Origin of the sequence: Streptomyces botrytidirepellens (genome assembly GCF_003721215.1) — a bacterium.
In the GTDB taxonomy this organism is placed as follows: Bacteria; Actinomycetota; Actinomycetes; order Streptomycetales; family Streptomycetaceae; genus Streptomyces; species Streptomyces himastatinicus.
This window is the reverse complement of record NZ_RIBZ01000886.1, coordinates 1-57,671: the sequence shown is the minus strand read 5'-3', so window position 1 is coordinate 57,671 and position 57,671 is coordinate 1. Positions and strand designations below refer to the sequence as shown.

The following is a 57,671-nucleotide window of genomic DNA, read 5'->3' as shown; positions in this document are numbered from 1 at the left end:
TGCTGCCCACGCACCCCGTTCGACAGACGTTCCGCAGAACAGACACCACGAGGTTTTCGACATGACCGCCATCAAGCGCAGCACGCTCCGTCCGCGCGTCCGCCGCATCGCTCTCGTCAGCACCGTCGCCGCCGCAGGCCTGGTCCTCGCCGCCTGTGGCAACGACGACGACATGAGCGGCATGGACCACGGGAGCAAGAGCAAGAGCTCCGCCTCGGCGAGCGCGACCACCGGGGAGAACCCCGCACCGGGCGCGTTCAACGACGCGGACGTGAAGTTCGCGCAGATGATGATCCCCCACCACGAGCAGGCCGTCGAGATGTCCAAGCTCGCCGATGAGCGTGCCGAGGACGCCAAGATCAAGACTCTCGCCGGGGACATCGAGAAGGCTCAGGATCCCGAGATCAAGAAGATGAAGTCCTGGCTCAAGGCCTGGGGCAAGCCCGAGTCGGGCAGCAGCATGCCCGGCATGGACCACGGGTCCGACAGCAGCATGCCCGGTATGGATCACGGTTCCGGCAGCTCCGAGAAGTCGGGCATGCCCGGGATCATGTCCGACAAGGACATGAAGGAACTGACGGCCGCCAAGGGCGCGGACTTCGACAAGATGTTCGCGCAGATGATGATCGACCACCACAACGGGGCGATCGACATGGCCAAGGACGAGCAGAAGAGCGGTAAGAACGCCACCGCGAAGAAGCTCGCCGACGATGTCGTCAAGACCCAGACCGCCGAGGTCAAGCAACTCCAGGGCATCCTCGACAAGCTCTGATCCGGTCACACGCTGACCGTTCCGGGCTCAGCCGGTCATCCCGGGGAGCCCGGGGCGGTCGCCCCCTCACACTCCTTACTAGGGCCGCGCCCGGTCATGCCCCGGCCCGCCCTCACGATTCCCGAGGACTCATAAAGATGCACCGCGCCGTCCAGGCAGCCACCGCCGTCGCCCTCGGCCTCACACTGGCCGCCTGCTCCAGCGGAGACGGCGACACGGACTCGTCCGATGCCGTCACGACCGTCAGCCACATCCACGGACTCGGGCTGGACCCGTCCGACCAGCGCCTGTACGTCGCGACTCACGAAGGCATCTACACCCCCGACTCCAAGGGCAATCCCAAACTGGTGGGCGACAGCAAGGACGACTTCATGGGCTTCACGGTGGCCCAGGGCAAGACCTTTTACGCCAGCGGCCACCCCGCCTCCGGAGCGGACGGTCCCGGCAACAAGGGACTGATCAAGAGCACCGACGCGGGCAGGAGCTGGAGGTCGCTCTCCCTCTCAGGGAAGTCCGACTTCCACGCCCTGGACTACGCACACGGCACCGTCTACGGCTACGACTCCACCAACGGCCTGCTCCGCACCACCAAGGACGGCACCACCTGGAAGGACGGAGCGACGTTCCAGGCGCTCGACCTCGCGGTCGATCCGGACGACGCCGACCTCGTCCTCGCCACCACCGCGGAAGGAGTCGCCCGCAGTACCGACGGCGGCAAGACCTTCGACAAGGGCAAGCAGCCGGTGATGGCCTTTCTCTCCTGGAAGACCCAGAACGCCCTCTACGGCATCGACACCTCCGGCAGGCTGAGCCGCAGCACCGATGACGGCGCCACGTGGAAGAAGCTCGCCACCGTCCCCGGCGGACAGCCTCAGGCGCTCACCGCCGTCGACGCCCAGCGCGTCCTGGCCGCGACGCAGAGCGGCGTGTACGAGTCGAAGGACGGTGGCAAGACCTTCGCCAAGCGCCTCGCCGTCGAGTCGAGTGGCGGCCACTGACCCGCCCGTAACGCCATGTCGGCCGCGCCGACAACGCTCTCCCTCCTCGAACAGAAGGCCCGCGCCCGCTTACTGCATGGTGGTTGCACATAAGCTGTCATCGCAAAAAGCGCATAACAAGATCGTCCCCGAAGGAAGCCGTCCATGAGTGCACGAGCCCGCCGCTTCGACCGAGGCGAGATACGCCGGCTCGCAGCTATGTACGGCGTGGTGGCGGCACTCCACATCGTGGGGTTCGGACTGTTCGCGTACTACAACGCGCGCTACCACAACCTCACCGACAGCCAGGGGCGTTGCTGTACGCGGGGGCGGCGGGGCTGGCCTACACGCTCGGCATGCGCCACGCCTTCGACGCCGACCACATCTCGGCCATCGACGACACCACCCGCTATCTGCTGCAGAAGGGCAAACGCCCGCTGGCGCTGGGCCTGGCCTTCTCGCTCGGCCACTCGTCCGTCGTGTTCGGCCTCTCCGTCGGCATCACCTTCGCCGCTCAGGCCGCGAACCGCTTCCAGGCCGGGTTCGCGGAGATCGGCGGCGTCATCGGGACTCTGGTTTCCGGCGTCTTCCTCTACGCGATCGCCACATTGAACCTGGCGGTGCTGCGCGGCATCGTCCGCACCTGGCGCGAGGCGAAGGCAGGTCGCCACGAACCGGAGGAACTGGAGCAGCTTCTCGCCGACCGCGGGTTGATGAACCGGGTCTTCAAAGGCCGCTACAACCGGTTCATCGAGCACAGCTGGCAGCTTTACTTCGTGGGCCTGCTCTTCGGCCTCGGATTCGATACCGCCACCCAGGTCGGCGCGCTGGGCCTGGCGGCGGGTTCGGCCGCGGACGGCACGTTGCCGCCACTCGCCATCATCGCCCTGCCACTGATCTTCGCCGCCGGCATGAGCTTGATGGACACCACCGACGGGGTGTTCATGGCCAAAGCGTACGAGTGGTCGTTCTCCAACCCGGTCCGCAAGATCTACTACAACCTCACCATGACTGGCCTTTCGATCTTCGTCGCCTTCGTCGTCGGCACCGTGGAGCTGGTCTCACTGCTCGCGGAGCAGCTGGGCGCGGCGGACCACCGGCCGTGGTCGTGGCTCACCCGCATCGACCTCAACACGATCGGCATCGTCATCGTGGTGACATTCCTGGTGACGTGGATCGGTGCCGTGACGCTCTGGAAGGTGCGGCGCTTCGACGAGCGATATCCGCTACACCGCGCCCCTGTCGAGGCGAAGCCCGATCCATCGCTCTGACCGGGTAAAGGGCCGACCTCCCGCCGATCGAGCCGGGAACCGCGGCCAAGCCAAGCAGGAGCAGCCTCGGCGAGGGTGAGAACCCCCGGCCCACCATCACCTATATTGTTAAGTAGATTAGCCGTTCGGTGGATCCGCGGCCTCACTCTGAGGTCTGCGCTCCAACCTCAGGCACCTGCTCACAGGGGGATGGCTTCGCTGGAGCAGGTTAAGCCGGTCAACATGCCGAGCGGGGCCCGCGGCCCCACCGAGGGCCAGGACGAACAGAACCCTCGCTCCCTGGCGGGCGACGTTATTACGGCACAGATCGCCAAGATCACCAAGATGCGGAAGATGCTCAAGGAGCGAAGGTAGGGCAGCCCTCACCGCAGCCCTGCGAATCCGAGTCGCCTGGATTTCCCGAACCGTTCTGGGAGCCAAGGACGTCGCCGTTGAGGTAGCGCCCCGGCGTGGTGCCGACGGTTCGCCGGAATGCCGCGAGGAACGCGCTCGGTGTCGCATACCCCACCGCGTGTGCGACCCGGGAGACGGGCTGCCCCTCGGCGAGGAGGGACAGTGCGGCACGCAGCCGCACGTGGACGCGCCAGCGATCGAAGCTCATCCCGGTGTCGTCGACGAACAGCCTGGTGAGGGTGCGCCGGCTCACCCCGACAGCCCGCGCGTGCGACTCCAGGCTCCGCCGGTCCGAGGGATCCGCGAGCAGCGCGTCGGCCACGGCACGCACCCGTTCGTCGACGGGCGGCGGCACGTCGATGGGCAGGGCGGGCAACGGGTGCAGGAGATCGGGTACGACCGCCTCGGCGCGCAGGCGCGCGTCTTCCGGGAGGTCGTCGCGGCTGAGGTGGGCGAACAGGTGGGCCAGCAGACCGTTGACAGCAACCGGTGTGGGCTCCGTCCAGTCCACGCCGCACCGGTCTCGTTCGAGGTAGATGCCGCACAGCACCGCGTCCCGGGTCGCGCCGGTCCGGTGGAGGACCCCTGCGGGCACCCATAGTGCCCTGGTGGGCGGCAGAACCCAGTACCTGTCGTCGACGGCGATGCCGAGTACGCCGCGTCGAGTCCACGCCAACTGGTGGTGGTGCGGGTGGCTGTGTGCGGGGATCCACTCCCCCGAGGACAAGGGGAAGTGCCCCACGACAATAGCCCCCGGTCCGGGTGGGACAGCGCCTGATATCGCCTCGGTCACGTGCTCAGCGTATGTCCTCAATGCGCTATGACATGACCCCGTAGCGGATCGCGGTCACAGTGGCGGGTGCATAGCGTCGCGGTATGCCGATCAGTCATCCGCGCCATGGGCGCCACCACAGTACGGACGCGCAGGCCACGCCCTCGGGACGTCCGTCATGACCGCGGGGGCATCAGCTCGTACGGCCACGGCCACCACCCGCCGTCGGCCGGCGCTGATCGTGCTGTGCCTCGTACAGTTCATGCTCGTCCTGGACGACAACGTGGTGAACGTCGCCCTCCCGAGCATCCAGGACGACCTCGGCTTCGACACCGCGGGCCTGGCGTGGGTCGTCAACGCCTACTTCCTCGCCTTCGGCGGGCTGCTGTTGCTGTTCGGCCGCCTGGCCGACCTGCTGGGCCGCCGACGCGTCTTCCTCAGCGGCGTGGCGCTCTTCGGCGCCGCGAGCCTGGTCTGCGGGCTCGCACAGGAGCCTTGGCAGCTCATCACCGGACGGTTCGTCCAGGGCGCGGGCGCGGCCATGGCCGGCCCGGCCGCGTTGTCTTTGATCACCCTGCTGTTCCCAGCCCCGGAGGAGCGCGCCAAGGCGTTCGGCGTATGGGGCGGCATCGCGGGGCTGGGCGGCACGATGGGACTGGTGATCTCCGGTGCCCTGTCCGGTCTCACGTCCTGGCGCTGGATCTTCCTGATCAACCTGCCCGTTGCCGCCCTTGCCCTCCTGTTGCTCCCACGCCTGGTCGCTGAGAGCCGGGCCACCCGTCATGTACGCCTGGACGTGCCCGGCGCGGTGCTGGGCACCGGCGCCTTGGTGTCCCTTGTCTACGGACTGCTCCAGGCCAGGACATCGGGCTGGGGCACCCTCGGCTCCACCGGGCCCCTGCTTCTCGCCGTCGTCCTGGCTCTCACCTTCCTCGCGGTCGAGTCCCGTACGGCCGAGCCGCTGGTGCCGTTGTCGTTCCTGACCCATCGGACCCGTGCCGTCGCCAACGGGGCGATGCTGCTGTTCTCCGCGGCGTTGTACGCCATGGCCTTCCTGCTGATGATCCATGTCCAGACGGTCCTCGGCTACGACCCGCTCACGGCCGGGGTCGCCTACCTGCCCTTTTGCGCGGGCATCCTCGCGGGCATGTGGCTCTCATCCCGTGCCGTGGACCGGCTCGGGCCTCGCCGGGCCCTCGCCCTGTCGTTCCTGATCTGCTCGGCCGGACTGCTGCTGCTCTCCGGTATAGCACCGGGCGACGGCTACGCATCCGGAGTCCTGCCGGGCATGCTCGTCACGAGCCTGGGAAACGGCCTGACCCTGCCTGCGCTGACCATCACTGCGCTCACGGGCACGAACGAGGAGAACGCCGGTCTCGGCTCGGCCGTCATGAGCTCCGTTCAACAGATCGGCGGCGCAGTGGGGGTGGCCCTTCTGGTCACCGTGGCCTCACGACGCAGCGACGCCCTGTCCGCGCAGGACGGCCCTCTGCACGCTGCGACGGAAGGCTTCTCACTCGCGCTCACCGTAGCCGCTGCCTTCGTCGTGCTCGGTGCCCTCCTCATCGCCACCTTGCCGGGGAAGGATCGACGACCAGCACTCGCGCCCGGCGCCGGAGAAGCACCGGCCGAGCAGGAGAACCGTACCTGACTGCCGCTTCGCTTGCCCTTTTCGGCGTGGACTCAGAAGGGTGGCCCGCTCGGCCAACAGGCCGCGCAGATATGAGGAGTCGGGTACGTCACCACCTGACGGGCTTTGGCTCGGTCGCCACCACGGCGCGGCTCGTCTTGGCCGCATGCGGCCTCGGGCCGCCCACCGCCGAAGCAGTGAGCGGCCCGGGTTCTGCGACCTTGATGTGGGTCAGTCGAGGGTGACCGAGCGGGCGAAGGTGGCGTCGATCTCCTGGGCGATTTCGTTGAGTACGTCGGCTGGGACGATGCTGTCGACATTCAGGACGGCGAGCGTCTCACCGCCCGGCACGGACCGGGAGACCTGCATGCCGGCGATGTTGAGGCCCGCCTCGCCGAGTACGTGACCGACGGTGCCGACGATGCCGGGCCGGTCCTTGTACCGCAGGAAGATCAGGTGATCGCTGACCGCGAGGTCGATGGTGTGCTGACCCACCGACACGATCTTCTGGATGTTCCTGGGGCCGGCCAGGGTGCCGGAGACCGCGACCTGCTCACCGCTGTTCAGGGTGCCGCGGACGGTCACCATATGGTGGTGGTCGGGGCACTTCGAGCTGGTGGTGTGGCGCACGTCGACCCTGCGTTCCTGCGCGAGCAATGGTGCGTTGACGTAGGAAACCGCCTGGTCGACGACGTTCTCGAAGACGCCCTTGAGAGCGGAGAGTTCCAGCACCTTGACGTTGTGCTGGGTGATGTCGCCGTACACCTCGACGTCGAGCCGGACCGCGACCTCCCCGGCCAGGGCGGTGAAGATCCGGCCGAGGTTCGCGGCGAGCGGCACGCAGGGGCGGACGTCCTCGGCGATGACGCCGCCCTCGACGTTGACCGCATCCGGGACCAGCTCTCCCGCGAGCGCCAGCCGCACCGACGTGGCGACGGCGATGCCCGCCTTCTCCTGTGCCTCATCGGTCGATGCGCCCAGGTGTGGAGTGGCCACGACGTTGTCGAACTCGAAGAGCGGGGAGTCGGTGCACGGCTCCTGGGCGAAGACGTCCAGGCCCGCGGCGGCGACGCGGCCCTCCTTGAGCGCGCTGGCCAGCGCCTGCTCGTCGACGATCCCGCCGCGCGCGGCGTTGACGATCCGCACCTCGCGCTTGACCTTGTGCAGTGCCTCGTCGCCGATCAGGCCGACCGTCTCGGGCGTCTTCGGGAGGTGGACCGTGATGAAGTCGGAAACCTCCAGCAGCTCATCGAGCGAGAGGAGCTTGACGCCCAGCTGCGCGGCGCGCGCGGGCTGCACGTACGGGTCGTAGGCGACGACCTTCATGTCGAAGGCGGACATCCGCTGGGCGACCAGCACGCCGATGCGGCCGAGGCCGACCACGCCGAGGGTCTTCCCGGTCAGTTCGACGCCGGTGTACCTGCTGCGCTTCCACTCGCCGTTTTTCAGCGCGGTATTGGCCTGCGGAATGTTCCGCGCGGTGGCGATGAGCAGGCCGCAGGCGAGCTCGGCGGCGGTGACGATGTTGGACGTCGGAGCGTTGACGACCATGACGCCGGCCTTGGTGGCGGCGGGGACGTCGACGTTGTCGAGGCCGACCCCGGCGCGGGCGACGACCTTCAGCTTCTTGGCGGCGGCGATGGCCTCCGCGTCGACCTTGGTCGCGCTGCGTACCAGGATGGCGTCGACATCCGCGATCGCATGGAGGAGTTCGGTTCGATCGGCGCCATTGCAGAGCCGGATCTCGAAGTCCGGGCCCAGGGCGTCGACAGTGGCGGGCGACAGTTTTTCAGCCAGGAGTACGACAGGTTTCGAGCTCACGGTGGATTTCAATCCCTACTGGTTCGTTGAGGAACGGCCGCCCCGGCGGCCGCATTCGGCGGCGACTTCGACGCATGGTCGGCAGGGAGGACAAGGAAAGCTCGTCCTCCCTGCCGCAGGACCATGGGTCAGGCAGACACCGACTCGGGCTGTGTCTCGCGTACCGGCGGTGCGAGGCGGCCCGTGCGGTGCAGTCCGTACAGGGCGGCGGCACAGGCCAGGCCGAGCGCGCAGAGCACGATCCACGGGAGCGCGGAGACGCCGGCCGCGCGGGCGGCGTCCAGAGAGGCTCCGGTCAGCAGGTTTCCGAGCGTGATGCCGACGCCGCAGATGGTGTTGTAGAGCCCGTAGTGCGTGGCGACCAGGCGGTCACCGGAGAGTCGGACGATGGTGTCCATCTCGAACGGGTAGGCGATCATCGTTCCCACCGCCAGGAGCAGAGCGGAGAGCGCGGGCGGCACGGCTGCGAGCAGCCACAGCCCCACTCCGCCCTCCGGCACGGGCACGGCCGTCGGTACCAGCAGGGGCAAGAACGCCACGCCCATGGTGAACAGCCCCCAGGCAAGTGCCCGGCCCGGCTCCATACGGGCTTTGCACCACGCGGTCACCTTGGTCTGGAAGAGGATGGTGCTCAAGCCCGAAACAGCGAAGAGCATCGCCACCGCCGCTGTCCCGGACGTTCCGTCGCCGCCCAGGCGCCGCACCTCCAGCGGCAGCGCGAGATAGACCTGGAACTGCATGACATAGAAGCCGATCATGGCGACCGAGAACAGCAGGAACGGCCGGTTGGCCACGATGGTGCGCCACTGGGACAGCACGCCGTCCTGCCGGCCGCTTCCCTTGGTGGTCGGTGCGTCATGTGCCCGGCGGGCGGGCAGACTGCGGATCTGCACGATGCTCAGCAGTGCGAAGATCCCGGCCGACACCAGGCAGGCGACGCGGAAGTCGACACCGGTGAGCACCATGCCGACGAGTGGGCCGAGCAGGATGCCGGCCTGGTAGAAGATATTGAACAGCCCGAACGCTTCGACCCTGCGCTCCCCGGCGTCCGCCGCGAGATAGGCCCTCACCGCCGGGTTGAACAGGGCGCCCGCCAACCCGGTCGCCGCGGATGCGGCGAGCAGCGCGGGCAGCGCGTCCACCAGTCCGAGGGTCGCGAAGCCGACGATGCGGAGCATCAGCCCGGCGATGATCAACGGCTTGTAGCCGAGCCGGTCGGCCAGGGTTCCGCCGACCAGGAACATCCCCTGCTGGCTGAAGTTGCGGATGCCGAGCACGAGCCCGACGGCCCAGCCGGCCAGCCCGACCGTGCCGGACAGATGCGCGGCCAAGTACGGCATCAGCATGTAGAAGCCGAGGTTGATGGAGAACTGGTTCACCATCAACAACTGGACGCTGCGCGGGTAGGAGCGCATCTGCGCCAGGGCTCCCCCGGAATGTGACTGCCGGTCCATCACCGGTCTCCCTCCTCCAGGGTGTCGAACTCAGCGAACTCGGCAGCGTCGTTCTCCTGTGCCGGGTCGGACAGGGTGAGCGGGTCGACCACGGTGGTGCACCGGGTCCAGCGGCTGACTTCCTTCTCGTCCAAGCGGCCGATCGTTTCCGGTCCGACGGGCGGCGGGGAGTCGAGCAGACCGTGGGCGGCGCAGTAGTCGTCGTCGTAGACCGTGCCGAGATAGCGTTGCGGGCCGTCGGGGAAGATCGCCGCGATCTTCGTGTCCGCGGGCAGGGTGCGGGCCAGCCAGCCAGCCACCAGGGCGACCGCGCCGACGCTCCAGCCGCCCGTGGCGTAGTGGGAGGCGGCGAGCTGGCGGCAGGTCCACACCGCCTCGGCCGGTGCCACCCAGTGCACCTCGCTGAAGTTGTCGTAGGCGACGTTGCGGGGGTAGATGCTGGAACCCAGGCCGCGCATCAGCCGGGTGCGTGCGGGCTGCCCGAAGATGGTCGAGCCGATGGTGTCGACGCCGACGAGCTTCAGCTCCGGGTACAGGGCCTGCAGCACCCGGGAGACCCCGGCGGAGTGGCCGCCGGTACCCACACTGCATACCAGCACGTCGATGTGGCCCAGTTCGGAGGCCAGCTCCAGCGCGAGTGGGGTGTAGGCGGTGGTGTTGTCGGGATTGTTGTATTGGTCGGGGCACCACGAGCCGGGGTACCGGGCCATGAGCTGAGCCACTCGCTCGCGCCGCGCCTGCTGCCAGCCGCCGGTGGGGTGGGGTTCGGAGACGACGTCGACCTGGGCTCCGTAGGTGGTCAGCAACTGGGTCATGGACCGCTCCAGCCCCGGGTCGGTGACCAGGGTGACGGGGTGGCCGTAGACCATGCCGGCCAGGGCCAGTCCCAGGCCGAGGGTGCCGCTGGTGGATTCGATGATCCTGGCGCCCGGGCGCAGATCGCCACGGGCGCGGGCCCGCTCGACCATGTACAGGCCGGGCCGGTCCTTGATCCCGCCGGGGTTGAAGCCCTCCAGCTTCGCCCAGAACCCCCGGTCAGCGGGGGTGAGGGGATCGGAGATCCGGAGAACCGGGGTGTCGCCCACGAGCTCGGACAGGGCCGAGCGGGCGGGAAGTGTGATCTCGGTGGTGGTCTGCGGGTTCATCTTCCGCTCTCATCGGTGGTGTGACGGGGTTTCGTCGGGCGTGCCGTCCGGCCCAGGAAGAGGCATCGGCCTCGGGACCTGGTGGCAGCACGCGCGGCCCGTGTCGATGGCCGCGAAGGCCCCGTCTAGATCCGCCACCGGCAGACGACGGCGAGGGTGGACCGGCCTGAACGCCGTATCCGGGGTCTGCTTCCTCCGTGTCGAGCGACCCACTGCTGGCCGGCCACGGCGGCGGTCACTCCGGCCGCCACTCCGGCGAAGACGGCGATGACCGCCGTGTCCGTGAACAACTGCCGGGCTTGCGGAGGCACTTGGCTGACCACGTCCGGCGCGCAATGCGCACCGGAGTGTGGATGCGGTTCGTGGGGCATCGCACGCTCGGTGTCCGACGACGCGAGCGGGACGAGGTCGGCCGAGGCCGAGGGTCGGCTCTGCGCGTGGCTGTCGTGAGCGTGTGTGGCGGAACAGCCGGACGCCCACAGCAGCAGTACTCCGAGGACGAAGACCAGCAGCCGCAGCAGCCGAGCCCTGGTGGCCGGGCGGCTGATGTGAGCGTGGGAAAGGGGGTGGAACGGCATGGTTCCTCCGGGGCGTGGCCGTCGCTCCCACGGCGTGGCGAGGGAGCGGCGGATCGGGATCAGCAGGCATCCGAGCAGGCAGGCAGCGGGGAGCGGTCCGTTCAACGCGAGGAAGCGTGGCTACGGACGTCCAGGGGCCGGGAACTGACCGCACTGGGCCGACCCGTCCCACAGGACGGGGCTGTCATCTCTCAGGAGAGCGGCGGCCAGTCGGGGACGCCGGAATCTAGACCTGCTGCACCACGGAGACTCTCGAACCCGTCAACGAAAGAACGGCAGGCCCCGATCGGAAGGGGTCGGGCTTCTCCAACGCAAACGGGTGCGTCGATGGCACACGGCCCCGTGTGGACAGACTGGGTGCGGCCAGATACAGGTCCTGCTGGGGCTGGCCGGAGAGGCAGTCTGCAGCTGGGTGGGGCGAGCCGTCATCCTCGTGCTGGCCGTCGGCTGCCGCAACGTCAGGCGATGCGCTCGCGGCAGCACCGCCTCCTCCGGCCCCGCTCGCGTGACCTTCCTGCATCACGACGGACGCGTGTGTGGGCGCGGTCGCACCGGCCCTTGCGTGCCCCTGGGCACTCTCAGCGCTCGCGCCGTGCGTGACCAGGACGCCGAGCACCAGAACGGCCAGCCACAGCAGACGCAACGGCCCCGCGGAGCGGGGCCGCAGCATGCCGGAGCGCGACCAAGCCGTAACCATGCCGTGATCGTAACCATTGCCCGGCGGCGCGGCGCAAACTTCTCTCGGAAACATGGAGTTAACAGCTGTACACAGATTTCACGCAAAGGATCAGGCTGATGCTTCGGGTCTCATGAAACGGCAGGTCGCCCCAACCTCGACGCCCTTTCGCACGAGCCGCGGCCATCTGTCCACCGTCAGACGTGATCCGCCTCACGGCTCCATCGACGGCCTCGTGGTGCCTCATTCGTGCTGTGGAGTTCGGCTGATGCCCGGTAGCCCAGGCTCGCCCTCATCCCGGCCTCGCCGTGGTGTGGGCCGTGGCAGTGCGGTGTCCACCGGCCCGGTCGGCGGTGTCGAAGAAGACGGACAGGATCTTCTTGGGCAGCGCGATCGCGGTGTTCTTGCGCGGCCCGGATGTGCCGGTCTGGTACGTGTGTGGCTCGTCCCCCGACCTGAACCAAGCCGCTCAGCGGACGGCTCGTCCAACAGTCGTTCGTGGTGCTCCGTAGCCGTCAGGGCGCGGGCGTCAGGCGGCCATCATCAGCAGCATCGTCGCCATGGTGCCGCCCATGCCGATGTGGGCGGCGAGCGCCGTGGTGGGCGAGGTGCCGGGACGGCGGCGGTTGGCCACGCCCTTGCCCTGGCCCGCACTGCGGGTTCGGCCCCATACGGACACGGTCAGGGACACCAGGAAGACGACGACCCTGCTCACGCGTGCGGACGACGGACATACTGATCCCTGCCACCACCAGTACGCCGAACGCTGAGGCCCACCAGACGCCGCATGTTCCGAACCAGGCCGCCGTCGCGGGCAGCGTCATGGCGGCCATGCCAAGAGCCATCAGCAGGTCGTTCCCCGCCGCGAACCGGGTCACCCCGTTCGACGCGGTCAGTCTGGCGGCGCTGATGGCCGCCACCACCATGGAGATCGCCGCTATGGATCAGCTCAAGGCCATGCTTCCCATGATCGCCCTTTCGAACCGACGGGCATCGGCAGAACTGCTGATGTCCTTAGTACGTAAGGAGATGGAAATGCGTTCAGTAGGCCTGCCTGCGAATGCCGCGAAGCCGGTTACTCGGAAGCGGGCGGCGGTCAGTCCGCAGGAGGGAGCGCTTGCTCAGTCCTCGCGCATGACGGTCAGGTCGTCCCCCAGGGCGGCGGCGATCTCGGCGGCCCGGGAGTGATCGTCCAATCGTCGCGTCAGGTAAGCGCAGGCGTGGTGGTGTCGAAGTGACCACCAGGCAACGGAGCCGCCGATACCACCCTTGGCGATCTTGCCCTTGTCGCGTACGAAGCCCAGCGTCCAGGTGATCTCGGTGCCGAAGACCTCGTCGTAGTCGGTGACTTGGGAGGTGAGGAGCTCGGTGTGTAACTGTGGGCCCAGTAGGTGGCGTACCGGCCCGTCCTCGTCGGTGAGGTGGGAGAAGAACGCCGCCATCGCGGTCGCGGTGGTGTGCAGGTTGACCGCTCCGAAGACCGACTGTCGCCATGCCCGGGAGTTGACCCGCCCTGTATCCAGAGCCCCGGCGGGGATCTCGAGCCACGGCGCCGCGTGGAGCTGCCGCGGCCAGTTCGGGTCGGCGTACTCCAGGTCGGCGACGCGGTCCAGCGCCTGATCGGGCACTCCGAACCAGGCATCGAGACTCAGCGCAGGTCGCACCACATCGTTGAAGACGTCCCCCAGTGTGGTCCCGGCGCCTGCGCGCAGGATGCCGTCGACCAAGTGGCCGTAGGTCAACGCGTGTTCCCCTAACGCCGCCCCGGGAGCGTACTCCGGTGCTGCCTGTGCCAGGTCCTTCCGCAGTCCGCTGTCATCCAGCAGGTCGAGATCTGCGGCGCCAGCCGTGAAACGGGGCTGGCCCGCCCGATGAGTGAGCACGTGACGGAGTGTGGTTCGCTCCTTGCCCCGGACGCCGTACTCGCTCCAATAGTTGGCGATCGGCTCGTCCAGTGCCAGCGCGCCCTCGCGAACCGCCACCAGTGCGGCGATGGTGACGAACGCCTTCGACAGCGAGAAAGGCTGGACCAGGGTGTCGCTGCGCCAGGGGCGGCTCCGCCCGGTATCGGCCCACCCCGCGTTCAGCCGGACGACCTCGTGGCCCTCCCGCCAGACCGAGAGACCCGCCCCAGTTTCCGAGCCGTCGTCCACCAACCGCTGTAAGGCCTCGCGCACCGCTTCGTAGCCGCCCGCGGCGAACCCCTCGACGCTCATCCCGCCCTCTTCTCTTGTCCAGCCCGCAGTCGCAGCACATCCGCCCTCCTGTGCCTTGGGCGGCTGCAGCTTTCCTCGGAGGGTACCCCGGAGGGGTATGCCTCGCCATGGGGTGCCAGGTGCAAACCATCTGGCGTGCCTGCGGGACTGTGGCCTGGCCGCAGGGCCGGTGGTGGCACCCGGCTCAGCGACCTCTTCTGCCCAACAATGGCCCATTACACAGCTCAAGCAGGTCACAGCTTTCCCGCGGGCTGAGCCTCTTCGTCTGTGGCGCACAGGGGCGTCACAAGGGGAGCTGGTATCCGCTGACCCAGCCCTGCATTCCGCTGATCATTTGACTCCACAGGCCGCTGACCTGCAACAGGCCGACCAGCACGAGCAGGGCCCCACCTGTGCGCATGACGCCACGGGCGTGCCGACGGGCGAAGTCGAAGACGCGGAGGCTCTTACCGAGGGCCAGCGTGAACAGCATGAACGGGATTCCGATACCCAGGGCATAGAGGAACGCCAGGAACGCGCCGCGGCTCGCCGATCCGGTGGTGAGCGAGAGTGAGAGCACAGCGGAGAGCGCAGGGCCGATACACGGGGTCCAACCGAGCCCGAACATCACCCCCAGCAGGGGAGCGCTCGCCAAGCCAGCGCGCGGAGTGAAGCGGGGTCGCAGGGTGCGGGAGAGCAGCGGAACCCGCTCCAGAACCCCCATGAACATCAGCCCGAGAGCGATCGTCAGTACGCCCAAAACCTTGATGAGCGTGTCCTGGTGAGCGAAGAGGAGGGTGCTGATCCCGCCGAACATGGCCCCGTAGGCGGCGAACAGGGCAGCCAAGCCGAGCACGAAGAGGGCCGTACCAAGCAGCGCGCGGTGTCTGCTGCGTCCTTCCGGGGCCGCCTCCACGTCGGAGCCGGCCATGCCGGTCGCGTACGAGAGCCAGCCAGGCACGAGCGGCAGGCAGCACGGCGAAGCGATGGTGATCGCGCCCGCGGCCAGCGCGATCGGGGCGGCCAGGAGCAGGGATCCCACCGTCGGCCAGTCGGCCCCGCGTCCGCGGGGGTTGCTCGCCGGTCAGCCGGCGACTTCCAAGGGCCGGGAAGAGGTGGTGCTCCAGGAGCGAGTCGAGGTGCCGGACGGACGACTCGGACGGATCCCGCTGACCGGCCTTCCAATCTGCGGTGTACTCCGCGAACCGCATCGCTCTGTACTTCTGGATGCGCTCCGCCTTGGTCTGGGACCGCGGCGCCGACCTCTTCTCGTGGTAGACCTCCATCAACCGCGCGATCGCGTCGTCCTGGATCGCGAAGCCGGACTCCTCGGTCTGCTTGCCCGCCGCATCGCGGTACCGGATCTTGTATGGGTGCGGGCACTCGGACCACCGGGACTGAGCGTGCTCGCAGTCCTTGAAGGAGGTACCCATCCCCCGGGCGAGCGTCTTGGCCGCCATGTACTGCTGACTCCTCGGGCGCCGATGCTGACACTTTGCTGAGCGCCCAGAGTCCGATGCGTTCCGCTCCCACGACGACATCACCCAGGCCCGCGAGGACTGGGCAGCGGGCCGCCGCTTCGGCGAGGTACACGGCTACAGCGGCCCGCCACTGCCCGCTCCTGAACTCCCCCCAGTGCCGCTGAAACCGCGCGGACGCACACGCTGATCTGCGCTTTCATTGAAGGCGAGCCATCACCGAACACTTGATCACTTACGGCCGGAGCCCAGCAGCCGTGCGCCGCAGATTCGCTACGGCCTCAGCTCCCCCTCCCTCCTCGGCAAGGCAGGGTGCTCACAACTCACGGAGCATCGGAGCACCATACCCCTATAGGGTATGGTGCTCCGTGAGCCTCTACCGAGGAAAGCGTGTTGTCGACAGCGGAGAAGGTGACAGCGCCCATGCCACACGAAGACCGGGAAAGTCCCGTACCCCGCGCCATACGTCTTGCCCGACGCGCAGCGTCCGACCCTCTCGTCCGCATGGTGGCGGTGGCGCTCCTCCAGGCAGTTGCCGCAAGGCTGGAGCGCCCCGGCCGCGCAGTCCCCGGGCGCGCCGACTGCTGTGACACCCCGGTCGGCAGATGACCCCTGCCGCAGGGTCGCGGCGTCAGGCCCCGAGCGATGGGCGTGGTGGCACATCACACGACGGGTGTCCTCCGGCTTCTGACGCCGGAGGACACCCGTCACCACGTGGCACGCCGCAGGCAGGGATGAGGAGCAGACCTCACGACTGGGCGGAAAAGCGCCGCAGCCGGAGCGAGTTGCCGACCACGGAGACCGACGAGAATGCCATCGCGGCGCCCGCGATCATCGGGTTCAGCAGGCCCGCCGCGGCCAGCGGCAGAGCGGTCACGTTGTAGAGGAAAGCCCAGAAGAGGTTCGAGTGGATCGTCCCGAGCGTCTTGCGTGACAGACGGATGGCATCCGCCGCCGTTCGCAGATCGCCTCGAACGAGGGTGAGGTCGCTTGCCTCGATGGCCGCGTCCGTCCCCGTCCCCATTGCCAGACCGAGGTCGGCCTGGGCGAGTGCGGCCGCGTCGTTGATGCCGTCGCCCACCATGGCGACACTGCGGCCCTCCCCCTGGAGACGCTTGACCACGTCCGCCTTGTCCTCGGGCATGACCTCGGCGATCACCTTGTCGATCCCGACCTCGGCCGCGACGGTGGTGGCCACCGCCTTGTTGTCGCCGGTGAGCAGGATCGGGGTGAGGCCGAGGGCACGCAGTCGGCTGATGGCCTCAGGGCTGGTCTCCTTGATCGCGTCTGCGACCTCCAGTACGGCCCGTGCCTCGCCGTCCCAGGCCACCACGATCGCGGTCCGCCCTGCGGCCTCCGCCTCCGCCTTGGCCCGTTCCATGTCGGCCGGCAGGCGGATCTCCCACTCGTCCAGCAGCCTTTGGCGGCCCACGAGCACCGCGTGACCCTCGACGATCCCTTGAATGCCCAGACCGGCGACATTGGCGAAGTCCTCGGGGACCGGGAGCGCGCCGACCTTCTGCTTCGCGCCCTCGGCGACGGCGCGGGCGATCGGATGCTCCGAGGCGTTCTCCAAAGCGCCCGCCAGGCGCAGGACTTCGGCCTCGTCCTCCTCGGTCCGCACCGCGACCAGGGTCATCTGGCCGGTGGTGACGGTGCCGGTCTTGTCCAGTACGACGGTGTCGACCTTGCGGGCGGTTTCCAGAACCTCGGGTCCCTTGATCAGGATGCCCACCTGGGCGCCGCGGCCGGTGCCCACCATGATGGCTGTCGGGGTGGCAAGGCCCAGGGCGCACGGGCAGGCAATGATCAGCACGGCGACAGCGGCCGTGAACGCCGCCGTCAGACCGGCCCCGTTGCCGAGCCAGAAGCCGAATGTGCCCATCGCGAGGGCTATCACGATGGGGACGAAGACGGCCGAGATCCGGTCGGCGAGCCGCTGCGCGGCGGCCTTTCCGTTCTGCGCGTCCTCCACCAGCTTCGCCATCCGGGCGAGCTGGGTGTCGGCACCGACCCGGGTAGCCTCGACAACGAGCCGTCCACTGGTGTTCAGGGTGGCACCGGCGACGCTGTCCCCGACGACGACCTCCACCGGCATGGACTCCCCGGTGAGCATCGAGGCGTCGACGGCCGACGAACCCTCGACCACCGTCCCGTCGGTGGCGATCTTCTCCCCGGGACGCACCAGGAAGCGGTCACCGGTGTGCAGGTCGGCGATGGGGATCGTGAACTCTCCCCCGTCGCGCAGGACCGTGACCTCCTTGGCCCCGAGTTCGAGCAGGGTCCTGAGCGCCGCACCCGCCATCCGCTTGGATCGCGCCTCGAAGTAGCGTCCTGCCAGGATGAAGGCGGTGACGCCGGCGGCGGCCTCCAGATAGATGTTGCCCGCTCCGTCGCTGCGGGCGATCGTCAGCTCGAAGGGGTGCGTCATGCCGGGGGTGCCCGCGGTACCGAAGAACAGCGCCCACAGCGACCACAGGAACGCGGCCGAAGTCCCCACCGAGATCAGGGTGTCCATCGTCGCCGCACCGTGCCGGGCATTCATCCAGGCCGCGCGGTGGAAGGGCCAGGCCGCGTAGGTGACCACAGGTGCGGCCAGCGTCAGCGAGAGCCACTGCCAGTACTCGAACTGCAACGCGGGAACCATGGCCATCGCGATCACGGGCACCGCAAGGACCACGGTGGTCACCAGCCGCTGACGCAGGGGGCGCAGTTCGCCGGCCTCCTCCTCCGCCGCCCCCGCTTCCTCGGCGGCGGGCCCGCTGCGCCGCGGGACCGGCTGTTCGGCGGTGTAGCCCGTCGCCTCCACCGTGGCGATCAGGTCCTTGACGGTCACGCTCTCGCCGCGGTAGCTGACCTTCGCCTTCTCGGTCGCGTAGTTGACGGTCGCCTCGACCCCGTCCATGCGGTTGAGCCGCTTCTCGATCCGCGCTGCGCACGAGGCGCAGGTCATGCCACCGATGGCGAGTTCGACCTCGCCGGTTTCGGTGAGATTCGTCATCAATGCTCCTCAAGAGGGAAAGCTGGGCCCGCACGGGGGTTTGCGGGCCCAGCAGCATGGAGGGGGCTCAGAGGGCGCGGCCGGTGAGCTCGTAGCCCGCCTCGTCGACGACCTTCGCGAACGCGGCGTCGTCAGGCTCCCCGCTGGTGGTCACGGCGACGCGGCCGGCATCGACATCGACCTCGACGCCCAGCACGCCGTCGATCTCGCTGACGGCCTTGGTGACAGTGGACTTGCAGTGGCCACAGGTCATGCCCGTCACCGTGTAGACCGTCGAGACACTGTCGGCCGCTGTGGCCGTCGCGCTCTGCGTGCCACCGGTCGAGCAGCTTCCGTCGGGCGTGCAGCAGTCGGACATGCTTCCTCCTGGGAATCACAGACGTAACGGAGTCAATACCCCTTGGGGGTATCTGTAACTGCATCCGACTGTATACCCCCGCCCCCTACCGCTGGCAAGTGAGTCGACCACTCTTGTGTATACCCTAGTGGGGTATAAGCTCGGTCTGTGGCAGACGCCGGACGCCCAAGGAGAACCGATGAACACCCCCCTGAAAATCACTGCCTTCGCTGTCGCGCTCGCCGCCACCTTCGGAGCCGCCTACGGGGTGGGCGATGTGGTCGTTCCGATCGGCACCTCGACCGACTCCGCAGCCCATGCGGAACACGAAGGCGGCAACGCCCCGAACAAGGAAGGCGAGCACGGCGAGCACACCGAGAAGGGCCGGAGCACGCCACCGGGCGGTCTACAGATCGCGGAGAACGGCTACAGCCTGGACCTGGAGACCCCGCGCATCCCCGCGGCGAAGAAGTCCGAACTCCGCTTTTCCATCCGTGACAGCGCAGGCCGGAAGGTCACCGCCTTCAAGCGCGAACACGACAAGGAACTCCACCTGATCCTTGCCTCCCGGGACCTGGGCACCTTCCGGCACCTGCACCCCACCCGGTCACCGGACGGCACGTGGAGCACCAAGGCCGACCTCCCCGCCGCCGGCACGTACCGGCTGTTCGCCGACTTCACCCCCGCCGCCAAGGGCGCCGAAGGCCTGACCCTGGGGACGGACCTCGCTGTCTCCGGCTCCTACCGCCCTGCCCCGCTGCCCGCACCCGCGAAGGTCGCCAAGGTCGACGGCTACACCGTCACCCTCGACGGCCGACTGCGCCCGGGGGCAGCGAGCGAGCTCAAGCTGAAGGTCGCCAAGAACGGACGCTCCGTCACCGACCTCGACCCCTACCTCAGCGCCTACGGCCACCTGGTGGCTCTGCGCTCCGGAGACCTCGCCTACCTGCACGTGCATCCCAATGGCGCCCCCGGCGACGGCAAGACCAAGCCGGGCCCCACCATCTCCTTCACCGCCACCGCGCCCAGCGCGGGCACCTACCGGCTCTTCCTCGACTTCCAACACCAGGGAAAGGTCCGCACGGCAAGCTTCACCGTCGACACCGGCCGCAGCGCGCAAGAACCGGCCGAGAGCCGGAGTCCCGAAAGCCCCGAAGGCGACCACCAGCACTGATCCACACGCCCGGGACACCGGCGTGGAGCCCCAGGCAGATCCGCCTGGGGCTCCACGCAATGGGGGTGGTGCAGGAAGCGCTAGGACCGCACCAGCCGTGCGATGGCGTCGGACGCCTCCTTGAGCTTCTTGTCCCTCTCCTCGCCGCCCTCGGCGACGGCACTGCTCACACACGTGGCCATGTGCTCGTCCAACATTTGCAGAGCGAACGACTGCAGGGCACGCGTCGTCGCCGACACCTGCGTGAGAATGTCGATGCAGTAAGTGTCCGTCTCCACCAGTCGCTGGAGGCCACGGACTTGGCCCTCGATGCGGCGAAGCCGCATCATCACCTCGTCCTTGTGCGTCTTCTGATTCTGGCCAGCCATGGCTCCTGGTCCTTCCTTCCCGGCCGGTGCCACAGCGCAGCGCGACCTCCCCCTAAAAGATACCCTCCGGTCGTATCGGAGCGTGCCGCCGGAACAATACAAACCTGTCATAGGTACGTTTCGGGGCCCCGTGGGCACGTCGGTCAGGCGGCCGCTTCCCACCGGGTGAGCTCCTCGAGCTCACCGGCCAGGTAACAGCGACGCGCCATCCAGCGCTGCACCTTCCCGCTCGAGGTCTTGTGGATCGTCCGGGGCGGAATCAGCACCACCGCGTACGGGGGAACGCTGCACCCCATCGAAACCGACCGGCGGATGTCGTCGACGATGTCCTGATGAGGCCTGTCGCTGCCGGGATCCACCTCGTAGACCAGAACGAGACGTTCTGTTGATTTCTCCGCGTCTTCGATCGAGAACGCGGCACCGCAGTTGCGGCGGATTCCCGGAACCGAGTTCTCACAGGCCAGCTCGATGTCGGCAGGATGGTAGTTCCGGCCGTTGATCACGATCAGGTCCTTCATGCGGCCCGTCACGAACAGTTCGCCGTCCCGCAAGAAGCCGAGGTCGCCAGTGCGCAGGAACGGGCCTTCCCCGGCCGCGGTCTTCTCCCCGAACGTCGCGGCGGACTCCGTGGGCCTGCGCCAGTAGCCCTCCGCGACACTGGGCGAGGCGACCCAGATCTCACCCACCTTCCCGCTGCCCAAAGGCTCACGGGAGTCGGGGTCGACGATCAGCAGCCGAGTGTCGGGGCCAGGCCGCCCGCAACTCACCAGTTGCCTCGACAGCTCGGACGCGGCTGCCGGCCGGGCGTCTCCGTCGACGTCGAGGGGCTCACTCGCGACCTGCACCGAGCGCCAGCCGTCCAACGGCGCACCGCCGGTCACGAACAGGGTCGCCTCTGCGAGCCCGTAGCACGGATAGAACGACTCGGCCCGGAAACCACACACACCGAATCGCTCGGCGAAGCGCGCCATGGTCTGCGCCCTCACCGGCTCGGCTCCGGTGAAGGTGACCTCGATGCTGGACAGGTCCAGCCCTTCGACGTTCTCGTCGGTCGCACGCCGCAGACACAGCTCGTACGCGAAGTTCGGCCCGCCGGTGATCGTCGCTCGATACCGCGAGACCATGCGCAGCCAGGACAGCGGTCGGCGAAGGAACGTCACCGGTGAGGTCAGGGTGGCGGGGATACCGGAGAACAGCGGGGTGAGGATGCCGCCGATCAGCCCCATGTCGTGATACGGAGGCAGCCACAGGGCGCCCGAACTGTCCGCGTGGATACCGAAACCACGCCCGATGTCACGGCAGTTGTCCATCAGCTGGGCGTGAGACAGCACAACGCCACGCGGCAGCGATGTCGAACCCGAGGTGTACTGCAACAGCGCCGGCAGCCCCCGCGGAGCTGCCGGCTCGATCCCCGCGCCCTCACTTCCGAGCTCGTCCGTCGCCAATACCCGGGGTGCGCGCCCCAACGTGGTCTCGAGCCACTGCTCGATGAGCGGCTTGATGTCCGTCGTGGTGAGAATGACGGCGGAGCCGGTGTCCTCGATGATCGCCGCGAGCCGCGGCAGCGTGCGGGAAAGACGCGTCGGGTCCGGTGGGAAGGCCGGGACCGCGGGAACACCCGCGTAGAAGCAGCCGAACAGGCCGGCCAGATAGTCCAGGCCGGGCGCGAACAAAAGCAGCGCCGGATCATCCCGCCCTTCGGCGCGCTCGAGGAGCCCGGCCGCCACTGTCCGCGCCCGCGTATCGAGTTCGGCATAGGTGCATTCTTCGACCGTCTCGTCCTCGGCGACGAACCGGAAACCGACCACATCAGGTGACCGTGTTGCCCGCTCGCGCAGAGCGTGTGCGAATGTCCCGGGTGCGCTCACACCGCTCCAGCCCGTACTTGTCATGGATGTTCTCCCCCGCGGTTCTCGGATTCGGGCAAAAGGATCAGGCCGGCGTCTGCACGTCCTGCGGCATCTCGATACGGCGGTCGATGCGGTCCTCGGCCCATGTCCGGGTGTCGATCAGCCACCAGCGCTCGACCTCGACGAGATAGAGCCGGTGTGGAGCGGGCGACTGCAACAGCGACGCCGGAAGCTGCCACTCGGCGCGCTGCCGCGGGTCCGGGAACACGGTCTCGTAGAAGCGCGTGTAGTACTCGTCGAGCCGGTCGGGGGAGATCTCGGCGCAGCGGCCGGTGAACTGGGCGCCGTCGGCCGAGGAGATGGCCACGTCCGTGCCGGGGCTGTCGGCGATGAACAGGGAGCCACTCACCTGCGGCCGGGCACGGATATGACGGCTGTGCCGGGAACTGGTGGCCGACCCGAAGACGAAACGCAGGGGGTCGGCGAACCAGACGTACTCCAGGGTGGCGACCCAGGGGTCGCCGCCCTCACCGACGGAGGCCAGATTCAGGTACCGGGCGGTGTCCAGCAGCCGCTTCGTCCTGACGGCCAGATTGTCGACTGTCACATGCGGACCTTTCTCTGTCGTGAGGTGCGGTGACGGAAGAGGGCGCCGCTACGTGTGCCGCAGGTGGACGGGCAGCGCGAGGATGTCGTTGCCGATGAAGGTCTGGCCGGGCTGGACGTGCTCGGGTGCGACGGCCAGGGTGAGGTTCGGGAAGCAGTCGAACAGTGCGGGCAGGGCCACCCTGGCCTCGAGGCGCGCGAGGTGCGAGCCGGGGCAGAAGTGGGCGCCGAGCCCGAAGGCGAGATGGTCCTTGTTCTCGCGGTCGACGTCGAACGTCTCGGGGTCCTCGTGCACACCCGGGTCCCGGCCGTGGGCCCCGTAGCAGATCAGGATCGCGTCACCGGCACGGATCACCACCCCTTCACCGAGGTCGATGTCCTCCGTCGCCCAGCGCATCGGCAGATGCATGACCGGACAGTGGACGCGCAGGGATTCCTCGATCGCGTCGTCCCACCGTCCGGGGTCGGCCCGCAGGAGGCCGAGTTGGTCAGGCCGCGCGAGGAGCTCGCGGACCGTGTGGTCGATGAGGTTGATGGTGGTCTGGCTTCCCCCGCCGATCATCAGGAGCAGCGTCGAGATCAGCTCGTGGGTGCTCAGGGGCGCTTCGCCGGTCTCTCGCGCCGCGATCAGGAAGCTGGTCAGGTCGTCGTCCGGCGTGCGCAGTTTGGTCTCGATCAGAACGTGCATCGCCGCTTCGAGGTCCTGGTAGACGGCGACGGACTCCTCCTCGGGCACATCGGTCATGGCGACGATGCGGAAGGCACGGAGCACTTCGGGCCGCTGGTCCTCAGGCACACCGAAGAGGTCGCAGATCACCCTGGTGGGAACCCGGTAGGAGAATTCCTTGTGCAGGTCCACGGTTTCGTCACCGGACCGCTTCTCGAGGTCGTGGAGGAGTTCGCCGACGATCGCCTCGATCTGGGGACGGAGCTTCTCCACGCGGCGGGGGGTGAACGCCGGGGTGATCAGCTTCCGCAGCCGCGCGTGAGCGCTGCCGTCCGTGGTGGCCATGGACTCCACGTCGACCCATGGAGAGAGCCAGGGCACGGACCCGGGCACATAGGTGGGAACAGTCTCCTTCAGGTTCCGGGACACGCCTGGGTGCGTCAGGAGGCGCCTGACGACATCGCCCCGTGACACCGACCAGGCCCCGACGCCTTCGGGCAGTTGCACGGGAACAGCGGGCCCCGACTCCCGCAGATGTGTCACCTGTTCATACATGCATTTCCCGCCGGCGCTCTTGATCGTCTCGACGGTGTCCGCGCTGAAGTCGATCATTACGTGCCTCCCATGAGTGGTGAAGGCGGCGGCTGATGCAGCTGCATGGCTGTCCCAGCCGCCGCCTCCGGCCCACTGATCCGTTGTCGTGTGTCCTTACTTCGAGCCGCCACCGGCGGACGCGACCGACTCGGCCGCGTCCGCCTCACCACCCTGCGACCCCGGCGCGGCGGCGCCGGTCGGGGGCACATGGCGGAGTGTGAGGGCGGCGATGATCGCTCCGGCCGCGGCGATCACGGCCGCGGTGGCCGACCCGATGCTGAGCCCGCCGGCGAAGGCGTCCTTCGTCACGCGCAGCAGGGGATCGGCGAGGTGGTCGGGCAGGTTCTGCGCGGCGGCGACGGCGCCGGAGAGGTTCTCCTCGGCAGCCGCCTTGTCCTTGGCGGGCAGGCCCTCGGGCAGCTTGTCGGCGAGCCCACTGCTGTAGGCGGCGGTGCCGATGCTGCCGACGATCGCGACACCCAGCGAGATGCCGAGGTCGTTGACGGTGGAGGCGAGTCCGCCGGCGGCGCCTGCCTTCTCCGGCGGGACCGAGCTGACCACCAGGTCGGTGGTGAGGGCCATGGACGGGGACACCGCCGGGTAGAGAACGACGAAGCCCGCGATGAGCATCGGCAGACCGGTCTCGCTGTCGACCTGGGTGAACAGCAGATAGCCGATCACCTGCACGGCCAGGCCGGTGGCGATGACGTAACCCGGGCGCACCCTGCGGGCGATGACCGGCGACAGGGTGGCGACGGCGATCAGCACGAGGGCCGCGGGAAGGATCGCGAACCCGGTCTGGAGGGGCGACAGGTCCTTCACCTGCTGAAGGAACTGCGTGAACATCAGGTACACGCCGCCGAGGCCGGTGGCCGCCAGGATGAACACGCCGAGCGCCCCGCCGACGGTCCGGTTGGTGAACAGGCGCACGTCCAGCAGGGGTGCGGAGGAACGGAGTTGGCGAAGGATGAACCAGATACCCAACGCCAGTCCGATCACGATGCCCGCGGTCGAGAGCATCGGCGAGTCACTGGTGGCGAACGACTTGATCCCGTAGATGAGCGGCAGCAGGGTCGCCAGCAGCAGCGCCGCGCTGAACAGGTCGAGCTTGCTGCCCTGGGCGCCCTGGTGACGCGGCAGCAGCAACGGCCCGCCGATCACCACGATGGCCATCACCGGAACCGCGACCAGGAACGTCGCCCGCCAGGAGAAGGCCTCGAGAAGCAGTCCGGCCAGCAGCGGGCCCAGCGCGACACCGCCGGAGATGGCGGCCGCCCAGGTACCGATCGCGACACCGCGCTGCTTGGGGTCATGGAACATCGAGAAGATCAGGCCGAGCGTTGCCGGCATCTGCATGGCCGCCGCGATGCCGAGCACCGCACGCCAGACGATCATCATCACCGGCGAGTCCGCCATCGCGGCCAGCACGGAGAAGATGCCGAAGAGAGCGGCTCCGGCCACCAGGAGGTTCCTGTGCCCGAAGCGGTCGGCCACGGTGCCCATCAGGACGAGAAGGCTTGCCATGAGGAAGCCGTAGATGTCCAGGATCCACAGCGTCTCGGTGCTGCTGGGTTTCAAGTCGGCGGCGAGATACGGGCTGGCCAGGAACAAGATGGTCAGCATCATGAACAGGAGCAGAGCGGGCAGGACCAACAGGCCCAGCGCCGCCCACTCCTTGCTCCCGGCGCGTTGCGGGGGGTTTCCGGCCGAGGACATCGGCACTCCTCTCCTCATTGACGCCGGCGACACGCCGGCGCTCGAGGCGTCGATCCATTGGGGGTTATACCCCTACGGGGTAGGCGTAGCGAACATACGGATGGGGGGTATACCTGTCAAGCGAACGCCCCTTCGCCACACGCCCCTTGAGCTCAGTCGATGTCCAGCCCCTGGGCGAGGCAGTTCCAGAACTCGCCCTCCAAGGCGTGCACCATCCGGGCGCAGCGAACAGCGGCAGCCGGATCGTCCCCGCCGGCCAGTCCCGTCTCGAGCGTGACCGCCGCCTGGTCCAGAACGGGCTGCGGTGTATCCGCGAAGAACCGGAAGTGACCGAGCGCCTCCTCCGCGAACCCGTACCGGGCAACCAGCGCGTCGGCCACACGCGTGTAGGTCTCGCCGGACTCCTGCGCGTTCACCAGCAGCGCCAGCGCGACGTCGCTGGAGGCACCGCACAGCGCGGACTGCGACAGGAACGCCGGATACGCCTGCGCCAGCGGCCACGGCTCGTAGCCACGCAGCTCCTCCGCGCCCATCCCGAGCGCGGCCGCGAAATCCATGAGGAGTTCCAGCGCCTGTCCTCCGCTCTGCGCCATGGTCAGGTACAGATCCCCGGCGGGAGGAGAGGGAAAGCGCGAAGCCAGCAGAGCGAAGCTGCGTCGGTCGCTGGCCACCAGGTAATACAGCTCTCCGGCAAGCCGGCCGAGCCGCTCCTTGGGGACATGGCCGCCCTCCAACAGATCGACGAACCGGTTGGGCCCCCTCTGCCGCGCTGTCTGCTGCCGTGCCGAGAGGAGGACATCAGTGGTGGTGTTCACGGGGCTTCCCCTTCTGGTGCGTGGGCGGCCTCCCGGGCACGGGACGCCGGCGGGACGACTCGCCGCAGGTTCGGTCCCTTCGCGGGTCCGTGCCTCGTCTCGGCGATCCACGGGCCGTCGGTGGAAGGGTCGACCACTCCCTCCTCGAGCCAGGCGCAGTGACCGCGCATCACACGCCCGGCCACATCGCGGTCTGTGTCGTCGGTGTTGTCGTCGAGCCGGTCGAGGAGTTCCTCGATGCGCAGCCGGGCCTGGTGGCAGAAGGCATCGGCCAGCGCGGTCGTGGTGTCACCGACACCGTCGAGGGCGGTCGCGTAGACGCAACTTGTGCTCATCGCGTACAGCTCGGCGCCGATGTCGACGATCCGGCCGAGGAACCTCTGACGCTCACGTTCGCTGTCCGGCCCGTCCGCGACGAGAGCCAGCTGATGTGCCAGGTGTCCGGAGATCCGCTCGACGAACGCGAGGTGCGTGCTCAAAGCACCGTCCACGGAGTCGGCAGAGGGGCGTTGACCGCCGGAAGGCTCGGCCGTACGGGGCTGTGCCGCGCGGTGCGACGCGAGGAGGTCCTGGGCCAGGAAATCGCGAAGCGCCTCGCTGGATCCGTCGAAGATGCGGCCCACCCGGACATCACGCAGCAACTGCTCGACCGGGATTCCCTTCTCGCCACGTGCGATCGCCGAATCGGCCCTCTCGTACCCGCGGCCGCCCCGTATCTGGACGAGCTCGTCCGCGACCGTGCTGGCCTTCTCCGTGGCGAACAGCTTGGCGAGCTCCGCGTCGAGCCGGGTATCGCTGTCACCCTGCTCCGCGAGCCGGCCGGTGACCTCGACCATCGCCTCGAGGGCGAACGCGGTGGCGGCGATGAACGCCAGCTTGCCGGCGACAGCGTCCAGCTCGCCGATGGGCCGGTCCCACTGGACGCGGGCCGTGCTCCACCGGCGTGCCACGGACAGGCTCCACTTCGCCGCGGCCGCGGACACGGCCGGCAGGGAGAGACGGCCGGTGTCCTGGGCGGCGAGAGCGATGTCCAGGCCCGCGCCGACCTCGCCGATCCGGTTGTCCGCGGGGACGGCGACGCGGTGCAGGCGGATGCAGCCGTTCTCCAGCCCCCGCAGTCCGAGGAAGGAGTTCCGGTGCTCGACCGTCACCCCCGGCGAGTCGGCCTCGACGATGAACGCGGTCATGCCCCCGGCATCCCGGTCCGAAGGGGCGACGACAGCCAGGACGACCAGGAGGTCGGCGATGACCCCATTGGTGATCCATGTCTTCACACCGTCGAGGAGGTAGCGGTCCGAGACCGGGTCGTAGACGGCGGTGGTGTGCATGCGGAACGGGTCGTTTCCGATGTCGGGCTCGGTGAGAGCGAACGCCGAGATCTCCCTGACGCACCGGGGGAGGAACTCCCGCCTTTGCGTATCGGTCCCGAACAGGATGAGGGGCTGGGCAAGACCGATGGCCTGGTGAGCCGCGAGCAGCTCGCTCAGTGCCGGGTGTGTCGTGCTGGTGAGCATCAGAGCACGGTGATAGCAACGGGAGGACAGCCCCTGCCCACCGTACTGCCGGGGGATCTTGATGCTCAGTGCCCCGAGATCCTTGAGCTTTTCGATGATGTGGTCGGGGATCCGGTCCGTGCTCTCGATCTCCGCGCTGTCCACGTCCTGCTCGCAGAAGGCACGGAGCCGGGACAGGAACTGCTCCTCCACGGGGTCCAGACGGCGCGGGTCGCCCCCGGGCAGGGCGAGAAGATCGGTCCTCACCCTGCCCAGGAACAACTCGCCCGTGAACCCCGGCTGCCTCGGAGACGAGGACTCCGGCTGATCCACCTGGCTGTCCGTCACAGGTTCCGTCGTCATGCGACGGACGTGGGGACGGCCTGGATGATCGACAGGGGTCCGGCGTCCCCGTCGCCGACCGACCGCACCGTGAAGCCGGTCTCCTCGAGCATCGCGCGGAACTCGCTCTCGGTCCGCTCGCGGCCACCGGTCGTCACCATCATGTTGACGTCGGTGAGGAACATGACCGGTGCGCTGGTGTCGGCGGTCTCCGGAAGCACGGTGCCGACGATCAGCAACGTGGCGGACCGGGGCATATGAGCGCGACAGGTCCGCAGGATGGCGCGGGACTCCTCGTCGCCCCAGTCCTGGAACACGCTCTTGATGATGTAGATGTCGCCGTCGCCCGGGACGGACTGGAAGAAGTCGCCGGCCTGGGCCTCGCACCGGTCCGCGAGGCCGGCCTTGCTCAGTGTCGCGGGCGCCTCCGCCACACCGCTGGCGCTGTCGAAAACGACGCCCCGCAGCCCGGGACGGTCGCGCAGGATCGCGGTGAGGAGGGTGCCGTCGCCGCCGCCGAGGTCCACCAGCGTCCCGGTTTCCGGGAAGTCGTACCCCGAGGCGATCTGCTCGGCCGAGTGCCTGGACTCCTCGCTCATCGCCTCGTTGAACAGCATGCTCGTCTCGGGATGCCGGCTCAGGTAGTCGTAGACCCCGGTCCCGTACGTGTGGTCGAAAGCGCGGTCGCCACTGGAAATGGTGTGGTGCAGGCCCTGCCACGAGGTGAAGAAGAGCGGGTCGCAGAACATTCGGGCGAAGTTCTTCAGCGAGTCGGGGGAATCGGCCCGCAGCTGGGCGCCGATGTCAGTGAGCGCGAAACGTCCCGGCTCCGGCTCCGCCACGATCCCGCCGGCGACCAGCAGCCGCAGCAGCCGCCGCAGTGACGGCTCGTGAGTCTCCGTCTCGGCGGCGAGTTCGCCGCAGTGGCGGGCTCCCGTGCCGATGAGGTCGGCGAGGCCGAGTTCCGCGGCGACTCCGATCGAGTGCGCGATCATGTAACCGCCGATCCGCTCGATCAGAGCCGCGCGCAGGTTCAACTTGTCGGTCGAGGGCGCGCTGTGCGGAGTTGTGCTGCTCATGGGTCGTACTCCTTGTCGTCGGTGCCGCTCGTGATGCGTCGGAGAGGGGTGTCAGAGACTCGAGCCGGTGAGCCGGTGCCTGACCCATACGTTGGGTTCGACGTACACGGCGTAGTCGTGCTCGAGACTCACGGTCAAAGGCGTCAGCGCTCCGGGCACTGCCACCGGACCGCTGGTGTCCAGAGGCAGGCCGGTCCACTCGCGCCACTGGGCGAGGCTTCCGGAGATGGTCATGGACGCCGGACATACCTTCAGCACCTCGCCGCCCGCCCTGACATGGACGCGCAGCCAGGGGTCCGCCGGCAGGCCGTCGGGCCGGAGAGACGCGAGGTACTCGTCCATCGGCAGTTCGGGATGTTCGTGCTTGCGGCTGGGACGGACGGGGCTCACGACATCGCGGAACCCCTTCCGGCGCGCGTGATCGGTGACGGCCCGCAGAACGCTTGCGGACAGGTTCCGCGACTGGTGGCCGGGGAGGACGGCGATCTCCAGCGCGCACAGCGTGGTGAATTCCCGCCCCGCGTACGTGTCGGACAGGCACTGCCGAAGTGCCTCGTCCCACCCGGTGTCGGGCAGGTGACCGGGGTCGCCGTCCCAGGCGAGAGCCACCCCGGCGGCTCGGGCGATGACCTGCTCCCGCTCGTCGACCACGACGAGCTGGTGCTCCGCATGCCGGTCGAAGGCCCACTCGACGAGCAGACCATCGGGGCGGATGTAGGCCGGCCACGACGACTCCATCGAGATCATGGCCTCTTCCAGGTCAGGCCTCTCCGCGAGGCTGACCACATGCAGATCCGTACTGGTGATGGACAAGGCATGTCTCCCAGAGGCAGGCACGGGTGGGGTGAGCTCAGTCGGCAAGGCGGCCGGCGGGCAGCTTGTGCGTGGCGAGCGGGCGGTTCTCATCGCGGGTGGCCAGCAGATCGAGATACCGGGACCTGGGCAGGGGGCGGGCACCGACGAGCCGGGCATGGTCGCCGTCGCGCTGGACGTCGATCGCGAGCCCGCCGGCCTCGGCGAAGCGGCGTGTCAGGTCGGCCACCGCCGTCTTGCCCGCCCCGCTGCGCAGCGTGAACTGGGAGTCGGCGCTGAACACCGCCCCGGCCCTGATGCCGAAGGTCCCGCCGATCAGCTCGTCGCCGTCCCAGACCTCGACGCTGTGTGCGTGACCTTGCCTGTGCAAGAGGCACAGGCCCCGCAGCAGCTCGTCGGTCAGCCACCGCTGTACGCGGCCCACCCGGCACTGACGGACCACCTCTTCGAAGCAGGCGTCTGCCGTCGTGGTCCAGTCCGTCCTGTTGCGCAGTTGCTGGCGCAGGCTGCGCTGGATTCGGGCCTGGTCCACAAGAATCACGGGCCGCGGGTCCGGGGACCACCATGAGATCGAGAAGGGGTCCGCGCATCCGGGCACCGTTTTCACCCGCCCGGCTTCGACCTCGGCCTCGTAGGTGAGCTCATTGACGATTGCCGCTTCGGCCGTGTCAACCGGAAAGGGGTACAGGCCCCGCCGGTAGGCGGCAAGAAGGTTCTGGGGCGCGAGGTCTCCGCCGAAGGCGATGGGCTGTTCAGCGGGTCCCGCGCCGACATCCACCGAATCCCACATCGACTCGGTCCGATCCTGTGTCCGGATCATGTTTACCTCACAGGAAGTCGATGGAGGTCAGGTATTCGATGTAGCGGTCCAGCATCGTGGCGTCCACGGGCGGAATATCGATTCCGCTGCCACGCAACGCGGCCTTCACGTTTTCCTGCGAGAAGGTGGGAAACGTTGTTTCGAGGTACATCTCGGCGACACTCATGGTGCCGCTGGAGCACCGGTCGATGAAGAGCGGCGCGAAAGGAGTCATGGGGTGGTCCGGCTGTTCCACGGCAGTCGTGACGATGCGTTCCAGCCACTGTTCCCAGGGGATTTCGCGGATCGTGTGGCCGTGGGCGCGAAGCCTCTCGGCAAGGAGCGAGATATTCACCTTGCCGGGATTGGTCAGGTGGTAGACCTCCCCGGCGGGCAGCCGGCTCGAGGCGATGTGCAGCAGCGCCGCCGCATAGCAGTCCACTGGCGTGTAGTCGAGGGGAAGTTCGGCGATCGGCGAGGTCCCGGTGTCGACGACGAACCGCTTCATCGCACACATCTCGGTTGCGGTGTTCCAGGCACCGGTCGCCTGGTCGCCGGAAATGTCGGCGGCGCGGTAGATGGCGACCGGCAGGCCTTCCGCGGCAGCGTTCTGAAGAAGCGCTTCGGCGACCCATTTGCTTTCCACATAACCGACGGAGAGGTGGTCGGCGTGGGCGAGCGGCGTCTCTTCGGTGACGTGCCGGACCCCGGCGGTCCCGAAGCCGGAGACCACCGCCATGGTGGAGACGTAGTGGACGGGGATGTTCCGGTAGCGGCCGGCCATCCGGATGATCTCCCGGGTGCCCTCGACGTTCGCCGGGCGCATGTGGGAGTACGGGTAGATGAAGTTGACCAGCCCACCAGGGTGATGGATGACGTCGATGACCTGGGCGAAGTAGTCGAACTCCTCATCCGCGAGTCCGAACTGCGGCTTGCCCAGGTCGCCGGGAACAGCCGCTATCCGCCCCTCGGCCCAATAGGACTCCAGACCGTCCTTCATGTAGTGCAGCGCATTGTCCTTGATGCGTTCCCTCGCCTGGTCGGCATCCGCGGCGCGTACGAGACAGTGCACGGTGGCGCTGGTGGTCGTCAGGAGTTCACGCAGCAGATAGATCCCGAGGAACCCTGTCGCTCCGGTGAGGAATACGTGGGAGGGGTCCGCCCATGACGTGGAACCCGTCGGCTGCCGCTGGATCGGCACCCCGACAGCCGTGTCGGCCTCGAGGTCGACGTGCGACGCGCTGTCGGTGTAGAGGGTGCCGGCACGGGCCGACTCCACTGCCGACGCGAAGCTGCGCAGGGTCGCGTGCTCGAGAAGGAGCCGGATGAGAGGGCGGACCTGTGTGATCAGGATGCCGAGTGAAGCCCGCACCTTGGCGAGCAGTTCGGCCGCCAGAATCGAATTGCCGCCGAGGTTGAAGAAGTTGTCGTCGGGCGCGACCGATTCCACGTCGAGCACCTGGCACCACAGGCCCGCGACGGCGCGCTCGACCATGCTGGCGGTCGGAACGTCGGTGTCGGCTCTGGGCACGACGGTGGGTTCCTGCGACGGGTCGGGCAGCGCGGCAAGGTCGATCTTGCCGTTCGTCGTCATCGGCATCGTGTCCAGCTGGATGAACTTCGCCGGGATCATGAACGTGGGCAGTCGGCCGGCAGCGAAGGCCCGCAGCTCGACCGGTTCGAGCCGGTGCGGAGAGCCGCTCGCGGTGAAGTAGGCGGCAACTTGCAGCTCGCCCTTGGCGTTGAAGGCCGTCACCGCGACGTCGTCGATGAGATGGTGCGCCGACAGGGTCGCCTCGATCTCGGCCGGCTCCACGCGGAATCCATGGATCTTGATCTGCCTGTCGGCCCGTCCGACGACCTCGAGATTTCCCTCCGCCGTCCAGCGGCCGACGTCGCCGGTGCGGTACACGCGTGTCGGTTCGCCTTCTGACCCGGGCAGGTCGAGGAAGCGATCCTTGGCCGGGGTCTGCTCGGCGAGGTAGCCCTGGGCGACGCCGGGGCCGCCTATGTATATCTCTCCGCGCTGCTGGGGCGGGACCGGCTTCATGTCCTGGTCCAGCACGTGAACAGCGGTCTGCGGCAGTGGCCGTCCGATGGGCGCCGGTCCCTGGGGAGGGAGCGATTCCCGGGTGATCTCCATGGTGCACGACGTGATCGTCGTCTCGGTCAGCCCGTAGGCGTTGACGAGCCGGGAGTCCGGCATGAGGCGCAGTGCGGCGTCGCAGTCGGCGGCATGCACCGCGCTGCCACCGACGATCGTGAGCCGGACCGGCAACTCGGCCGGGCTTTGTGCGAGTTCGGCAAGGAACGACCGCCAGTAGGGCGGGGTCAGGTCCATGACCGTTACGCCGAGCGAGGCGAGCCTGTGGGCCAGCTCGCTCGGCGCCCAGTTGTACTCGGGCAGGACGAGCGTCGCCCCGTGGACCAGTGGGACCAGGATCTGTTCGATGGAGGTGTCGAAAGAGAGCGCGGCAAACTGAAGGACGCGGTCATCCGGGCCGATGCCATACCGCTCGTTCACGCTCTGGCAGAGGTAGCCGAGCGAAGCGTGGCTCACCTGCACGCCCTTCGGTGTGCCGGAGGAGCCTGAGGTGTAGACGATGTAGGCGGTGTCCGAGGCATCAACGGTGATGCCGGGAGGGTCGGCGGGCGACCCGGCAACGGTGGCTGCGACCGCGCTGAGAGTCGGCACCGAGAGGCCGGTGAAGCGGTCTTCGTGCTCGGAGCGGGTGACGACGGCGGCACAGCCGGTCTCCTTGACGTATGTGGCGAGCCGGTCGTCCGGAACTCCGGGCTCCACCGGCAGGTACGTCGCCCCTGCCTTGAGGGTCGCAAGGAGCGACACGATCAGGTCGATCGAACGCTCGAGGTGGGTCATGACGACGGATCCGCGTCCGACCCCGAGATCCTGGAATCGGTGAGCGAGCAGGTTGGCACGCTCATCGAGTTCGGTGTAGCTGATCCGATGGCCGTCGTGTTCCACTGCTGTCGCATTCCGTCGTGCCGCCGCCACGGCGGCGAAACGTTTGTGCGCGAAAAGCTTCCCGGTCAAGTCCATGAGTCCTCTGCTCCATTGCGGGTGTGGAGAACGCTGAAGGGGTCGTCAACGTGTTTTTGGACGTGGTGACTTCACGCCGGAGATTGCGCGAGCTCCGGAGTGTGAAAAGAGGAATGAAGGTATTCGGCTAGGCGCGTCCAGCCACTAGGGGAATACCGGACCGCGCCTGCTCATCGTCTGGGAATTCCCGCTACGAGCTCGACTGCTTGCTCAGGGGACCGACCGGCGAAGCGATCGTCGCGTTCGCACGGTGGATTGAGGCGCCGGTTTCTGCAAGTTCTCGGCATGACTGGTTCATGCGTGATCGATTCCCCCATGTTGTGCCTACCGACGTCGCTGCGTCGGTGAACGGCGAAGACTTCCTGTGCGGTCGCGCTTCACCGGTACGGATGGCCCTGGTTGCTCCACTTGGCAATCAGTCAGGGCCCTCGCTGTGCACTGTTGCGGTTGGTGTGGCCACCGCATCGAACGCCGTTGAGGAAACCCCATGGGGGTAGGCCGTGTCAATGGGGACAGTTGAGCGCGGCACGGCGGCGGAACTCACTGTGGAGAAATGGTGTATGGACCGGAAACTGCCACCGCCCGGATGGACGCCGGCACCCGCGGAGCACACCTCGACCCCGGCGCGCATTGCCGCTTTCGGTGCCTGAGCTGGCAAATCACGGTAAGGGGAGCCGGGCTCCGTATACGAAATCCGCTCAGACCGCGCCGCTTGAAGATGAACGGGAGGGAAGCGCGGTCGAACTGGTGATCAGAGATGCGCACGCCGCCGTCACATGCACGGCACCCGAAGCGCTTGCTTCCCCTAGGGGGTAGGGGTATAGGTTGCCTGCATCAACGGGGAGCTTGGGTTTCTCCGGCTGCTGTCACGTGGGCCGGTCTGTCGCCAACGTGACACGAGATCAACCACCACCCAGGCAGAGAGAGGTCCAGGCAATGATCGTCAAGGTCAGAGGCGTCCTGCTCCGATTCACCAACTATGAGAACGACATCGCCGTCGGCGGCGCCACCGTGCGCGATGGCCTGACAGCTCTCACCGAGCGCTATCCCAACCTCGCCGAGGTGCTCCTGGACCGCCAGGGAAGCATCCGCTCGACGCACCTCATCGCCCTCAACGGCGAACAGCTCTCCCAAAGCGAGCTGGACCGGGAGGCCACCGAGGACGACCGGGTGGACATCGTCACCGCGGTGTCCGGGGGCTAGGCCCCGATGCCGCGCACTTCCACCTACGAAGTCGTACTAGACGCGGGCATGTTCGCTCCCACCCAGCTTCAGGTCACCACCGTCGGCAGACTCGGATTCCAGGCCGGCACCCGCTGGGTGCGCGATCACGTGTGCAGTCACCGCAGGCTTGTGTCGGAGCACGGGGTTGGACTCGTCCTGTGGGCATGGCAACTGGAGTACGAGAAGCCGCTGCGGTTCCACGACGCCGACGCTGTCACCATCGACGTCGCTGCCCAGGTACGCGGACCGCGCGCCTCCCAACTGGAGTTCGAGACGACGCTCTCCGGCCCTGCGGGAGTGGCGGTGCGCACGCGCGCCGCGTCGGTCCCGCTGCAACTCAGCGGCGACTCGGCGCTCTCCGGCACACCGGCCACACTCCCCGGCTCACTCGTCACCGCGTTTCACGACGACGAAGTCGAGCGCACGCCGTACCGGTCCCCCGTGCGCGCACTACAGGCGCAGTTCGAACGGGAGGGTGAACTACTGGCGTCGAGCACCGAGGATTTGCCGAGCTTCCGCATCCACCGCCACCACTGCGAGGTGGCCGATCAGTGGTACTGGGCCGAGTCCCTCGGCTTCGCCGGCGGCGCACGGGAAGAGTTCGTCCGGCGGCACGGCACGAACATCCCGGAACTGCGCGACGCCTTGTCCGACGGAATCCGCCGGATCGACGCGACGTGGCTGCGGACCGGCCAGCTGTGGGATCTGCTCCAGGTCCGCACCACCGTCCACCGCCACCGCGAGGGCATCGCCTTCGTCCATGCGCTGGAGTCCGCTGACGAGGACGACAGGCCGTACGCGATCATCGTGGAGCGCACATGACCAACGGGGAAAACCCGTCGCCGTCCCAACTGTCCACGTTCGACGTGGCGGCGGAGTTCGAGCAAGCACTGGGCTGCCCCTTCGATCCCGGCACCGGCATGTCGCTGGCCGGCGGAGTGCGCGCGGACGAGCGCGAAGCGGAGCCCACCGCGGCCTATGAGGCGGCCTGGGCAGCGGGCCTGCACGAACACATCGTGCCCGGCTCCGAAGGTGGCCGACTCGTGTCGTTCGAGTCCATGTTGGGCGTGGTTCGGGCAGCGTCACGTCGGGACCTGGCGGTCACGATCGGATTCGGATCCACACTGCTCGCCGCGATGCCGATATGGGTGTGGGGCGACAAAGAACAGCGGAGCAGGGTCGCCGAGCTCATACTGTCAGGCGCCTGGGGAACGGCCGCCATCAGCGAGAAGTCCGCTGGAAGTGACCTGCTGGCCACCGGCACCCGCGCCACCGCGACCGCTGGCGGGTATGTACTGAATGGGGAGAAGTGGCTGGTCGGCAACGGCCGACGGTCCTCATTCGCCACCGTGCTCGCGGCGTCCGATCCGTCCTTCGGGTTGTTCCTGGTCGACTTCGCCGCAGTCGATGACGACGCGGTGAAGCGACTGCCGAAGGTACCCACCCACGGGCTGCGCGGGCACGACCTGAGCGGATTCATCCTCGATGGCTGCCAGGTCGGCGCCGATGCCGTCCTCGGCAGACAGGGACGCGGCGTCGAAATGGTCACCGGAATGCTCCAGTTCACCCGGACGATGGTCGGTGGGACCAGCCTGGGCGCCGCTGACACCGCTCTGCGGATCGCGCTGCGCCACGCACGGACGCGCGTGCTCTACGGAAGCCCGGCGCTCGAGATGGCGCCGGTCCGCTCGCTGCTGGCGCGTGCCTTCGCCGACGTACTGGTCGCGGAGTGCACCGAGTTGGCCGCGGCCCGCGCGCTCGACGTGGCACGGCAACGGATGCCGCTGTGGTCCGCGGTGGCCAAGTACGTGGTACCGGCCTTCTGCGTGGATGCTGTGAACGACTGCGGCGAGATCCTGAGCGCACGCGCCCATCTGCGCGAGGGCATCGCACACGGCGCCTTCCAGAAGCTGGCGCGCGACATCGCGATCACCCCGGTGTTCGAGGGCACGCAGCTGGTCCAGCTGGACACCATCCGTGCCCAACTGGCCAGCGGGGCACGGCGACGCGAGGCCTGCGGGACACGCACCGAACTGTCTCCGGCCATGCTGTTCGGCTTCGGCGAGCAGCCCATCGCACCGCCCGCGCCCCGCGAACATCGCCCGTCGATCATCTACGGCGGTGTCGATGAGGTGACCGGCCTTCTTGATGACGCGGTCGGTGCCCTGCACGACGACCCGGAACTCGCCTCGCTCGCGGGCCTGCTGCGCACGGCACGCGACCAGACCCGGGAAACGTTCCGCAGGCTCGGCACGCAACGGACGGCCGAAGCGTACGACGCGGCCCGCCGGCACTGCCTGGTACACGCGGGAGCCTGCTGTCTGCACACCTGGATCCAACGCCGGCACGCCCTCGGCGGCCTGGCCACGGACCGAGCCTGGCTCTCGGTAGCGCTGCGCCGCGTCGTGGCGCGGCTCGGCTCCCCCGTCGAGCCCGACGGGGAAGCGGAAGACCAGCTGGTGCGACGACTCGCAGATCTGGACGACGACGACCAGGCGTTCTCTCTCATCCCGCTGCGTCTCGCGACGCAGCACCGCGAGCCGACGCCGGCCTGAACCCAGGAGGACGCCATCACCACCGCTAACGGCATCACCGAGCCCGTCGGCAGCTGGCTTTCATCGCTGATCGCGGAACTGCTCGGCACGAATGAGCAGGAGATCCCCTTCGACCGGCCGCTCGGCGAACTCGGTATGGACTCGCTGACCGCGGCTCAGCTCTCCGCGGACCTCGAGGAGCGCTTCGGCGCCCTCATCTCACTCGAGCGTTTCCTCGGCGAGGAGACACTCGCGGAATTGGTACACCAGCTGGAACGCGACGCCGCCGCGACCAGCGCGGCACAGGAGGCCGGAGCGTGACGTCACAAACACCGCAGGCCGACGTGGCGCACGCCTTCGGCCAGGGCCACCGCACGCTGGAGGCGGAGGTCGAGCAGATCCGGAGTGAGGCCCGGCGCCGCTTCGGAGGCTTCGTACGGGAGACAGTCAACCCAGGCTCGTATTTCCGCGAACGTGACTGGCGTCTGGTCGACAAGCGCCTCCTTGCGCGAGCGGCCGAGATCGGGCTGCTCCAGTTCTCCCTGCCGACCCACGTCGGTGGCGCGGGGCGGGACAAGTTCGCGTGGGGCGTCGTGGTCGAGGAACTCGCCCGGCTCTCCCTCGACCCCGGCTTCTCCGTGCTCGTCGACACCACCGTCGAAATCGCCGAGGTACTCCTGTCCGGCGACGGACAGGAGCTCATCGAGCGCTATGTCCCGGACCTCGTCGCGGGCCGGCGCTTCGTCGCGCTGGGCGCCTACGAGAGCAAAGACCCCTACGACTACGAGTGCACGGCACGGCTCGAGGGCGGGGAGTGGGTGCTGAGCGGCACCAAACACTTCGTCACCGGCGGTCTGGCCGCTGATCTGTTCGTCATGTTCGTCCGCGACGAGGCTTCCAACGACATCCTCGCGTTCGTGGTCGAGAAGGACGACCCCGGCGTCGCGGTCATACCCCTGGAAACGATGGGGCTGCGCACCATGGGCCTGGCCCAGGTGGTTCTGCACGATGTACGCGTGCCCGGGTGGCGGCAGGTGTGGCATGCCGACGCGCTCAGCAGGTTCAACACGTACGCGCGCGGCCGCCGGATCATGACCGCGTGTGGCATCACCGGCGCGTTGCACGGCGTGATCGAAAACTGTGTCCAGGCGCTGTCCTCGCGCAGGCGCAGCGGGCGCCGCGTACTCGACTACCCGAACGTCGAACGCTCCATCGGCGAGATGCGCATGCTGCTCGAGGCATCCCGCGCAACCGTCCACCGTGCGCTGGACGGGACCCGCTCTCCGGACCGGGACGCGTTCTTCGACGAGTTCGCCACCGTCGCCAAGCACCACGCCGCCGAGAGCGCGGTGCGCATCGGGCAGCTGGTGATGAATCTCCAGGGCGGTGAAGGTTACATCAGCACGTTCCCGTGGGAGCGCTTCATGCGCAACGTGCTGGGGATGATCGGTGGTCAGGGCTCGCAGGAACTCCTGCTCATGCAGTTGGGGCAGCGCACCATCGTCGGTCTGGAAGGCAAGCGCGTACGCGAGGATGCCGCCGAACTTTCCGTCGCCAAGCTGGCGGACTCCTGGTGGGCCCTGCACGCGGCCGAAGCCGTCGTGTCGGATCCCGCCGGAGAGTTCGCCGAAACCGCGCGATCGGTGGTGTCGGCGGCCGGGCTCGCGTCGGCCGACACAGCTCCGGGCCTGCACGGCGAGCTGGTCGCGTTTCTCGACCGCGCTCACGCCATGGCGAAGGCCGTTCGGTCCGGACAGGCCCCCGACGTCATGCCCCGGGGGCCGGAGGGACTGTTCCCCGGACGCCTCGAGGGCGTGGCCTGGGCGGCGTGGAGCTGGCTCGCGTGCGCCATTGCTCAGGAAACAGGTCTGCTCGCGCGGCTGCTGCGGCCGTGCACGGTGAAGGAGGCGGCCGCGGACCTGCCCGAGGACTTCACGCGCGACCTCCTCACACTCTTGGTCGGTGCCTCACTCGTCCACACGGACACCCATGGTCGCTACACCATTGACCAGCGCCTGGAACAGGCACTCATGGGCGGTCCTCGTACCTCGGCGTTCGCCACGCGGCTGCGTCGCGCCCTGACCCGCACCGCGCACCTGCGTACGGGGACGACGGCCGCGGGGCGGGAGCTGATGGCCGGATGCGGTGACGAGTCGCCGGTGCTCGCCGACGTCCTGGTCAACTCCTCGCTCGGAAGGCTGGAAGGACTGTCGGATCTGCTGGTCACTCCCGGCGCACGGGTGGGATGCGCGGCCGGCGACGGCGCCCGGTCGGCGGCTGCACTGGCGCGGAACATCCCCTTCGCGTCGATACTCGCGTTGGAGCCGCGGCAGACGGCCCCGAACGCGACCGGCGACGTCCGGGTGGAGACCCGGGCCTGCGACCTCGATGGTTTCGAGGAAGACGACGGGCTCGCTCTCGCGTGGCTGCCGACCGCCGGGCTGCCGACCGCCGATCTGCGGCGGGCCATCACCGCCTGCGCTGCGGCGTTGGTACCCGGCGGCTGGATCGTCCTGCCGAACCCCCTTCCGCCGAAGCGCCCGATCGGTGCGGCGGCAGCACGCCTCGAACTCGAACTCGCCGGCTGGACAGAGCCGGCACAGGGGGGCGTCGAAGCCTTGCTGGAGGAGGCGGGGCTGGGGCTCGTCCGAACGGTGTGGGAGGACGCCGTACTCGGCATCCGCCTCACCGCGGCACGGCGCCCGTAGTCATATCGGCCCTGGTCGGTCCTTGAGCACATGAGCACGGCGGCCCGGAGCCTCGCGTCCCGGGCCGCCCCTCGGCGGAAACGGCCCTCACCGAACCGAGCAGGACCTCCCCCTTCCGGTCACCCTTTCCGAAACGCCCATGAAACCCCAGCAATGGAGGGGCCCCGCATGTCCGCAGATCGAGCTCCATCGCCCACGAGGTGGTGGACACTCGGGATCGTCGCGCTCGGCACATTCATGCTGATGCTCGACCTCAGCGTGGTGGCTGTCGCACTTCCTGACATCCAGGAGTCACTGCGCAGCAGCTTCGCCGACCTCCAGTGGGTCTTCGACGCGTACGCCCTCACGCTGGCGATCTTCCTGGTGGCCGCGGGCTCACTCGCCGATCGCCACGGTCGGAAGAAGGTCTTCCAAGTGGGCTTCGCGGTCTTCACCATCGCCTCATTGGCCTGTGGCCTCGCCGGCGACGCCACCGCCCTGAGCGTCTTCCGGGCGATCCAGGGCGTCGGCGCCGCCATCATGTTCGCCGTAGGCCCCGCCATGCTGAGCCACGAGTTCCACGGCAAGGAACGCGCCACCGCCTTCACCGTCTTCGGCGCCGCCGTCGGCCTCGCCGTCGCCACCGGGCCCCTCATCGGCGGCTCCCTCACCAGCTCCCTGTCCTGGCGCTGGATCTTCTACTTCAACGTTCCCATCGGGGTCATCGCCCTCCTCATCGGCGTGTTCCGCGTCCGTGAGTCGATGAACCGCCGCGCTCATCCCACCGACTGGCCCGGCCTGGTCACCTTCAGCATCGCCCTCGGCGCCCTGGTCTTCGCCACCATCCGCGCCCCTGAAGAAGGCTGGACCAGCGCCTTCACCCTCACTCTCTACGCCGCGAGCATCGGTTTCCTCGCTCTGTTCGTGGTCATCGAACGCCACATGGGCGAACGCGCCATGTTCGACCTCGCGTTCTTCCGCAATCCCACCTTCGTCGGCATCTCCCTCGTTGCCATGATCGGTAACGCCGGAGCCCTGCCCTCGATCTTCTTCGAGACCAGTTACCTCCAGAACATGCTCGGTATGGACGCTTGGGAAGCCGGCCTGCGCTTCCTGCCCCTGACCATCGCCATGTTCGTCACCGGCGCCATCAGCGGCAGCCTCATCGGCAAGGTGCCCTTCCGTTTCCTCCTCGGCACCGCCCCTGCCGTCATGGCCACAGGCCTGCTCTTCCTCAACACGACCGAGGCCGACTCCGCCTGGACCGTCCTCATCCCCGCGTTCGTCATCGCCGGATTCGGCATGGGCATCTTCAATCCCGCCCGCGCCGCCGTCGCCGTCGAGGTCGCCGAACCCGCCAAATCCGGCGTCGCCTCGGGCATCAACGAAACCTTTCAGCAAGTCGGCATCGCCGTCGGTATCGCAGGTGTCGGCGCCTTCTTCCAGAACCGCGTCGCCGACGGCTTCACCCACTCCGAAGTCGGCGAACGCCTCGGCCACGACAAAGCCGACGGGGCCGCCGAAGCCGTCAGCTCCGGCTCTCTCGAAGCGGTGGCCCAAGAAGGCGGCGGCGCCATGCGCGACCAGATACTGAGCGCCGGGCGGGACGCCTACATGAACGCCTTCCACAGTGCCATGAACGTCTGCGCCGCCCTCGGCTTCATCGCCGCCCTCGTCGGCTTCCTCATGATCCGAACCAAGGATCTCCACCACCACAGCGCAACGTCCGACGTTCGCCCCACCAGTGACCGCGTGACCGCGATGTAGGTCAGGCGACCAGGGCCGCCAGTCCCACGGTCCCTGAAGGATGTCAATAGTCGAGCTAGCTCAGCCGCGCACGCGGGAGGCTCGCAGCGCGCCGTACTGGAGCGCCGCGAAGCCCGCGACCACGGCCGCCTGGAGCGGTATCCACACCGCCCCGGCGGTGGACGGCGACAGCCACAGTGCGAGCGCCGCGATGCTGAGCACCGCCCACGCCAGGTTCGCCTCCACGACGCCCCGCACCGCGAGGACCGGCGGGTGCGCCCGGGACGCGAGGAAGCCGACGCCCGCCGCGTACACCAGCAGGAACGCTCCCGCACAGACGAGCAGCACCCGGTCGACGCCGAGCAGGTCGCCGAGGGGCCCGGAAACGGCCAGGCAGGCAAGGCCGTTGGCACCGGTGACGGCGGCGTCGAGGGCCAGGAAGCGGCGCAGCCAGACGCGGGCGGCGTGGGCATCGGCGGGTGCGGTACCGCCCAGGTGCGTTGCGGACATGGCAATCGACCTCCGTCAAGGGAAGGGGCGCTGGTCAAGACCGGGCCCGGAGCCGGAGTGCGCCGGCTCCGGAACCCGATGGCCCTCACCTTGCCGTCGCCCGCGCGGACGGTCGATTACCCCGCGGGTAAGCGAGCGTCGTTTACCGGCGGACCGCAGGCGAACCCGAACGCTGCGGCGCCCCGGGCAGGGTCGGCGCGGCGGGCCGGTTGCGTGCCAGCATGAGCGCGGGCACCGCGGCGAGGACGAAGAGCACTCCCGCCATCGCGACGTAGAGGTACACGCCGGTCGCCGAGCTCACCGGGGCGCCGTCGGCAAAGGTCTCGGGAACAAGGGTCGCTTTGAGCACCTCGCCGCCCGCGATGTTGAAGACGACCGAGCCGACGGCGAGCACGACCGACACCAGACCGGCGATCGTGCCCTGCCGCTCGGGCGCTTCGATGCTGGTCGCCAGGTTGTAGCCGGAGGCCCCGATCGCGCCGGCGGCCATGCCGAGCAGGGCGCCGCAGGCGATCGCCAGGGGGAGCACTGATACGCCCGCCAGCATCGCGAACGTCGCCACGATCCCGACGGCGATGCCGCCGAGGAGGGGCAGTGCGGGACCGAACCGCCCCGCGATCCATCCGGCGCACGTGCCGCCGATGACGATGCCGACGTTGGGCGTGGCGAGCAGCACTGCGACCGCCTCTCCGTCGCCCAGCCCGTAACCGAGCCCCAGGTCGGGGGGCACCTGGGCGATGATGCCCGTCAGTTGCAGCATGCTCCGGAAGGAGCCTGCCGCCAGGACCAGGGCCAGCAGCGTCAGCAGGATCGGGCGGCTGAGGGCCCGGATGTCGATGATGGGTTCGTCGACCCGCAGCCCGCGGAACGCCCAGCCGGCCAACACGGCGGCACCGGCGGCCAGCAGCGCGATCATGCCCCCGGACAGCCATCCGAGGTCACTTCCGAGGCTGGTGTAGGCGAGCACCGCACCGAGACCGCCGCCGAGCAGGAGCGCCCCGCCCACGTCGATCCGGCCGGTGCCGCGGACCGGCGACTCCGGGATGAAGGAACGCACGCAGAGCGCGGCAGCGGCGGCGAGCAGCGCCGCCACGACGAACACGCTCCGGTAGCCGAACACATCGATGACCGGCTGCATCAGGAACGGCTCGATGATTCCGACGAGCGACGAGCCGGACGTCACGAGCCCGACCAAGGCCATCGCCACCCCCGGGGTGCAGATCTGGCGTGCGAGGGCCACCGTGATGAAGACCGCGGCGAAGGCGGCGCCTTGGAGGAAGCGCCCCGCCAGGAAGATCCAGACGTTGGGGGCGACGAGGCAGACCAGCGCTCCTGCGCAGGCGAGGAGCAGCGTGCCGATGAGTATCCGGCGCTTGCCGAAGATGTCGGAACTCTTCGCGAGCAGCGGCGACCAGATGGCCCCGGCCAGCATCGCGCTCGCGTTCAGCCACGCGGCCTGGTCGGTGTCGAAGTGCTCCAGTAACTGGGGCAGGACCATCATGGGCGAGCCGATGACCACGTCGGCCAGGACGTTGGCGAGGGTGAGAACGGCCGCCCAGAGGACGAGCCGCTTGCTCCAGTGGTGCTCTCGGGCGCCCGGGGCGGGCTTTTCCAGCGTGTCTTTCACTGTGCGTTCTCTCCAGCGCGTCGAGGGTCAGGTCCCGGAGCGGTGCCGGGTGCTTGCAGCGCCTTGTTGCGGGCGGCAATGGCGGCCCAGGTGGTCGGCAGCATGCGGTCGCGACCGCTGTGGACACGGTCCTGGGCGAACGTGACGTAGGGGCGCTGCCGGGCCTCGTACCGTGCGAACGCGGCGGCGTGGTCATGGCCGCACCGCTGAAGTTCTTCGGCGAGAAAGCGGGCGCCGGTGAGCGCGAGTGAGGTGCCCCGGCCGGACAGGAAGGCCGGGCTGTATCCGGCGTCCCCGACGAGGACGACGCGGCCGCGGTGCCAGGAGGGCATATGGATCTGGCTCGCGGAGGTGAGGAAGAAACCGGGATCGGCGCGGGCCGCGTCGAGCAGCTCCGGGATCCGCCACGACCGGTGGCCCGCGAAGGCCTCGATGAGGATCTTCTTCTGGGCGTCCAGGTCGTGGTGGTCGTAGTCGATCGGTTCCGAGCGGAACTGGAAGACCGCAACGGCCTTGCCCTTGTACCGGAAGATGCCTGCCATCCGGCTGGGGACGTTGTATATCGAGTTGGCGCCCTCGGATCGCGCCTCGCCGGGATGGTCGGCGAGGGCCAGGTAGACACCGAGGTGCCGGAGGTAGTCCTCCTCGGGCCCGAACACCAGCCTGCGGACCGCGGAGTGCTGGCCGTCGGCACCGAGCACCAGGTCGTACCGCCCGGTGCGGCCCGACGCGAAACGCACGTCGACGCCGCCGCCGTCGTTGCCGCCGCCGTTGCCGCCGTCGCTGTCGCCGTCGGTCAGTGCCTCGATCGAGTCGCCGAAGCGGATCGTCGCGGTGTCCGGGAGCGCATCGGCGAGGATGCGCACGAGGTCCTCGCGGAGGAGCTCGATGTCGTCGTCGGAGTCGCTGATCTCCGCCATCGGGATCCGCGCCACCGGCTCGCCGTCGCTGTCGACGAACTGGGTGAGCTCGGACATCCGGATGCGTTGCTTCTGGATCTTCGCGAGCAGTCCCATCCTGTCCGCGGTCCCGATGGCATCACCGCGGACGTCGATGGGTGTGCCGGTGAGCCGGAGGTGGCGGGCGTACTCGACGACGGTGACGTCGTGGCCGCGGGTGCCGAGCTCACGTGCGCAGGCGAGCCCGGCGATACCGGCTCCGGAGACAAGGATCTTCACGTGTGCGCTCCAGGTTTCGCTGAGGTGGGCGTGCGGATCGGATCGGCCGCCGCTCGCCGGTCGGGCAGGCGGAATCCACGGAGCGGTGCGGCCGGCGGGCAGGCCGCGGCCGCGGCAACCCGATACTTAAAGAAACAATCTGTCGCTTTTAGCGAGCTTACTTACCACCGGCTTGCACCGCAACGCCGCACCTGACGACAATCGGCACCCGAGGAGAAAACAGGAGGTGAGCGCGGCGATGGCCGACGGGACCGCTGACCGGCCGCCCGCACGGCGCCCCGGTGGCCGCAACGCGCGGGTGAGAGCGCAGATCCTCGCCGCGACCGTCGAACTCGTGGCGCGCGATGGCATCGCGGGCTTCCGCTACGAGGAGGTCGCCGAGTTCGCCGGCGTGCACAAGACCAGCGTCTACCGCAACTGGCCCGACCGCGAGGAGCTGGTGGTCGAAGCCCTGCTGCGCTACGCCGAGGATCTCGCCTCGGTCGCCGACACCGGCGACATCCACCGGGACCTGGTGGACTTCATACTGGCCCTGGCCGGTGGACTGGAAACGCCGTTCGGCCGGACGCTCGAACAGGCCATCCAGCCCGCCCGCCACAGCGCCACCGTCAAGGCGCTGACCAAGATCCTCGACCAGCGCGTGGCCGCCATGCGGCGGCGGGTGGACACCGCCGTCGACCGGGGCGAACTCCCCCCGGTCGACAGCTCCTTCCTCGGCGAGATGATCTCCGGCCCGGTGCACCTCATCGTCAACCGCGGCATGCGCCCGTTCACCCGCACGGACGCGGAGCGCATCGTCGGCGTCGTGCTCGCCGGCATCCGGGCCACGGCACCGCACGCCTGAGCAACGCCCTGGCCGCACCGTTCAGCCGAAGGCCGGGGCGCCCGTCATGTCCGCGCTCAGCGCGGCAATAGGATCGCCCGCATGGCACTGCGACCTGTTCAGGTGAACATAAAGGCTCTTGATGGCTTGGCGGTCGGCCGGTTCTGGGCGGAGGCGCTCGGCTGGAGCGTTTTCCGACCCGGCGTGACCACCTACGTGGCACCCGTCGGCAGCCTGGTCTGGCCGGACCCGGTCGCCGTCTGCATCGATATCGTTCCCGTCCCGGAACTCAAGACCGCAACAAAGAACCGTGTGCACCTCGATCTCGCCACCACCTCCGCGGCCCATCAGGCGGAGTTGGTGGCGCGTCTCCAGGATCTCGGCGCGACGCCCGCCGACGTGGGCCAGGGCAACGTGCCGTGGACGGTCCTCGCCGACCCGGAGGGCAACGAGTTCTGCGTGCTGGAGCCTCGGGAGATCTACCGGGACACGGGGCCGATCGCCCGGGTGGTGGTCGACTGCGCGGATCCGCGGGCCATGGCCCGGTTCTGGGGTGAGGCGATGGACTGGACCCTGCACGAGGTGACCGACGAACAGGCGGTGTTGCGCTCCGCCAAGGGTGTCCGTCCGCATCTCGAGTTCCTCCGCACGCCCGGCGCGAAGACCGTGCCGGACCGCGTTCATCTTGACCTGCTGCCGTATCCCGGTGACGACAAGGCAGCGGAGGTGGCCCGGCTGCGGGCCCTCGGCGCCACCGACCTCGACGTCGGCCAGGGCGACGTCCCATGGACGTGCCTGGCCGACCCGGAGGGTCACGAGTTCTGCGTCCTCGCCCCGTCCTGACGCGGAGCCTTGACGACACCCCGACACACGGCGGTCATGGGATGGTCATGAACTGCTTGGCGTTGGCAGGATCTCGACGTACCCGTCGGTGCCGTGCACGCGGATCCGCTGCCCGTCCCGGATCAGCCGGGTGGCCTGCTCCACGCCCACGACGGCCGGCAAGCCGTACTCGCGGGCGATCACCGCGCCATGGGTCATCAGGCCACCCACCTCCGTCACCAGGCCCGTGATGCCGACGAACAGCGGCGACCAGCTGGGGTCCGTGAAGGACGTGACGAGGATGTCGCCCGCCTCGAGATCGGCCTCCGCCATGTCGAGGATGACGCGGGCCCTCCCCTCGATGGTCCCGGCGGAAACCGGGAGGCCGATCAGGGCGCCTGACGGCACGTCGTCGCGCCGGTACGCCCCGGTGACGGCCTCGCCGTCCGAGGTGAGCACCCGGGGCGGTGTGAGCGCCTGGTACGACCGGAACGCGTCCTTGCGCTGTTGGATGAGCCGGTCGTCCACCTGGTTCGAGCGCACGACGTCGTGGAGTTCCTGGAACGTGAGGTAGAAGACGTCCTCCTTCTCAGGAAGCACGCCTGCCCGCACGAGGCGCCCGGCCTCCGCCAGCAGGGCCTGCTTGTAGACGAAGTAGCGGCTGACGATGCCGTACTTCGGGTACTCCCGGTACCCGATGAAGGTGCGGACCCGGTCGATCATCCGCTTGGCCTCGTCGGCTTTCCGGTCTCCGTCCGGCAGGGCCCGCAAGCGCGACAGCACGTCCTGTTCCTTCTTCTGCGCCTTCTGCCGCCCTTCCTCGAAGCGCCGTTCGGCGGCGCCGGGCTCGAAGTTCCTGACGTTGTCGAGGATCACGGGGACGAGCGTGGCGGGGCGTTCGCGCCAACGGGGCCTCGTGATGTCGATCTCGCCGACGCAGCGCATGCCGTACCGGTCGAGGTAGGTCTCGATGGCGTCGCGTGCTTCGGTCCCGCCCGCGAGCTTCGGCAGCTCGTCCAGGAAGCCCTCGTCCTCGACGCCCTGGAGGAACGCCACCACCTCCGGATGCGGACGGATCACGTCCGCGACATCGAGCAGCGCCAGTCCCATCTCCGACGTGATGTTGTCGGGGGCGGACAGCGTGAGCGTGTCAGCCGCGTTCTTCTCGCCCAGCCACTCCTGAAGCTGGTCGTTGAGCCACCACGTGGCCTCCATCCCCGCCATGATCACCTGAAAGCTCAGCGGATCGCTGAGGACGCGCTTGTGCTCCTCGAAGGCCTCCAGCAGGAAGTCGAACAGCGCCGGTCCGGTCTTCGTCCGGATGTCGCGCTCCAGGGCGGCGATGGAAGCCTGGCTGCGCTCGATCAGCTCGGTGACGATGGCCGGATCGGTCGCGATCGGGGCGGGCCCACCGCCGGCGGGCGGCCCGCCGGGACCCGCGTCCGGGAGCGACGGGACGAAGTCGTCGCGGTCGAGGACGGTCTCCAGCGCGTCCCTGACCAGCGGATCGCCTCGCCCCATGAGGTCCAGGAGGCCCGCGCGGCTCGCGGGCGAGGCCAGGCGCCGGGTGACGTCGACGAACAGCCTGCCGCCGGCCGTGTGCATCGGAGCCATGGCCGTCAGCTGCCACATGGAGAGCCCCAGGGGCTTCATGGGGTCGGTCATCATCTGCTGATGGCCGACGGAGACGTAGACGTGATTCTCCTGGTCGCCGGTCTCGGGGACGGGGAACAGCGTCGTGATCGGCCGGCTCTGAACGATCCGGAAGTCGTCGTCGACCAGGCACCATTCGATGTCCTGCGGGCGGCCGAAGTGCGCTTCGATCCGCCGCCCGAGCTGTACGAGCCGCACGACCTGCGCATCCGTCAGTGCCGGTTGCTCCTGCCGCTGCGAGTCGATCGCCACTTCCTCCGTACCGCCGGTCGGCAGGGCGTGAACGGCACGCTGTTTGGCGGCGATCGTCTTGGCGACGACTTCGCCGTGTCGCACCGTGAAGACGTCCGGGTTCACCAGGCCGGAGACCAGGGCCTCGCCGAGGCCGAAACCGGCGTCCACGGTGGCGACTTTCCGGTTGCCCGTGACGGGGTCGGCCGTGAACAGGATGCCGGCCGCGTGCGGGAAGACCATCTGCTGCACGACCACGGCCATGTGGACCGTACGGTGGTCGATGCCGTTCCGCCGACGGTAGGTCACGGCCCGCTCGGTGAACAGCGAGGCCCAGCACCGGCTGACGTGCTGGAGGATCGCCTCCGGCCCCACGACGTTCAGGTACGTGTCCTGCTGGCCGGCGAAGGAGGCCGTCGGCAGGTCCTCAGCCGTCGCGCTGGACCGGACGGCGCAGGCGGCCTGCTCGCCGAGCCGGGCGAGCGCGCGGGTGATCGCCCCCGCGAGATCGCCCGGGATGACGATCCCTTCGATGGTCCGGCGGATCTGCGCGCTGAGCGTGCGGATCGCCTCCCGGTCGTCCGGGTTCACGCGCGACAGCTGATCGAGCTGATCGTCGATCGACGGCGCTTCCGCCATGATCCGCCGGAAGGCGTCCGTCGTCACGCAGAAGCCACCCGGCACGCGGATGCCGTCGATCCGCGACAGCCCGCCCAGGTGCGCGCCCTTGCCGCCGACGACCGCGACCTGCGTCTCGTCCACCTCTTGAAGATTCCGCACGTACTGCACGTCGTGCCCCCCATTTCCGCAGGTTGTGGTCTCGGCCGACGATTCTGCGCCGCGACCCGGGTCTTGCCGCAAGCCCCCCATCGCGCTATAACTTGAGAGTGGCAAGGAGAGCGATCTCCTTGCCTTTGTTGTGTGCCGTCCGCTGGAACTGACGCGCGCCCCACACCGTCGTCAATTGGCCGCTCAGCTTCTGACGCACGCCTCGATGACCGCCGCGACCTGATCCGTCGCCGCCGAGTTCTGGTCCGCTCGGCGTGCCAGCCCCAGGTCGACGGTTTCGGTCTCGACGAGCGGCAGGTAGGTCACGCCGTCGAGGCGGAGGCTCTGTACGGACTCCGGGACCAGGGCGACGCCGTGGCCCGCGGCGACGAACACGACCAGGGTCGCCGTCTCACCGACCTCGACCAGGGCGGAGGGTTCGAAGCCCGCGCGGGCGCAGGCGGCGAGGACCCGGCCGTGCATGGAGGAACGGTCGCGGGACGGATGGACGACGATCGGCTCGTCGGCGAGGGCCGCGAGGGGGACCTCGTGGCGGTCCGCCAGCGGATGTCCGGTGGGCAGGACGGCCACCAGGCGTTCGGACCGGAGGGTGGTGACCTCGACGGCGGCGTCCACCGGGGTGTCGGTGCGCACCAGGGCGAGGTCGTAGGTGCCGTGGAGCAGTCCTTCGACCAGTTCGGGGTTGAGCAGCTCACCGCGCAGCTCCAAGGACACGCCCGGCAGCTGTGCCCGTACCGTACGGGCGATCCGCGGCAGGACGTCGTAGGTGGCGGTTCCGACGAAGCCGATGGACACGCGTCCGGTCCGGCCGGTGGCGAGCAGTGCCATCTGGTCCTTGGCCCGCTCCACCTCCTCCACGATCGACCGTGCGTGGGTGACCAGGTGGCGGCCTGCCTCGGTGAGCTCCACGCGCCGCGTGGAGCGGGTGAAGAGCGTGGTCCCGAGTTCTCGCTCCAGCTGCTTGAGCTGCTGGGAGAGGGCGGACTGGGCCACGTGCAGGCGCTGGGCGGCGCGGCCGAAGTGGCATTCCTCGGCCAGAGCGAGGAAGTAGCGGACCTGCCGGAGTTCCATGACCTCAGCTTATCTCTGCGGCTGATTAATCGAGCGGAACTGGATACTGGATTAGATCAATCCCGGGACCTACGTTGAGTCCCATGGTTGCCAGCTTCGTCTACACAGCAGCGAGAACGCCGTTCGGGCGGTTCGGTGGAGCGCTCGCCGAGGTGCGGCCCGACGATCTCGCCGCGGTCGCCGTCTCCGGGGCCCTGGCCAAGGCGCCGTCGCTCGACCCGGCCCTGATCGGCGACGTGGTCTGGGGCAACGCCAACGGCGCGGGCGAGGAGAACCGTAACGTCGGCCGGATGGCGGTCCTGCTGGCGGGGCTGCCGACCTCGGTGCCCGCCACGACCGTCAACCGCCTCTGCGGCTCCTCGCTGGACGCGGCGATCATCGGCTCGTGTGCCGTCGAGAGCGGTGACGCCGACATCGTCCTCACCGGCGGAGTGGAGTCGATGACGCGGGCGCCGTGGGTGCTGCCGAAGCCGTCACGCGCCTTCCCCGCCGGTCATGTGACCGCCGTGTCGACGACCCTGGGGTGGCGGCTGGTCAACGAGCGCATGCCGAAGGAGTGGACCGTCTCCCTGGGCGAGGCGAACGAGCAGCTGGCCGAGCGGTTCGCCATCGACCGGGAACGGCAGGACGCGTTCGCCGCCCACTCGCACCACCTCGCCGACGACGCCTGGAACGCGGGTTTCTACGACGACCTGGTGGTGCCCGTCGTGCTGGACGGCGAGGTCCAACTCGCCCGCGACGAGGGCATCCGCCCCGGATCGACACCGCAGAAGCTGGCCGGTCTCAAGCCCGCGTTCCGCCCCGACGGCGTCATCACCGCCGGAAACGCCTCGCCCCTCAACGACGGCGCGTCCGCCGTGCTGATCGGCTCGGAGGACGCGGCGTCGCGCATCGGCCTCGCGCCGCTGGCCCGGATAGCGGGCCGCGGGGTATCGGCGCTGGAGCCGCAGATGTTCGGCTTCGCGCCGGTCGAGGCGGCCGAACGGGCCCTGAGGCGGGCAGGGATCTCCTGGTCGGACGTGTCCGCGGTCGAACTCAACGAAGCCTTCGCCGTTCAGTCGCTGGCCTGCGTGGACGCCTGGAAGATCGATCCGGCCATCGTGAACACCAAGGGCGGTGCGATCGCCATCGGCCATCCCCTCGGCGCCTCCGGCGGTCGGATCCTGGGCACGCTCGCCGCGCGGCTGCGCGCGTCGGGGAAGCGGTGGGGCGTCGCCGCGATCTGTATCGGTGTCGGACAGGCCCTGGCGGTCGTCCTGGAGAACGTTGCGGAGCAGACACGATGACCGTTCAGGTGTGTACGGATGCCGATGAGGCCGTGGCCGGGATCAGCGACGGCTCGACGGTGCTGGTCGGTGGGTTCGGCATGGCGGGCATGCCGGTCGAGCTGATCGACGCGCTCATCCGGCAGGGCGCGGGCGATCTGACCGTGGTGTCGAACAACGCGGGCAACGGCGACACCGGGCTGGCCGCCCTGCTGGACAAGGGACGGGTGCGCCGGATCGTGTGCTCCTTCCCCCGCCAGTCCGACTCCTGGGTCTTCGACCGGCTCTACCGCGAGGGACGGATCGAGCTCGAAGTCGTGCCACAGGGAACCCTGGCCGAACGGATGCGCGCGGCCGGTGCCGGTATCGGCGCGTTCTTCTGCCCCACGGGCGTCGGTACGCCCCTCGCCGAGGGCAAGGAGACCCGCGAGATAGACGGCCGCACCTACGTGCTCGAGTACCCCATCAAGGGCGACGTCGCCCTGATCGGCGCCCACACGGCCGACCGGATGGGCAACCTCGTCTACCGCAAGACCGCCCGCAACTTCGGACCGGTCATGGCCACCGCCGCGACCACGGTCGTGGCACAGGTCCGCGACATCGTGGAGACCGGTGCCCTCGACCCGGAGACCGTCGTGACCCCGAGCATCTACGTCGACCGCATCGTGCGGACGGAGGCGGCCGCATGAACCCGACCAGCTCACTCGTGGAGAACCCCGACCGGGGGCCGCTGGGCAAGGACGAGATGGCCGCCATCGTGGCGCGCGACATCCCGCACGGCTCCTACGTCAACCTGGGCATCGGCCAGCCGACGCGGGTCGCCGACCACCTCCCCGACGGATCGGGGGTGGTGCTGCACACCGAGAACGGCCTGCTCAACATGGGCCCCGCGGCCAAGCCCGGCGAGGTGGACCCCGACCTCACCAACGCGGGGAAGATCCCGGTCACCGAGCTGCCGGGAGCGGCCTACTTCCATCACGCCGACTCCTTCGCGATGATGCGCGGCGGCCACCTCGACGTGTGCGTGCTCGGCGCGTTCCAGGTCTCGGCCACCGGGGACCTGGCCAACTGGCACACCGGCGCGCCCGACGCGATCCCCGCCGTCGGGGGTGCGATGGATCTCGCGATCGGCGCCAAGAAGGTGTTCGTCATGATGTCGCTCTTCGCGAAGGACGGCTCGCCCAAACTGGTGAGGGAGTGCGGTTATCCGCTGACCGGGCTGGGATGTGTCGACCGCGTCTACACCGACCTCGCGACCTTCCGTCTCGGCCCCGGAGGCGCCACCGTGCTCGAAACGTTCGGCATCACCTACGACGACCTCGCGGCACGCCTCGACGTACCGCTCGCACCGGCGAACGGGGCCGCCTGCTGACCCAGTTCGGTCACGAGGAGGAACCGGAGGCCCCGGACGCCCGGTCGAGGGCCGTCAGCACCTCCGCGCGCCGGGGCTGCCCGGACGCCCGGCTCACGACCCGACCAGCCGGGTCGAGCACCAGCACGGTCGGCGTCCGGAGGATGCCCAGCCGCCGGACCAGCTCCAGCCGCTCCTCCGCGTCGATCTCCACATGCGCGGTGCCCGGCATCGTCCCGGCGATGTCCGCGAGCAGCCGCCGCGTCGGCCGACAGGGCGCGCAGACGGCGGTGGAGAACTGGACCAGGGTCGCCCGGTCCCCCAGTTCGGCCCCCAGCTCCGCCGCCGACAGGCGCACCGCGCCGTCCCGCGGCCGCGGCCGGAACCTCCCGCCGCGCGCCGCACGCACCACCCCGAAGACGCTCGCCAGCAGGAGCACCGCGGCACACACCGCCAACCCGATCATGCGACCAGTCTGCACCCGCCCGGACTCGTCCTCGCCATCCGGCCATCGCCTCCCGGTACTCCGCGCCACTACCATGACCGCCATGGACTCCCCCCGCCTGCTGTGGCTGACCACCCGCCGTGTGGTCGACCTCTGCCGGGTCACGACCAGCGGCTGTCGCTGACACCCGCACCGGCCCGATCACAGCCCTTCCTCCTCCGGAGTCTCCCCTCATGCAGATCGACCCGCGCGGCCCCCGGTTCGCCGCCGCGCTCACCACCCTCGTCCTGTGCGCCGTACTGATCACCGGCAGCGGGGTCCTGCTCGCCGCGCAAACCGCGGTGTTCGCGCTCGGCGCGTTGGCCGGTTTGCGGTACTCCCCGTACGGCTGGCTGTACCGCGTCGCCCTCCGGCCCAGGCTCTCCGCGCCGGGTGAGCTGGAGGACGCCCGGCCGCCCCGCTTCGCCCAGGGCGTCGGCGCCGTCTTCGGCATCGTCGGCACCGTCGGCTACCTCGGCGGCGCCCCCTGGCTGGGCATGGCCGCGACCGGGCTCGCCCTGGCCGCGGCCTTTCTCAACGCGGCCTTCGGCTACTGCCTCGGGTGCGAGATGTACGTCCTCATCCGCCGCGTCCGCAGCGCCTGAGCACACGCCTCGGCTCATCGGCTCACACCGAGGTGTCCGCCTCGCGGGAGGTGAGCAGGGCACGGACCGCCTCGACGGTGGCCCGGACCATGGCGGGGTCGCAGCCGCCGCGGGCCCGGGCGCTGAGGCGGACCGGGGGGACGGCCGGGAGGTCGTGACGTGGCGTGAGGCCGTCGGGGTACGGGCTGCCGGGGATGGCGAGCAGGGCGGCGCCGAGTCCGGCGCGGGCCGCGTCCAGGACCCCGGCGAGGTATCCGGCCTCGGCGACCACGGTGGCGGGTGTGTGCTGGGAGGCGAGCGCCGTCAGGGCGCGGCGGCGGATCACGCACGGGTCGCTGATGGCGACCAGTGGCAAGGGGGCGGGGGCGGCGGGTGGTTCCCAGCCGGGGGCGGCGTACCAGCGCAGAGGCAGTTCGCCCACCGGGGTGCCCGGGGCCTGTGCCGCCTCGGTGACGTAGACGGCGAGATCGAGTTCGCCTCGTCCGACGGCGTCCGTCAGCTGCGCCGAGCGGTCGATGCGCACACGGACCTCGGCGCCGGGCCGGGTGTCGCGTACGGCCGCGGTGAGCACGGGAAGGATCTGGTCGGCGCCGTGTTCGGTGGCGCCGATGACGACGGGGGCCGCGTCGGGCCGGTCCTCCCCCATGAGCCGACGGACGGCGGCGTCGTGTGCGCCGACGATCTGCTGGGCCTCTTCCAGCAGTCGGGCGCCGTGGGTGGTGAACCGGGTCTTCCTGCCGTCGCGTTCGACGACGGGGCGGCCCAGGGACTTCTCCAGCCGCCGAATGTGCTGGCTGACGGTGGATTGGCTGAGGGCGAGCGCGTCGGCGGCGCGGTGGAAGCCTCCGAAGTCGGCGACGGCGATGAGGCTGCGCAACGCCACGATGTCCAGTACCGGCCGCATGTGCGCAGGCTAGCACCGATCGATCGCAGATCGCGATCGATTTTGATGGCAAATCATCGTTGGACGGCCGACTCCGGGCTCGTGCATCCTGAGGTCATGCCACGCACACCGCTCGTGGCGGCCCGTCGGCCGCACACGCCCCGCACCGGATCCGGGCCTTCGGCCGCCGGACCGGCGGTGTGCCGCGCCCGGTGCGCCTGGCTGACCCGGCGGCGCGTGGTCGACTTCGGCCGCACCGGCGCCATGCGCTGTCGCTGACCAACAGCTCTTCCCGGCCCTCGCGGCCGGTTCTCGCCGCCGGTCTTCGTGCCTGTTGGCCGTCTTGGCCCTCGCCTATTCGTCTCCTCGCTTCCGCGTCGGCAACGTCGGCGACGGTTTCCTCTCTTCGCCTCCCCCCCCTGTCCCGTCCGCGCCTCCGCGCCCCCGCGGCTGCTCCGCCTCGCTCGTGCGGGCGGGCGCCGCTGTCGATGAATCGAGTTCTCATGTCCTCTGCTCAGCCTGTCCACTCCTGGGACGAACCGGCGGGAATCGCCCCGCGTGGCACGCTCGTGCTCCTCCCCGGGCGGGGTGAACACGGCGGTGTGTACGAGCGGTTCGGCCGCCGGATCTCCGCCGACGGCTATCGCGTCCGTGCGCTGGGGGATGCCTCGTCCGACCCGGAGGCCCTCACCGAGGCGGCCGCCAAGCTGCTGCGCGACGAGACGCACCCGGGCCCCCGCGTACTGGTCGGCTCCGACACCGGGGCGTCCCACGCGGCTCGGCTCGCCGCCCTCGGCACCCCGGGGCTGGACGCGCTGATCCTCGCCGGACTGCCGACCGGGCCGCACCCCACCGGAACGGCCGCTTCGGACTGGGAGGACGAGCTGGAGCAGCGCACCGCCTGCCCCACCCACCGGGGCAGGCTGACCGACGACGCGGCGTTCCGGCGCGGCGCCCTGGCGGCCCCCACGGCGCCGGAGTTGCCGACGCCGGACGGGATCTCCGTTCCGGTGCTCGGGCTGCACGGTGCCGAGGACACCGTCAGCCCGCTCGACGAGGTCCGCGGCGTGTTCCGCGGCCTGCCCGGCGCTGAGCTGGTGAGCCTGGCCGGCACGCGGCACGACGTCCTCAACGACGTGACCCACCGCACCGCCGCCGCCACGGTGGTCCTCTTCCTGGAGCGGCTGCGGCTGGATTCCGGTCTCGCACCCATCGCCGTCACGGAGGACCTCGTATGAGCGAGCCCGTCCTCACCACTCCGGCCGAGCTGTACTCCCGGCTGTTCCACGGCGATCCGGCGCCCGTCGTCCTGGACGTACGGTGGCGGCTCGGCGATCCGCACGGCCACGATCACTACCTCGCCGGACACCTCCCCGGCGCGGTCTACGTCGACCTGGACACCGAACTCGCCGCTCCTCCCACCCCGGAGCGCGGCCGCCATCCGCTGCCGGACCCCGCCGCGTTGCAGCGGGCCGCGCGCCGCTGGGGACTTGGCCCCGGTCGGCCGGTGGTGGTCTACGACGACAACGGCAACACCGCCGCCGCCCGCGCCTGGTGGCTGCTGCGGTGGGCCGGGGTCGAACGGGTCTCCCTGCTGGACGGGGCGCTGGCCGCGTGGCGCGCGGCCGGACTGCCGGTCGAGGTGGGCGAGCCCGCCCCACCGGCCGAGGGGGACGTCGTCCTCGCCGCGGGGCAGCTGCCGGTGCTGGACGCCGACGCGGCGGCCGAGGTGGCCCGTACGGGCGTCCTGCTGGACGCGCGGGCGGCCGAGCGGTACCGGGGCGAGACCGAACCGGTCGATCCGCGCGCCGGGCACATCCCCGGCGCCCTCTCCGCCCCGACGGGCGACAACCTGGCGCCGGACGGCACGTTCCACGGCGTGGAGGAGCTCGCGCGGCGCTTCACCGCGCTGGGCGCCGACGGCACGACAGAGGTCGGCGTCTACTGCGGCTCCGGCGTCACGGCCGCCCACACGGTCGCGGCCCTGGCCCGCGTCGGCATCACGGCCGCGCTCTACCCCGGCTCCTGGTCCGCCTGGTCCTCCGACACCACGCGCCCCGCGGCCGTGGGTGCGGCGGCGGGCTGATCCGCCGCGCCCGCACACCTCCTTGAACCCTTCCCGACCGAGAGGCCGCACCATGCCCTCCCCACACTCCTCCGTGTCCGGGGCCTCACCGCCCCCGCGCACGTCCGCACCACCACCCCCCGGTGCGGCCAAGGACCCGACGCCGCCCGCCCAGCCCGCCGCGGCGCGGACGTCCCGACCCACCGCCGCGCGCACCCGGCCCCGCCTCCGCCTCCGGGTCCCGCG

General features: G+C 69.2%; 49 protein-coding genes. 21 read left to right on the top strand and 28 right to left on the bottom strand.

Annotation, left to right across the window (positions count from 1 at the left end):
- Positions 1-61 precede the first annotated feature (61 nt).
- The 3 genes from EEJ42_RS50000 (at position 62) to EEJ42_RS49990 (ending at position 3,020) form a co-directional block, all read left to right on the top strand.
- Positions 62-772 (top strand): DUF305 domain-containing protein, encoded by a 711-nt coding sequence (locus tag EEJ42_RS50000; protein WP_123108782.1) that lies wholly within the window; start codon positions 62-64, stop codon positions 770-772.
- Between the two features lie 137 nt (positions 773-909).
- Positions 910-1,770, top strand: coding sequence for a F510_1955 family glycosylhydrolase (locus tag EEJ42_RS49995; protein WP_123108781.1), 861 nt, complete (start codon positions 910-912; stop codon positions 1,768-1,770).
- 293 nt (positions 1,771-2,063) lie between these two features.
- Entirely contained in the window at positions 2,064-3,020 is a 957-nt protein-coding gene (locus EEJ42_RS49990; protein WP_246098078.1) for a HoxN/HupN/NixA family nickel/cobalt transporter, read from the top strand.
- A 337-nt stretch (positions 3,021-3,357) separates the two neighbouring features.
- On the opposite strand, the gene EEJ42_RS49985 is transcribed toward EEJ42_RS49990, so the two are convergent.
- Positions 3,358-4,206, bottom strand: coding sequence for a helix-turn-helix domain-containing protein (locus EEJ42_RS49985; RefSeq protein WP_123108780.1), 849 nt, complete (start codon positions 4,204-4,206; stop codon positions 3,358-3,360).
- Positions 4,207-4,363: 157 nt separating this feature from the next.
- On the opposite strand from EEJ42_RS49985, the gene EEJ42_RS49980 reads away from it, so the two are divergent.
- Positions 4,364-5,836, top strand: a complete 1,473-nt coding sequence (locus EEJ42_RS49980; protein WP_123108779.1) for an MFS transporter — start codon at positions 4,364-4,366, stop codon at positions 5,834-5,836.
- Positions 5,837-6,046: 210 nt separating this feature from the next.
- Here the strand turns inward: EEJ42_RS49980 and serA are convergent, their stop codons facing one another.
- The 5 genes from serA to EEJ42_RS49955 form a co-directional block, all read right to left on the bottom strand.
- Positions 6,047-7,636 (bottom strand): phosphoglycerate dehydrogenase, encoded by a 1,590-nt coding sequence (serA, locus tag EEJ42_RS49975; protein WP_123108778.1) that lies wholly within the window; start codon positions 7,634-7,636, stop codon positions 6,047-6,049.
- A 128-nt stretch (positions 7,637-7,764) separates the two neighbouring features.
- Positions 7,765-9,090, bottom strand: a complete 1,326-nt coding sequence (locus tag EEJ42_RS49970) for an MFS transporter (protein WP_123108777.1) — start codon at positions 9,088-9,090, stop codon at positions 7,765-7,767.
- Positions 9,090-10,235: a PLP-dependent cysteine synthase family protein gene (locus EEJ42_RS49965; RefSeq protein WP_123108776.1), complete on the bottom strand. Its 1,146-nt coding sequence runs from the start codon at positions 10,233-10,235 to the stop codon at positions 9,090-9,092. The genes EEJ42_RS49970 and EEJ42_RS49965 overlap by 1 nt, the downstream gene beginning before the upstream one ends.
- 125 nt (positions 10,236-10,360) lie before the next feature.
- On the bottom strand, positions 10,361-10,813 hold the full coding sequence (locus tag EEJ42_RS49960; RefSeq protein ID WP_123108775.1) for a hypothetical protein: 453 nt from the start codon (positions 10,811-10,813) through the stop codon (positions 10,361-10,363).
- A 1,205-nt stretch (positions 10,814-12,018) separates the two neighbouring features.
- A complete protein-coding gene (locus EEJ42_RS49955) occupies positions 12,019-12,204 on the bottom strand; it encodes a hypothetical protein (RefSeq protein ID WP_123108774.1) in 186 nt (61 codons plus the stop codon).
- 2 nt (positions 12,205-12,206) lie between these two features.
- Between EEJ42_RS49955 and EEJ42_RS49950 the strand changes: the two genes are divergently transcribed.
- Positions 12,207-12,677, top strand: coding sequence for a hypothetical protein (locus tag EEJ42_RS49950; RefSeq protein ID WP_123108773.1), 471 nt, complete (start codon positions 12,207-12,209; stop codon positions 12,675-12,677).
- Here the strand turns inward: EEJ42_RS49950 and EEJ42_RS49945 are convergent.
- The 4 genes from EEJ42_RS49945 to EEJ42_RS49920 form a co-directional block, all read right to left on the bottom strand.
- Positions 12,611-13,705: a serine hydrolase domain-containing protein gene (locus EEJ42_RS49945; protein ID WP_123108772.1), complete on the bottom strand. Its 1,095-nt coding sequence runs from the start codon at positions 13,703-13,705 to the stop codon at positions 12,611-12,613. The genes EEJ42_RS49950 and EEJ42_RS49945 overlap by 67 nt on opposite strands.
- Before the next feature lie 283 nt (positions 13,706-13,988).
- Entirely contained in the window at positions 13,989-14,726 is a 738-nt protein-coding gene (locus EEJ42_RS49940; protein ID WP_123108771.1) for a cytochrome c biogenesis CcdA family protein, read from the bottom strand.
- 1,184 nt (positions 14,727-15,910) lie between these two features.
- On the bottom strand, positions 15,911-18,163 hold the full coding sequence (locus EEJ42_RS49925; RefSeq protein ID WP_123108770.1) for a heavy metal translocating P-type ATPase: 2,253 nt from the start codon (positions 18,161-18,163) through the stop codon (positions 15,911-15,913).
- A 67-nt stretch (positions 18,164-18,230) separates the two neighbouring features.
- On the bottom strand, positions 18,231-18,521 hold the full coding sequence (locus EEJ42_RS49920; RefSeq protein ID WP_123108769.1) for a heavy-metal-associated domain-containing protein: 291 nt from the start codon (positions 18,519-18,521) through the stop codon (positions 18,231-18,233).
- Positions 18,522-18,699: 178 nt separating this feature from the next.
- Between EEJ42_RS49920 and EEJ42_RS49915 the strand changes: the two genes are divergently transcribed.
- A complete protein-coding gene (locus EEJ42_RS49915) occupies positions 18,700-19,674 on the top strand; it encodes a hypothetical protein (RefSeq protein ID WP_123108768.1) in 975 nt (324 codons plus the stop codon).
- Between the two features lie 80 nt (positions 19,675-19,754).
- On the opposite strand, the gene EEJ42_RS49910 is transcribed toward EEJ42_RS49915, so the two are convergent.
- From EEJ42_RS49910 to EEJ42_RS49860, 11 genes are all read right to left on the bottom strand, one after another.
- Positions 19,755-20,042, bottom strand: coding sequence for a metal-sensitive transcriptional regulator (locus EEJ42_RS49910; RefSeq protein WP_123108767.1), 288 nt, complete (start codon positions 20,040-20,042; stop codon positions 19,755-19,757).
- 143 nt (positions 20,043-20,185) lie between these two features.
- Entirely contained in the window at positions 20,186-21,934 is a 1,749-nt protein-coding gene (locus EEJ42_RS49905) for a fatty acyl-AMP ligase (RefSeq protein ID WP_123108766.1), read from the bottom strand.
- A gap of 40 nt (positions 21,935-21,974) precedes the next feature.
- The gene (locus EEJ42_RS49900) at positions 21,975-22,499 is read right to left on the bottom strand and encodes a pyridoxamine 5'-phosphate oxidase family protein (protein WP_123108765.1); all 525 of its coding nucleotides are present in this window, start codon (positions 22,497-22,499) and stop codon (positions 21,975-21,977) included.
- 48 nt (positions 22,500-22,547) lie between these two features.
- Positions 22,548-23,594, bottom strand: a complete 1,047-nt coding sequence (locus EEJ42_RS49895) for a cytochrome P450 family protein (protein ID WP_342778437.1) — start codon at positions 23,592-23,594, stop codon at positions 22,548-22,550.
- A gap of 279 nt (positions 23,595-23,873) precedes the next feature.
- Positions 23,874-25,475 carry an MFS transporter gene (locus EEJ42_RS49890; protein WP_123108763.1) on the bottom strand — a complete coding sequence of 534 codons (1,602 nt, stop codon included), beginning with the start codon at positions 25,473-25,475 and terminating at the stop codon, positions 23,874-23,876.
- A gap of 152 nt (positions 25,476-25,627) precedes the next feature.
- On the bottom strand, positions 25,628-26,290 hold the full coding sequence (locus tag EEJ42_RS49885; protein WP_184503650.1) for a thiaminase II/PqqC family protein: 663 nt from the start codon (positions 26,288-26,290) through the stop codon (positions 25,628-25,630).
- A complete protein-coding gene (locus EEJ42_RS49880) occupies positions 26,287-28,146 on the bottom strand; it encodes an acyl-CoA dehydrogenase family protein (protein ID WP_246098076.1) in 1,860 nt (619 codons plus the stop codon). The genes EEJ42_RS49885 and EEJ42_RS49880 overlap by 4 nt, the downstream gene beginning before the upstream one ends.
- Positions 28,143-29,204, bottom strand: a complete 1,062-nt coding sequence (locus tag EEJ42_RS49875; RefSeq protein ID WP_123108761.1) for a methyltransferase — start codon at positions 29,202-29,204, stop codon at positions 28,143-28,145. Before EEJ42_RS49875 ends, EEJ42_RS49880 begins: the two co-directional genes overlap by 4 nt.
- 51 nt (positions 29,205-29,255) lie before the next feature.
- Positions 29,256-29,951 (bottom strand): N-acetyltransferase, encoded by a 696-nt coding sequence (locus EEJ42_RS49870; RefSeq protein ID WP_123108807.1) that lies wholly within the window; start codon positions 29,949-29,951, stop codon positions 29,256-29,258.
- A gap of 103 nt (positions 29,952-30,054) precedes the next feature.
- Complete coding sequence (locus EEJ42_RS49865) at positions 30,055-30,837, bottom strand: leucyl/phenylalanyl-tRNA--protein transferase (protein ID WP_123108760.1); 783 nt, start codon at positions 30,835-30,837, stop codon at positions 30,055-30,057.
- 7 nt (positions 30,838-30,844) lie between these two features.
- Entirely contained in the window at positions 30,845-33,877 is a 3,033-nt protein-coding gene (locus tag EEJ42_RS49860; RefSeq protein WP_123108759.1) for an amino acid adenylation domain-containing protein, read from the bottom strand.
- Positions 33,878-34,813: 936 nt separating this feature from the next.
- Between EEJ42_RS49860 and EEJ42_RS49855 the strand changes: the two genes are divergently transcribed.
- From EEJ42_RS49855 to EEJ42_RS49830, 6 genes are all read left to right on the top strand, one after another.
- Positions 34,814-35,080, top strand: coding sequence for a MoaD/ThiS family protein (locus EEJ42_RS49855; RefSeq protein WP_123108758.1), 267 nt, complete (start codon positions 34,814-34,816; stop codon positions 35,078-35,080).
- Between the two features lie 48 nt (positions 35,081-35,128).
- Positions 35,129-35,923, top strand: a complete 795-nt coding sequence (locus tag EEJ42_RS49850; RefSeq protein WP_246098074.1) for an acyl-CoA thioesterase — start codon at positions 35,129-35,131, stop codon at positions 35,921-35,923.
- Positions 35,920-37,656 (top strand): acyl-CoA dehydrogenase family protein, encoded by a 1,737-nt coding sequence (locus tag EEJ42_RS49845; protein WP_123108756.1) that lies wholly within the window; start codon positions 35,920-35,922, stop codon positions 37,654-37,656. The genes EEJ42_RS49850 and EEJ42_RS49845 overlap by 4 nt, the downstream gene beginning before the upstream one ends.
- 15 nt (positions 37,657-37,671) lie before the next feature.
- The gene (locus tag EEJ42_RS49840; RefSeq protein WP_123108755.1) at positions 37,672-37,956 is read left to right on the top strand and encodes an acyl carrier protein; all 285 of its coding nucleotides are present in this window, start codon (positions 37,672-37,674) and stop codon (positions 37,954-37,956) included.
- Positions 37,953-40,343 carry an acyl-CoA dehydrogenase family protein gene (locus EEJ42_RS49835; RefSeq protein ID WP_246098072.1) on the top strand — a complete coding sequence of 797 codons (2,391 nt, stop codon included), beginning with the start codon at positions 37,953-37,955 and terminating at the stop codon, positions 40,341-40,343. The genes EEJ42_RS49840 and EEJ42_RS49835 overlap by 4 nt, the downstream gene beginning before the upstream one ends.
- A 168-nt stretch (positions 40,344-40,511) precedes the next feature.
- A complete protein-coding gene (locus EEJ42_RS49830) occupies positions 40,512-42,089 on the top strand; it encodes an MFS transporter (RefSeq protein WP_246098070.1) in 1,578 nt (525 codons plus the stop codon).
- Between the two features lie 60 nt (positions 42,090-42,149).
- Here the strand turns inward: EEJ42_RS49830 and EEJ42_RS49825 are convergent, their stop codons facing one another.
- From EEJ42_RS49825 to EEJ42_RS49815, 3 genes are all read right to left on the bottom strand, one after another.
- Positions 42,150-42,578 (bottom strand): hypothetical protein, encoded by a 429-nt coding sequence (locus tag EEJ42_RS49825; RefSeq protein ID WP_123108753.1) that lies wholly within the window; start codon positions 42,576-42,578, stop codon positions 42,150-42,152.
- A 142-nt stretch (positions 42,579-42,720) separates the two neighbouring features.
- Positions 42,721-44,205, bottom strand: a complete 1,485-nt coding sequence (locus tag EEJ42_RS49820) for an MFS transporter (RefSeq protein ID WP_184503649.1) — start codon at positions 44,203-44,205, stop codon at positions 42,721-42,723.
- Positions 44,202-45,383, bottom strand: coding sequence for an FAD-dependent monooxygenase (locus EEJ42_RS49815; protein WP_123108752.1), 1,182 nt, complete (start codon positions 45,381-45,383; stop codon positions 44,202-44,204). The genes EEJ42_RS49820 and EEJ42_RS49815 overlap by 4 nt, the downstream gene beginning before the upstream one ends.
- A 226-nt stretch (positions 45,384-45,609) precedes the next feature.
- Between EEJ42_RS49815 and EEJ42_RS49810 the strand changes: the two genes are divergently transcribed.
- Together EEJ42_RS49810 and EEJ42_RS49805 are read left to right on the top strand one after the other, a co-directional pair.
- Complete coding sequence (locus EEJ42_RS49810) at positions 45,610-46,227, top strand: TetR/AcrR family transcriptional regulator (protein ID WP_246098068.1); 618 nt, start codon at positions 45,610-45,612, stop codon at positions 46,225-46,227.
- An 81-nt stretch (positions 46,228-46,308) separates the two neighbouring features.
- Complete coding sequence (locus tag EEJ42_RS49805; protein WP_123108750.1) at positions 46,309-47,049, top strand: VOC family protein; 741 nt, start codon at positions 46,309-46,311, stop codon at positions 47,047-47,049.
- Between the two features lie 45 nt (positions 47,050-47,094).
- Here the strand turns inward: EEJ42_RS49805 and rph are convergent, their stop codons facing one another.
- Together rph and EEJ42_RS49795 are read right to left on the bottom strand one after the other, a co-directional pair.
- The gene (gene rph, locus EEJ42_RS49800; protein WP_123108749.1) at positions 47,095-49,701 is read right to left on the bottom strand and encodes a rifamycin-inactivating phosphotransferase; all 2,607 of its coding nucleotides are present in this window, start codon (positions 49,699-49,701) and stop codon (positions 47,095-47,097) included.
- 183 nt (positions 49,702-49,884) lie between these two features.
- Positions 49,885-50,772, bottom strand: a complete 888-nt coding sequence (locus tag EEJ42_RS49795) for a LysR family transcriptional regulator (protein ID WP_123108748.1) — start codon at positions 50,770-50,772, stop codon at positions 49,885-49,887.
- A gap of 83 nt (positions 50,773-50,855) precedes the next feature.
- Here EEJ42_RS49795 and EEJ42_RS49790 point away from each other — a divergent pair, with 83 nt between their 5' ends.
- From EEJ42_RS49790 to EEJ42_RS49780, 3 genes are read left to right on the top strand one after another with little or no spacing between them, the layout of a single operon-like run.
- Positions 50,856-52,058 (top strand): thiolase family protein, encoded by a 1,203-nt coding sequence (locus tag EEJ42_RS49790; RefSeq protein ID WP_123108747.1) that lies wholly within the window; start codon positions 50,856-50,858, stop codon positions 52,056-52,058.
- The gene (locus EEJ42_RS49785) at positions 52,055-52,726 is read left to right on the top strand and encodes a 3-oxoacid CoA-transferase subunit A (RefSeq protein ID WP_123108746.1); all 672 of its coding nucleotides are present in this window, start codon (positions 52,055-52,057) and stop codon (positions 52,724-52,726) included. The genes EEJ42_RS49790 and EEJ42_RS49785 overlap by 4 nt, the downstream gene beginning before the upstream one ends.
- The gene (locus EEJ42_RS49780) at positions 52,723-53,409 is read left to right on the top strand and encodes a 3-oxoacid CoA-transferase subunit B (protein ID WP_123108745.1); all 687 of its coding nucleotides are present in this window, start codon (positions 52,723-52,725) and stop codon (positions 53,407-53,409) included. Before EEJ42_RS49785 ends, EEJ42_RS49780 begins: the two co-directional genes overlap by 4 nt.
- A 10-nt stretch (positions 53,410-53,419) precedes the next feature.
- Here EEJ42_RS49780 and EEJ42_RS49775 read toward each other — a convergent pair whose 3' ends face one another.
- Positions 53,420-53,854: a TlpA family protein disulfide reductase gene (locus EEJ42_RS49775; protein ID WP_123108804.1), complete on the bottom strand. Its 435-nt coding sequence runs from the start codon at positions 53,852-53,854 to the stop codon at positions 53,420-53,422.
- Between the two features lie 212 nt (positions 53,855-54,066).
- Here EEJ42_RS49775 and EEJ42_RS49770 point away from each other — a divergent pair, with 212 nt between their 5' ends.
- The gene (locus tag EEJ42_RS49770; RefSeq protein ID WP_123108744.1) at positions 54,067-54,477 is read left to right on the top strand and encodes a DUF4395 domain-containing protein; all 411 of its coding nucleotides are present in this window, start codon (positions 54,067-54,069) and stop codon (positions 54,475-54,477) included.
- A 22-nt stretch (positions 54,478-54,499) separates the two neighbouring features.
- On the opposite strand, the gene EEJ42_RS49765 is transcribed toward EEJ42_RS49770, so the two are convergent.
- A complete protein-coding gene (locus EEJ42_RS49765; protein WP_123108743.1) occupies positions 54,500-55,381 on the bottom strand; it encodes a LysR family transcriptional regulator in 882 nt (293 codons plus the stop codon).
- Between the two features lie 96 nt (positions 55,382-55,477).
- Between EEJ42_RS49765 and EEJ42_RS51595 the strand changes: the two genes are divergently transcribed.
- The 3 genes from EEJ42_RS51595 to EEJ42_RS49755 all read left to right on the top strand — a co-directional run bounded on the left by EEJ42_RS51595 (position 55,478) and on the right by EEJ42_RS49755 (position 57,446).
- Positions 55,478-55,639 (top strand): hypothetical protein, encoded by a 162-nt coding sequence (locus tag EEJ42_RS51595; protein WP_184503648.1) that lies wholly within the window; start codon positions 55,478-55,480, stop codon positions 55,637-55,639.
- A 224-nt stretch (positions 55,640-55,863) separates the two neighbouring features.
- A complete protein-coding gene (locus EEJ42_RS49760) occupies positions 55,864-56,598 on the top strand; it encodes an alpha/beta hydrolase (RefSeq protein WP_184503647.1) in 735 nt (244 codons plus the stop codon).
- On the top strand, positions 56,595-57,446 hold the full coding sequence (locus EEJ42_RS49755) for a sulfurtransferase (RefSeq protein ID WP_123108742.1): 852 nt from the start codon (positions 56,595-56,597) through the stop codon (positions 57,444-57,446). The genes EEJ42_RS49760 and EEJ42_RS49755 overlap by 4 nt, the downstream gene beginning before the upstream one ends.
- Positions 57,447-57,671: the final 225 nt, after the last annotated feature.

Coding starts and splice junctions, on each gene's coding strand:
- EEJ42_RS50000 (WP_123108782.1), top strand. CDS start 62: ATGACCGCCATCAAGCGCAGCACGCTCCGTCCGCGCGTCCGCCGCATC.
- EEJ42_RS49995 (WP_123108781.1), top strand. CDS start 910: ATGCACCGCGCCGTCCAGGCAGCCACCGCCGTCGCCCTCGGCCTCACA.
- EEJ42_RS49980 (WP_123108779.1), top strand. CDS start 4,364: ATGACCGCGGGGGCATCAGCTCGTACGGCCACGGCCACCACCCGCCGT.
- EEJ42_RS49970 (WP_123108777.1), bottom strand. CDS start 9,090: ATGGACCGGCAGTCACATTCCGGGGGAGCCCTGGCGCAGATGCGCTCC.
- EEJ42_RS49965 (WP_123108776.1), bottom strand. CDS start 10,235: ATGAACCCGCAGACCACCACCGAGATCACACTTCCCGCCCGCTCGGCC.
- EEJ42_RS49960 (WP_123108775.1), bottom strand. CDS start 10,813: ATGCCGTTCCACCCCCTTTCCCACGCTCACATCAGCCGCCCGGCCACC.
- EEJ42_RS49945 (WP_123108772.1), bottom strand. CDS start 13,705: ATGAGCGTCGAGGGGTTCGCCGCGGGCGGCTACGAAGCGGTGCGCGAG.
- EEJ42_RS49925 (WP_123108770.1), bottom strand. CDS start 18,163: ATGACGAATCTCACCGAAACCGGCGAGGTCGAACTCGCCATCGGTGGC.
- EEJ42_RS49920 (WP_123108769.1), bottom strand. CDS start 18,521: ATGTCCGACTGCTGCACGCCCGACGGAAGCTGCTCGACCGGTGGCACG.
- EEJ42_RS49915 (WP_123108768.1), top strand. CDS start 18,700: ATGAACACCCCCCTGAAAATCACTGCCTTCGCTGTCGCGCTCGCCGCC.
- EEJ42_RS49910 (WP_123108767.1), bottom strand. CDS start 20,042: ATGGCTGGCCAGAATCAGAAGACGCACAAGGACGAGGTGATGATGCGG.
- EEJ42_RS49905 (WP_123108766.1), bottom strand. CDS start 21,934: ATGACAAGTACGGGCTGGAGCGGTGTGAGCGCACCCGGGACATTCGCA.
- EEJ42_RS49890 (WP_123108763.1), bottom strand. CDS start 25,475: ATGTCCTCGGCCGGAAACCCCCCGCAACGCGCCGGGAGCAAGGAGTGG.
- EEJ42_RS49880 (WP_246098076.1), bottom strand. CDS start 28,146: ATGACGACGGAACCTGTGACGGACAGCCAGGTGGATCAGCCGGAGTCC.
- EEJ42_RS49875 (WP_123108761.1), bottom strand. CDS start 29,204: ATGAGCAGCACAACTCCGCACAGCGCGCCCTCGACCGACAAGTTGAAC.
- EEJ42_RS49870 (WP_123108807.1), bottom strand. CDS start 29,951: ATGATCTCGATGGAGTCGTCGTGGCCGGCCTACATCCGCCCCGATGGT.
- EEJ42_RS49865 (WP_123108760.1), bottom strand. CDS start 30,837: ATGATCCGGACACAGGATCGGACCGAGTCGATGTGGGATTCGGTGGAT.
- EEJ42_RS49860 (WP_123108759.1), bottom strand. CDS start 33,877: ATGGACTTGACCGGGAAGCTTTTCGCGCACAAACGTTTCGCCGCCGTG.
- EEJ42_RS49855 (WP_123108758.1), top strand. CDS start 34,814: ATGATCGTCAAGGTCAGAGGCGTCCTGCTCCGATTCACCAACTATGAG.
- EEJ42_RS49850 (WP_246098074.1), top strand. CDS start 35,129: ATGTTCGCTCCCACCCAGCTTCAGGTCACCACCGTCGGCAGACTCGGA.
- EEJ42_RS49845 (WP_123108756.1), top strand. CDS start 35,920: ATGACCAACGGGGAAAACCCGTCGCCGTCCCAACTGTCCACGTTCGAC.
- EEJ42_RS49830 (WP_246098070.1), top strand. CDS start 40,512: ATGTCCGCAGATCGAGCTCCATCGCCCACGAGGTGGTGGACACTCGGG.
- EEJ42_RS49825 (WP_123108753.1), bottom strand. CDS start 42,578: ATGTCCGCAACGCACCTGGGCGGTACCGCACCCGCCGATGCCCACGCC.
- EEJ42_RS49805 (WP_123108750.1), top strand. CDS start 46,309: ATGGCACTGCGACCTGTTCAGGTGAACATAAAGGCTCTTGATGGCTTG.
- EEJ42_RS49795 (WP_123108748.1), bottom strand. CDS start 50,772: ATGGAACTCCGGCAGGTCCGCTACTTCCTCGCTCTGGCCGAGGAATGC.
- EEJ42_RS49790 (WP_123108747.1), top strand. CDS start 50,856: ATGGTTGCCAGCTTCGTCTACACAGCAGCGAGAACGCCGTTCGGGCGG.
- EEJ42_RS49785 (WP_123108746.1), top strand. CDS start 52,055: ATGACCGTTCAGGTGTGTACGGATGCCGATGAGGCCGTGGCCGGGATC.
- EEJ42_RS49780 (WP_123108745.1), top strand. CDS start 52,723: ATGAACCCGACCAGCTCACTCGTGGAGAACCCCGACCGGGGGCCGCTG.
- EEJ42_RS49775 (WP_123108804.1), bottom strand. CDS start 53,854: ATGATCGGGTTGGCGGTGTGTGCCGCGGTGCTCCTGCTGGCGAGCGTC.
- EEJ42_RS49770 (WP_123108744.1), top strand. CDS start 54,067: ATGCAGATCGACCCGCGCGGCCCCCGGTTCGCCGCCGCGCTCACCACC.
- EEJ42_RS49765 (WP_123108743.1), bottom strand. CDS start 55,381: ATGCGGCCGGTACTGGACATCGTGGCGTTGCGCAGCCTCATCGCCGTC.
- EEJ42_RS51595 (WP_184503648.1), top strand. CDS start 55,478: ATGCCACGCACACCGCTCGTGGCGGCCCGTCGGCCGCACACGCCCCGC.
- EEJ42_RS49760 (WP_184503647.1), top strand. CDS start 55,864: ATGTCCTCTGCTCAGCCTGTCCACTCCTGGGACGAACCGGCGGGAATC.
- EEJ42_RS49755 (WP_123108742.1), top strand. CDS start 56,595: ATGAGCGAGCCCGTCCTCACCACTCCGGCCGAGCTGTACTCCCGGCTG.